The organism is Mesorhizobium monacense (assembly GCF_056781675.1).
The window spans coordinates 2,705,958-2,761,155 of sequence record NZ_CM165567.1; the positions used below are offsets into that span (position 1 = coordinate 2,705,958).

The 55,198-nt window shown below is 63.3% G+C and carries 56 protein-coding genes (1 of these 56 running past the window's edge); 26 read left to right on the plus strand and 30 right to left on the minus strand.

Features of this window, described 5'->3' with window-relative positions:
- The 6 genes from purC to AC1RUK_RS13030 all read left to right on the plus strand — a co-directional run.
- Positions 1-515 carry the 3' portion of a phosphoribosylaminoimidazolesuccinocarboxamide synthase gene (gene purC, locus AC1RUK_RS13005; RefSeq protein WP_008875498.1) on the plus strand. 280 nt of this gene lie to the left of the window's left edge, so only the last 515 of its 795 coding nucleotides appear in the window; the start codon falls outside the window, past its left edge; the stop codon is at positions 513-515.
- Between the two features lie 68 nt (positions 516-583).
- Positions 584-823: a phosphoribosylformylglycinamidine synthase subunit PurS gene (gene purS / locus AC1RUK_RS13010; RefSeq protein ID WP_481835300.1), complete on the plus strand. Its 240-nt coding sequence runs from the start codon at positions 584-586 to the stop codon at positions 821-823.
- 85 nt (positions 824-908) lie between these two features.
- Positions 909-1,097: a hypothetical protein gene (locus AC1RUK_RS13015; protein ID WP_481835299.1), complete on the plus strand. Its 189-nt coding sequence runs from the start codon at positions 909-911 to the stop codon at positions 1,095-1,097.
- On the plus strand, positions 1,094-1,762 hold the full coding sequence (purQ, locus tag AC1RUK_RS13020; protein ID WP_481835298.1) for a phosphoribosylformylglycinamidine synthase subunit PurQ: 669 nt from the start codon (positions 1,094-1,096) through the stop codon (positions 1,760-1,762). Before AC1RUK_RS13015 ends, purQ begins: the two co-directional genes overlap by 4 nt.
- A 51-nt stretch (positions 1,763-1,813) precedes the next feature.
- Positions 1,814-2,224: a hypothetical protein gene (locus tag AC1RUK_RS13025; protein ID WP_436174738.1), complete on the plus strand. Its 411-nt coding sequence runs from the start codon at positions 1,814-1,816 to the stop codon at positions 2,222-2,224.
- A gap of 4 nt (positions 2,225-2,228) precedes the next feature.
- Positions 2,229-2,870 (plus strand): Pr6Pr family membrane protein, encoded by a 642-nt coding sequence (locus AC1RUK_RS13030; protein WP_481835297.1) that lies wholly within the window; start codon positions 2,229-2,231, stop codon positions 2,868-2,870.
- Positions 2,871-2,901: 31 nt separating this feature from the next.
- Here AC1RUK_RS13030 and AC1RUK_RS13035 read toward each other — a convergent pair whose 3' ends face one another.
- Entirely contained in the window at positions 2,902-3,153 is a 252-nt protein-coding gene (locus tag AC1RUK_RS13035; RefSeq protein WP_481835296.1) for a DUF1127 domain-containing protein, read from the minus strand.
- A 92-nt stretch (positions 3,154-3,245) separates the two neighbouring features.
- Between AC1RUK_RS13035 and AC1RUK_RS13040 the strand changes: the two genes are divergently transcribed.
- The 4 genes from AC1RUK_RS13040 to AC1RUK_RS13055 all read left to right on the plus strand — a co-directional run bounded on the left by AC1RUK_RS13040 (position 3,246) and on the right by AC1RUK_RS13055 (position 7,885).
- Complete coding sequence (locus AC1RUK_RS13040; protein ID WP_481835295.1) at positions 3,246-4,655, plus strand: aminotransferase-like domain-containing protein; 1,410 nt, start codon at positions 3,246-3,248, stop codon at positions 4,653-4,655.
- 150 nt (positions 4,656-4,805) lie between these two features.
- Entirely contained in the window at positions 4,806-7,037 is a 2,232-nt protein-coding gene (gene purL, locus AC1RUK_RS13045; RefSeq protein ID WP_481840263.1) for a phosphoribosylformylglycinamidine synthase subunit PurL, read from the plus strand.
- A complete protein-coding gene (locus AC1RUK_RS13050; protein ID WP_481835293.1) occupies positions 7,034-7,558 on the plus strand; it encodes a hypothetical protein in 525 nt (174 codons plus the stop codon). Before purL ends, AC1RUK_RS13050 begins: the two co-directional genes overlap by 4 nt.
- 93 nt (positions 7,559-7,651) lie before the next feature.
- A complete protein-coding gene (locus tag AC1RUK_RS13055) occupies positions 7,652-7,885 on the plus strand; it encodes a BolA/IbaG family iron-sulfur metabolism protein (RefSeq protein WP_023674714.1) in 234 nt (77 codons plus the stop codon).
- A 19-nt stretch (positions 7,886-7,904) separates the two neighbouring features.
- On the opposite strand, the gene AC1RUK_RS13060 is transcribed toward AC1RUK_RS13055, so the two are convergent.
- From AC1RUK_RS13060 to AC1RUK_RS13070, 3 genes are all read right to left on the minus strand, one after another.
- On the minus strand, positions 7,905-9,104 hold the full coding sequence (locus AC1RUK_RS13060; protein ID WP_481835292.1) for a ZIP family metal transporter: 1,200 nt from the start codon (positions 9,102-9,104) through the stop codon (positions 7,905-7,907).
- Complete coding sequence (locus AC1RUK_RS13065) at positions 9,101-10,231, minus strand: multicopper oxidase domain-containing protein (protein ID WP_481835291.1); 1,131 nt, start codon at positions 10,229-10,231, stop codon at positions 9,101-9,103. Before AC1RUK_RS13065 ends, AC1RUK_RS13060 begins: the two co-directional genes overlap by 4 nt.
- Positions 10,232-10,350: 119 nt before the next feature.
- Positions 10,351-11,151, minus strand: a complete 801-nt coding sequence (locus AC1RUK_RS13070; RefSeq protein WP_481835290.1) for a phosphodiester glycosidase family protein — start codon at positions 11,149-11,151, stop codon at positions 10,351-10,353.
- A gap of 160 nt (positions 11,152-11,311) precedes the next feature.
- Here AC1RUK_RS13070 and grxD point away from each other — a divergent pair, with 160 nt between their 5' ends.
- Complete coding sequence (gene grxD, locus AC1RUK_RS13075) at positions 11,312-11,647, plus strand: Grx4 family monothiol glutaredoxin (protein ID WP_006206022.1); 336 nt, start codon at positions 11,312-11,314, stop codon at positions 11,645-11,647.
- Between the two features lie 259 nt (positions 11,648-11,906).
- Positions 11,907-13,067, plus strand: coding sequence for a multidrug effflux MFS transporter (locus AC1RUK_RS13080; RefSeq protein ID WP_481839517.1), 1,161 nt, complete (start codon positions 11,907-11,909; stop codon positions 13,065-13,067).
- Between the two features lie 81 nt (positions 13,068-13,148).
- Here AC1RUK_RS13080 and AC1RUK_RS34470 read toward each other — a convergent pair whose 3' ends face one another.
- From AC1RUK_RS34470 to AC1RUK_RS13120, 8 genes are all read right to left on the minus strand, one after another.
- Positions 13,149-13,556 carry a UCP034077 family protein gene (locus AC1RUK_RS34470; RefSeq protein WP_488656673.1) on the minus strand — a complete coding sequence of 136 codons (408 nt, stop codon included), beginning with the start codon at positions 13,554-13,556 and terminating at the stop codon, positions 13,149-13,151.
- Positions 13,557-13,559: 3 nt separating this feature from the next.
- Complete coding sequence (locus tag AC1RUK_RS13090; RefSeq protein ID WP_481835288.1) at positions 13,560-14,366, minus strand: inositol monophosphatase family protein; 807 nt, start codon at positions 14,364-14,366, stop codon at positions 13,560-13,562.
- Positions 14,356-15,249 (minus strand): tRNA 2-thiocytidine(32) synthetase TtcA, encoded by an 894-nt coding sequence (ttcA, locus tag AC1RUK_RS13095; RefSeq protein ID WP_481835287.1) that lies wholly within the window; start codon positions 15,247-15,249, stop codon positions 14,356-14,358. The genes AC1RUK_RS13090 and ttcA overlap by 11 nt, the downstream gene beginning before the upstream one ends.
- 152 nt (positions 15,250-15,401) lie before the next feature.
- A complete protein-coding gene (gene rpsD, locus AC1RUK_RS13100; protein ID WP_481840264.1) occupies positions 15,402-16,019 on the minus strand; it encodes a 30S ribosomal protein S4 in 618 nt (205 codons plus the stop codon).
- 391 nt (positions 16,020-16,410) lie between these two features.
- Positions 16,411-16,599, minus strand: a complete 189-nt coding sequence (locus AC1RUK_RS13105) for a DUF3008 family protein (protein ID WP_436174728.1) — start codon at positions 16,597-16,599, stop codon at positions 16,411-16,413.
- 68 nt (positions 16,600-16,667) lie between these two features.
- Positions 16,668-17,480 carry a glutamate racemase gene (murI, locus tag AC1RUK_RS13110; RefSeq protein ID WP_481840265.1) on the minus strand — a complete coding sequence of 271 codons (813 nt, stop codon included), beginning with the start codon at positions 17,478-17,480 and terminating at the stop codon, positions 16,668-16,670.
- Between the two features lie 156 nt (positions 17,481-17,636).
- On the minus strand, positions 17,637-18,227 hold the full coding sequence (locus AC1RUK_RS13115) for a DUF805 domain-containing protein (protein ID WP_481835285.1): 591 nt from the start codon (positions 18,225-18,227) through the stop codon (positions 17,637-17,639).
- Positions 18,228-18,305: 78 nt separating this feature from the next.
- Positions 18,306-19,157, minus strand: coding sequence for an RNA methyltransferase (locus AC1RUK_RS13120; protein WP_481835284.1), 852 nt, complete (start codon positions 19,155-19,157; stop codon positions 18,306-18,308).
- A 221-nt stretch (positions 19,158-19,378) separates the two neighbouring features.
- On the opposite strand from AC1RUK_RS13120, the gene AC1RUK_RS13125 reads away from it, so the two are divergent.
- The 3 genes from AC1RUK_RS13125 to AC1RUK_RS13135 are packed head-to-tail and all read left to right on the plus strand — an operon-like array spanning position 19,379 to position 21,819.
- Positions 19,379-20,590, plus strand: coding sequence for an NADP-dependent isocitrate dehydrogenase (locus AC1RUK_RS13125; RefSeq protein WP_481840266.1), 1,212 nt, complete (start codon positions 19,379-19,381; stop codon positions 20,588-20,590).
- A gap of 12 nt (positions 20,591-20,602) precedes the next feature.
- Entirely contained in the window at positions 20,603-21,223 is a 621-nt protein-coding gene (locus AC1RUK_RS13130) for a glutathione S-transferase family protein (protein ID WP_481835282.1), read from the plus strand.
- 14 nt (positions 21,224-21,237) lie between these two features.
- Positions 21,238-21,819 carry a demethoxyubiquinone hydroxylase family protein gene (locus AC1RUK_RS13135; RefSeq protein ID WP_481835281.1) on the plus strand — a complete coding sequence of 194 codons (582 nt, stop codon included), beginning with the start codon at positions 21,238-21,240 and terminating at the stop codon, positions 21,817-21,819.
- A 14-nt stretch (positions 21,820-21,833) separates the two neighbouring features.
- Here AC1RUK_RS13135 and AC1RUK_RS13140 read toward each other — a convergent pair whose 3' ends face one another.
- From AC1RUK_RS13140 to recA, 4 genes are all read right to left on the minus strand, one after another.
- Positions 21,834-22,313, minus strand: coding sequence for a DUF2269 family protein (locus tag AC1RUK_RS13140; RefSeq protein ID WP_481835280.1), 480 nt, complete (start codon positions 22,311-22,313; stop codon positions 21,834-21,836).
- Positions 22,310-23,605 (minus strand): SDR family oxidoreductase, encoded by a 1,296-nt coding sequence (locus AC1RUK_RS13145; protein ID WP_481835279.1) that lies wholly within the window; start codon positions 23,603-23,605, stop codon positions 22,310-22,312. Before AC1RUK_RS13145 ends, AC1RUK_RS13140 begins: the two co-directional genes overlap by 4 nt.
- A gap of 10 nt (positions 23,606-23,615) precedes the next feature.
- A complete protein-coding gene (alaS, locus tag AC1RUK_RS13150; protein ID WP_481835278.1) occupies positions 23,616-26,282 on the minus strand; it encodes an alanine--tRNA ligase in 2,667 nt (888 codons plus the stop codon).
- A 250-nt stretch (positions 26,283-26,532) separates the two neighbouring features.
- A complete protein-coding gene (gene recA / locus AC1RUK_RS13155) occupies positions 26,533-27,630 on the minus strand; it encodes a recombinase RecA (protein ID WP_027028105.1) in 1,098 nt (365 codons plus the stop codon).
- 281 nt (positions 27,631-27,911) lie between these two features.
- Here recA and AC1RUK_RS13160 point away from each other — a divergent pair, with 281 nt between their 5' ends.
- Positions 27,912-28,856 (plus strand): carbohydrate kinase family protein, encoded by a 945-nt coding sequence (locus AC1RUK_RS13160; protein ID WP_481835277.1) that lies wholly within the window; start codon positions 27,912-27,914, stop codon positions 28,854-28,856.
- Positions 28,857-28,892: 36 nt separating this feature from the next.
- Complete coding sequence (locus tag AC1RUK_RS13165; RefSeq protein WP_481835276.1) at positions 28,893-29,810, plus strand: pseudouridine-5'-phosphate glycosidase; 918 nt, start codon at positions 28,893-28,895, stop codon at positions 29,808-29,810.
- A gap of 2 nt (positions 29,811-29,812) precedes the next feature.
- On the opposite strand, the gene AC1RUK_RS13170 is transcribed toward AC1RUK_RS13165, so the two are convergent.
- Positions 29,813-30,136 carry a TfoX/Sxy family protein gene (locus AC1RUK_RS13170; RefSeq protein WP_481840267.1) on the minus strand — a complete coding sequence of 108 codons (324 nt, stop codon included), beginning with the start codon at positions 30,134-30,136 and terminating at the stop codon, positions 29,813-29,815.
- 92 nt (positions 30,137-30,228) lie between these two features.
- Between AC1RUK_RS13170 and AC1RUK_RS13175 the strand changes: the two genes are divergently transcribed.
- Positions 30,229-30,726 (plus strand): GFA family protein, encoded by a 498-nt coding sequence (locus AC1RUK_RS13175; protein ID WP_481835275.1) that lies wholly within the window; start codon positions 30,229-30,231, stop codon positions 30,724-30,726.
- 137 nt (positions 30,727-30,863) lie between these two features.
- Here the strand turns inward: AC1RUK_RS13175 and sufA are convergent, their stop codons facing one another.
- The 8 genes from sufA to AC1RUK_RS13215 form a co-directional block, all read right to left on the minus strand.
- Positions 30,864-31,244: a Fe-S cluster assembly scaffold SufA gene (gene sufA / locus AC1RUK_RS13180; protein WP_481835274.1), complete on the minus strand. Its 381-nt coding sequence runs from the start codon at positions 31,242-31,244 to the stop codon at positions 30,864-30,866.
- Positions 31,245-31,354: 110 nt separating this feature from the next.
- A complete protein-coding gene (locus AC1RUK_RS13185; RefSeq protein ID WP_436174715.1) occupies positions 31,355-31,747 on the minus strand; it encodes an SUF system Fe-S cluster assembly protein in 393 nt (130 codons plus the stop codon).
- Positions 31,748-31,752: 5 nt separating this feature from the next.
- Entirely contained in the window at positions 31,753-32,997 is a 1,245-nt protein-coding gene (locus AC1RUK_RS13190) for a cysteine desulfurase (protein WP_481835273.1), read from the minus strand.
- A gap of 4 nt (positions 32,998-33,001) precedes the next feature.
- A complete protein-coding gene (gene sufD / locus AC1RUK_RS13195; RefSeq protein ID WP_481835272.1) occupies positions 33,002-34,270 on the minus strand; it encodes a Fe-S cluster assembly protein SufD in 1,269 nt (422 codons plus the stop codon).
- A gap of 19 nt (positions 34,271-34,289) precedes the next feature.
- Positions 34,290-35,045 (minus strand): Fe-S cluster assembly ATPase SufC, encoded by a 756-nt coding sequence (gene sufC / locus AC1RUK_RS13200; RefSeq protein WP_481839516.1) that lies wholly within the window; start codon positions 35,043-35,045, stop codon positions 34,290-34,292.
- Entirely contained in the window at positions 35,038-35,328 is a 291-nt protein-coding gene (locus AC1RUK_RS13205; protein ID WP_481835271.1) for a hypothetical protein, read from the minus strand. The genes sufC and AC1RUK_RS13205 overlap by 8 nt, the downstream gene beginning before the upstream one ends.
- 4 nt (positions 35,329-35,332) lie before the next feature.
- Positions 35,333-36,850: a Fe-S cluster assembly protein SufB gene (gene sufB / locus AC1RUK_RS13210; protein WP_481835270.1), complete on the minus strand. Its 1,518-nt coding sequence runs from the start codon at positions 36,848-36,850 to the stop codon at positions 35,333-35,335.
- A 187-nt stretch (positions 36,851-37,037) separates the two neighbouring features.
- Positions 37,038-38,201, minus strand: coding sequence for a cysteine desulfurase family protein (locus AC1RUK_RS13215; protein WP_481835269.1), 1,164 nt, complete (start codon positions 38,199-38,201; stop codon positions 37,038-37,040).
- 240 nt (positions 38,202-38,441) lie between these two features.
- Here AC1RUK_RS13215 and AC1RUK_RS13220 point away from each other — a divergent pair, with 240 nt between their 5' ends.
- The gene (locus AC1RUK_RS13220) at positions 38,442-39,116 is read left to right on the plus strand and encodes an alpha/beta hydrolase (protein ID WP_006205994.1); all 675 of its coding nucleotides are present in this window, start codon (positions 38,442-38,444) and stop codon (positions 39,114-39,116) included.
- Positions 39,117-39,129: 13 nt separating this feature from the next.
- Positions 39,130-39,786 (plus strand): FMN-binding negative transcriptional regulator, encoded by a 657-nt coding sequence (locus tag AC1RUK_RS13225; RefSeq protein ID WP_481835268.1) that lies wholly within the window; start codon positions 39,130-39,132, stop codon positions 39,784-39,786.
- Positions 39,787-40,000: 214 nt separating this feature from the next.
- On the opposite strand, the gene AC1RUK_RS13230 is transcribed toward AC1RUK_RS13225, so the two are convergent.
- Entirely contained in the window at positions 40,001-41,671 is a 1,671-nt protein-coding gene (locus tag AC1RUK_RS13230) for a winged helix-turn-helix domain-containing tetratricopeptide repeat protein (RefSeq protein ID WP_481840268.1), read from the minus strand.
- Between the two features lie 147 nt (positions 41,672-41,818).
- On the opposite strand from AC1RUK_RS13230, the gene AC1RUK_RS13235 reads away from it, so the two are divergent.
- The gene (locus AC1RUK_RS13235) at positions 41,819-42,715 is read left to right on the plus strand and encodes an ankyrin repeat domain-containing protein (RefSeq protein WP_481840269.1); all 897 of its coding nucleotides are present in this window, start codon (positions 41,819-41,821) and stop codon (positions 42,713-42,715) included.
- A gap of 345 nt (positions 42,716-43,060) precedes the next feature.
- On the opposite strand, the gene AC1RUK_RS13240 is transcribed toward AC1RUK_RS13235, so the two are convergent.
- Positions 43,061-43,753, minus strand: coding sequence for a winged helix-turn-helix transcriptional regulator (locus AC1RUK_RS13240; protein WP_481835265.1), 693 nt, complete (start codon positions 43,751-43,753; stop codon positions 43,061-43,063).
- A 136-nt stretch (positions 43,754-43,889) separates the two neighbouring features.
- Between AC1RUK_RS13240 and AC1RUK_RS13245 the strand changes: the two genes are divergently transcribed.
- Together AC1RUK_RS13245 and AC1RUK_RS13250 are read left to right on the plus strand one after the other, a co-directional pair.
- Complete coding sequence (locus AC1RUK_RS13245; RefSeq protein WP_481835264.1) at positions 43,890-45,062, plus strand: acyl-CoA dehydrogenase family protein; 1,173 nt, start codon at positions 43,890-43,892, stop codon at positions 45,060-45,062.
- A 12-nt stretch (positions 45,063-45,074) separates the two neighbouring features.
- On the plus strand, positions 45,075-46,052 hold the full coding sequence (locus tag AC1RUK_RS13250) for a carbon-nitrogen hydrolase family protein (protein WP_481840304.1): 978 nt from the start codon (positions 45,075-45,077) through the stop codon (positions 46,050-46,052).
- A gap of 249 nt (positions 46,053-46,301) precedes the next feature.
- Here the strand turns inward: AC1RUK_RS13250 and AC1RUK_RS13255 are convergent, their stop codons facing one another.
- A complete protein-coding gene (locus tag AC1RUK_RS13255) occupies positions 46,302-47,153 on the minus strand; it encodes a phosphatase PAP2 family protein (RefSeq protein ID WP_481835262.1) in 852 nt (283 codons plus the stop codon).
- A gap of 8 nt (positions 47,154-47,161) precedes the next feature.
- A complete protein-coding gene (locus AC1RUK_RS13260; RefSeq protein ID WP_481835261.1) occupies positions 47,162-48,805 on the minus strand; it encodes an ArnT family glycosyltransferase in 1,644 nt (547 codons plus the stop codon).
- A 359-nt stretch (positions 48,806-49,164) separates the two neighbouring features.
- Between AC1RUK_RS13260 and tyrS the strand changes: the two genes are divergently transcribed.
- Positions 49,165-50,418 (plus strand): tyrosine--tRNA ligase, encoded by a 1,254-nt coding sequence (tyrS, locus tag AC1RUK_RS13265; protein WP_481840270.1) that lies wholly within the window; start codon positions 49,165-49,167, stop codon positions 50,416-50,418.
- 118 nt (positions 50,419-50,536) lie between these two features.
- Positions 50,537-51,064 (plus strand): GNAT family N-acetyltransferase, encoded by a 528-nt coding sequence (locus AC1RUK_RS13270; protein ID WP_481835259.1) that lies wholly within the window; start codon positions 50,537-50,539, stop codon positions 51,062-51,064.
- 46 nt (positions 51,065-51,110) lie between these two features.
- Here AC1RUK_RS13270 and AC1RUK_RS13275 read toward each other — a convergent pair whose 3' ends face one another.
- The gene (locus AC1RUK_RS13275) at positions 51,111-54,497 is read right to left on the minus strand and encodes a hypothetical protein (protein WP_481835258.1); all 3,387 of its coding nucleotides are present in this window, start codon (positions 54,495-54,497) and stop codon (positions 51,111-51,113) included.
- A gap of 96 nt (positions 54,498-54,593) precedes the next feature.
- On the opposite strand from AC1RUK_RS13275, the gene AC1RUK_RS13280 reads away from it, so the two are divergent.
- A complete protein-coding gene (locus AC1RUK_RS13280; protein WP_436174700.1) occupies positions 54,594-55,061 on the plus strand; it encodes a peroxiredoxin in 468 nt (155 codons plus the stop codon).
- The last annotated feature ends 137 nt before the right edge of the window (positions 55,062-55,198 follow it).

The window sequence follows — 55,198 nt, forward strand, 5'->3', positions numbered from 1 at the left end:
GCAACGTCGCCGCCGGGTCGCTGGCCAAGCGCCTCGGCATCGAGGAAGGCACCGTGCTGCCGCGCTCGATCATCGAATTCTATTACAAGGCCGATGCGCTCGACGACCCGATGGTGTCGGAAGAGCATATCACCGCCTTCGGCTGGGCAAGCCCGCAGGAGATCGACGACGTCATGGCGCTGGCCATCCGCGTCAACGACTTCCTTTCCGGCCTGTTCATGGGCGTCGGCATCCAGCTCGTCGACTTCAAGATCGAGTGCGGCCGCCTGTTCGAGGGCGACATGATGCGCATCGTCGTCGCCGACGAGATCTCGCCGGATTCCTGCCGGCTTTGGGACGTCGCAACCCAGGACAAGCTCGACAAGGACCGTTTCCGCCGCGACATGGGCGGTCTGGTCGAAGCCTATCAGGAAGTCGCCCGCCGCCTCGGCATCATGAACGAGAACGAGCCGCCGCGCCCGACCGGGCCGGTGCTGGTCGCGTCCAGCGAGCCGCCCAAGGGCATGAAGCACTAATTACCAAACCGGGCTTGCCGGTGACGGCGAGCCCGGCGCAGATTGTATTGATTTTCTCAGGAGCATCGATGAAAGCCCGTATCACCGTCACCCTCAAGAACGGCGTGCTCGACCCGCAAGGCAAGGCGATCGAACATGCGCTGTCCGGGCTGGGTTTTGACGGCGTCGGCCAGGTGCGCCAGGGCAAGGTCTTCGACGTCGAACTGGCCGAGACCGACACGGCCAAGGCCGAGGCCGATCTCAAGGCCATGTGCGACAAGCTTCTGGCGAACACGGTGATTGAGAATTATAGTGTGACGCTTACCTGAGGTTGTGCCGGAGGCATTATGCCAGAAATTGACGGAAGCCTGATATTTGAATGGCCTTAAGGCCATTCAAACACGGCTGGACAGAGTGGATTTGACACTCGGCGAGGTTAAGTCCGAGCTCGGCTCCATACGCGGCCACCTGATTGCCACCGAAAGCGACGTGAAAAACATCTACGGCGTACTGGCTCGCCAGGATGACCGCCTCGAACATATCGAACGCCGTTTAGACCTGCGCGAACTCGCCGAAGCCCAAAGGCCCTACGAACCGAAATGAAATCAGCCGTCGTCCTCCTGCCTGGCCTCAACCGCGACCGCGACATGATCGCGGCGCTGACCAAGATTTCCGGCAAAGCGCCGGCCACCGTCTGGCAGACCGACACCGAAATCCCCGATGTCGACCTGATTGCCATTCCGGGCGGCTTTTCCTTCGGCGACTATCTGCGCTGCGGCGCGATTGCCGCGCGCATGCCGGTCATGCGGGCGGTGGCCGAAAAAGCGGCCAAGGGCGTCATGGTCATCGGCGTTTGCAACGGCTTCCAGATCCTGGTCGAGGCCGGAATGCTGCCGGGCGCGCTGATGCGCAATTCGTCGCTGAAATTCGTCTGCCGGCAGGTGAAACTCAAGATCGACAACGCCAACACCATGTTCACCCGCCGCTACCAGCCGGGCCAGATCATCCGTTCGCCGGTGGCGCATCATGACGGCAATTACTTCGCCGATGCCGAAACGCTGGCCCGCGTCGAAGGCGAAGGACAGGTGGTGTTCCGCTACGCCGAAGGCACCAATCCCAACGGCTCGATCAACGACATTGCCGGCATCATCAACGACAAGGGCAATGTGCTCGGCCTGATGCCGCATCCCGAAAACCTGATCGAGGCGGCGCATGGCGGCAGCGACGGCCGTGCGCTGTTCGAAGGCGCCCTCGGCATCGCCGCCTGATTTTTTCCACCTGAAGAATCCCTTCTGAACGCGAGACAGGGCGGCCTGACCATGAGACTGACGATTGCTCGCCTCGCTCTCTTGGCCGCCACTGGTCTTGCGCTAGCCTCCTGCCAGTCGAGCCCGAAGAGCGCGCCAGTCCCGTCAGGCAAGAGCGCGTCGCTGCTTGCCATGGAACAGGTGGCGATCGCCGCCCACAAATGCTGGATCGCCAGCAAGGATCCGGCCTTCAAACCCTATCAGATGGCCAACGAGCTGAACTCGTTCAGCGGCACGCCGCGTTTCCTGCTGGTCCCGGCCAAGCACTATGGCGGCAAGCCGCTGCTGGTGGTGCAGGCGCAAGGCAATTCCAGCCGCATCGACGTGTTCGGTCCGCTGATGGCAGACCCGCTCGGCGCCCGCATCGGCTCCGACATCGCCCGTTGGCAGACGGGTAATTCCTCCTGTGCGGCGGCCGCATAGGGCAATGGGCCGCTTCCTGCAGATCGCGGGGCTGGTCATAGGTCTGATCGGGCTTGTCCTGCAGTTCTGCATCACCATCCCGGCGTCGATGGAAGCCGGCCGCAGCCTGCTCGGCTCCATCGTCTTCCTGTTCAGCTTCTTCACCATCCTGACCAATATCGGCGCCGTGCTCGTCCACACCTCGCTGCTGTCGTCGACCGGCTACGCCTGGCTGCCGGCCTTTGCTGGGCCGCGGGTACGGGCAGGCGTGGCGGTCGCCATCGCACTGGTCTTCATCATCTACGCAACGGTTCTGGCGCAGCTCTGGCAGCCGCAGGGGCTGTTCCTGCTCTGCGACGTGCTGCTGCATTATGTGACGCCGGTGCTGTTCGTGCTGTGGTGGCTGATCGCCGGCGCCGACGGCACGACGCGCTGGAGCGACATTTCCTGGTGGATGGTCTACCCGATCGCCTACCTGATTTATGCGCTGGCGCGGGCGCCGATTGCAGGCGAAGTGCCCTACCCGTTCCTCGACGTCGCCAAGAATAGCGCGGCCAGCGTCACTGTTTCGGCGCTGGCCGTTACCGGACTTTTTCTGGTGCTGTGCATCATCGCCGTCCTTGCCGACCACGCCGTCGCGCGCGCCAGGGGTTCAAAGACCCGTTAGACCTGCGCGGACGGTGCGAGCCCTGCTGGGCTCAATCCCAGAACGGCCTCAGACCTTCGCGATGGGCATCGCAGCGCGAGACGCCAATGTCCTTGAGCTGCTCGTTGGTCATTTCCAGCAAGGCCAGCCGGCTCCGCCTGCGCTCCAGCAGCCTGGCGATCCACGTGGTGAGCGAGCGGACCATATGCATGAGACGACGGACATGGGTCGGCCGTGCCGACGGGCGTTTCGCCTGTCCGATCCATTCAGTTTCCGCGTAGCGAATTGTCTCGATTGTATCCATTGTCATTCTGCCAAGAGTTGCAATTGTACCCATTTCTATGCACCTCGATATGGATTGACTCTTTATTTGGTGCAATATAGGAAATTGTCACCATGACAAATTGGCTTCCCGATCTCACTGCCGGCTCCGGCCCTCTGTACCAGCGTCTTGCTGACAGCATTGAGTCAGATATCGACCGCGGCGTCATCGACGCCGGCGCAAAACTGCCGCCGCAGCGCGATCTCGCCTATGACATCGGCACCACCGTCGGCACGGTCGGCAGGGCCTATCAGCTGCTGCGCGAGCGCGGGCTGGTCAGCGGCGAGGTCGGCCGCGGCACCTATGTGCTTGCCCAACAGTCTGAAGCGAAGCCCGATTTCCCGCCACCCGATGCGCAAGGCACGCGCTTTATCGACGCGCCGAGCGGCAAGCTGCGCTTCGACAGCACGGCCGCGCCCGACATCGGCCAGGGCGCCATCATCGCCGAGGTGCTGGCGCGCACAGCGCAGGAACATCCGCACGACATTTCGAGCTACACGCGGGATTTCCCGGCGCGCTGGTACGAGGCCGGCGCCCGCTGGCTGTCGCGGAATTCGTTCCGGCCGACCGCCGACGCCATCGTGCCGACACTCGGCACGCATGCGGCGGTGATGGCCGCGATTGCAGCACTCACCACGCCCGGCGACTATGTCGCCTTCGAGCACCTCACCTATTCGCAGATCTCGCGCAGCGCCGGCCTGATCGGCCGCAGGACCGCGCTAGTGTCATCCGACGAGGGCGGCATCGATCCCGACGATTTTGAGCGCGTCTGCGCGCAAAAGCACCCGAAGATGATGTTCTTGATGCCGACGGCCAAGAACCCGACGCTGGTGACGTTGTCGGCAGATCGCCGGCAGGCGATCGCGCGCATCGCCCGCCAGTACAATGTCGTGCTGATCGAGGACGATCTCTATGGCGACCTCACCGACGACCCGACGCCGCTGCTGGCGGAATATGCGCCCGAAAGAACCATCGTGGCCGGTGGCCTTTCTAAATCGGTCGCGGCTGGCGTTCGCGGCGGCTGGCTCGCCTGTCCGCCGGCCTACCGCCATCGCATCCGCGTCGCCCACAAGATGATGACCGGCGGCCTCCCCTTCCTGCTGGCCGAGGTCGGCTCGCGGCTGGTGCTGTCAGGCCAGGCCGGCGAGATCCGCAAGCGCTGCATCGCCGAAATCGGCGCGCGCATCTCCATCGTGCGCGAGACGCTCTCCGGTTTCGAATTCAAGGCCAAGGACAGCGTGCCTTTCGTCTGGCTTACCTTGCCCGATCCCTGGCTCTCCGGCACCTTCAAGAATGCCTGCCTCGAACATGGCGTGCTCATCGACGACGAGGACGAATTCAAGGCCGGCCGCTCCGAACAGGTCTTTCACGGCGTCCGTTTCGGCGTTTCGCAGCCGCGGCAAAGCAAGGATGTCGCCGGCGGCGTCGCGGTCATCCGGCGGCTGCTGGATGAAGGCCGCGCCGGCTACGACAGTTTTTCCTGATTTCGCCTGCCCTTCGCCGAGCCTGCCAGCGAGCAAGCGCCAGCCTGTGGTTTTCCGGCGTTTTTCCTCAAACGATGGGGTGTATCGCGCGGAAGCTTGCGATAAGAGGGGACTCAAAATCCCCGCTCCCATGGACACAAATCGCCGCCCATGACCATTTCCAATTCCGTGCCGATCACCCCGGAACTCATTGCCTCGCACGGGCTGAAGCCCGACGAATACCAGCGCATCCTCGACCTGGTCGGGCGCGAGCCGAGCTTCACCGAACTCGGCATCTTCTCGGCGATGTGGAATGAACATTGTTCCTACAAATCCTCGAAGAAGTGGCTGCGCACGCTGCCCACCACCGGGCCGCAGGTCATCCAGGGACCGGGCGAGAATGCTGGCGTGGTCGACATCGGCGACGGCGACTGCGTCGTCTTCAAGATGGAGAGCCACAACCATCCGTCCTATATCGAGCCCTATCAAGGTGCTGCGACCGGCGTCGGCGGCATTTTGCGCGACGTCTTCACCATGGGTGCGCGGCCGGTAGCTGCCATGAACGCGCTGCGCTTCGGCGCGCCGGATCATCCCAAGACCAGGCATCTGGTCGCCGGCGTGGTTTCCGGCGTCGGCGGCTACGGCAATTCCTTCGGCGTGCCGACGGTCGGCGGCGAGGTCAATTTCGACGCCCGCTACAATGGCAACATCCTGGTCAATGCCTTCGCTGCTGGCCTCGCCAAGACCGACGCCATTTTCCTGTCCGAGGCCAAGGGCGTCGGCCTGCCGGTCGTCTACCTCGGCGCCAAGACCGGGCGCGACGGCGTCGGCGGCGCCACCATGGCGTCGGCCGAATTCGACGACAAGATCGAGGAGAAGCGGCCGACCGTGCAGGTCGGCGATCCCTTCACCGAAAAGTGCCTGCTTGAGGCCTGCCTCGAGCTGATGGCCTCGGGTGCGGTCATCGCCATCCAGGACATGGGGGCGGCCGGCCTCACCTGCTCGGCGGTCGAGATGGGCGCCAAGGGCGACCTCGGCATCGAGCTCGACCTCGACAGAGTGCCGGTGCGCGAAGAGCGCATGAGCGCCTATGAGATGATGCTGTCGGAGAGCCAGGAGCGCATGCTGATGGTGCTGCGCCCGGAGAAAGAGAAGGAAGCCGAGGCGATCTTCCACAAATGGGGCCTCGACTTCGCCATCGTCGGCAAAACCACCGACGATCTGCGCTTCCGCGTGCTGCATCAGGGCGACGAGGTTGCCAATCTGCCGATCAAGGACCTGGGCGACCAGGCGCCGGAATATGACCGGCCCTGGGTCGAGCCGAAGAAGCCGGCGCCGCTGGCTGCCAGCGACGCGCCAAAGGCCGATGTCGCAGATGCTCTGCTCAAGATGCTCGGCGGGCCGGACCTCTCCTCGCGCCGCTGGGTGTGGGAGCAGTACGACACGCTGATCCAGGGCAATTCGCTGCAGCTTCCGGGCGGTGACGCCGGCGTGGTGCGTGTCGAGGGCCATCCGACCAAGGCGCTGGCCTTCTCCTCCGACGTGACGCCGCGCTATTGCGAGGCCGACCCCTATGAAGGCGGCAAGCAGGCGGTGGCCGAATGCTGGCGCAACCTCACCGCCACCGGCGCGCTGCCGCTGGCGGCCACCGACAACCTCAATTTCGGCAATCCGGAACGGCCCGAGATCATGGGCCAGCTGGTCGGCGCGGTGAAAGGCATTGGTGACGCCTGCCGGGCGCTGGGCTTCCCGATCGTTTCGGGCAATGTCTCGCTCTACAACGAAACCAACGGCCGCGGCATCCTGCCGACACCGACCATCGGCGGCGTCGGGCTGATCGCCGACTGGTCGAAGATGGCGCGGATCGGTTTTGCCGCCGAGGGCCAGATGATCGTGCTGGTCGGCGCGCCCGCGACATGGGGAACGCATCTTGGCCAATCCGCCTATATGCGCGACATCCACGGCCGCGCGGACGGCCCGCCGCCGCCGGTCGACCTCGAGCATGAAAAGCGCGTCGGCGACCATGTGCGGGCGCTGATCGCCTCCGGCGTGGTGACCTCGGCGCATGACGTCTCCGATGGCGGCATCGCGGTGGCGCTGGCCGAAATGGCGATGGCGTCGGGTATCGGCGCCACCATCCCCGGGTTGACCGCCACCGACCCTATCCCGGTCTGGTTCGGCGAAGACCAGGGCCGCTATCTGCTGACGCTGTCGATCAACTCGCAGAGCGGCGAATGGGACAAGATTCGCGATGAACAGGGCAAGCTCGGCATCTTCGCGCCGTGGATCGGCTCGACCGGCGGCAGCGAATTGAAACTCGGCGAAGCACGCGCGATCGCGATCAGCGAGCTGACCGCTGCCCATGAAGGCTGGTTCCCGCGCTTCATGGATCAGGCCATTTGACAAAGCTGGCTGCCCGGGCGCTGCTTGCAGTCGTTTTCTGGCCGTCGCTGTTCTTCTTCTGGTTTCTCGGGCCGTTCGTCTTTTTCCTGCTGTCGACGACCGGAAGCGAAGTTTGCCCCCGCCTGGAAACGCGGGCGGAGTTTCTTGCCGCCGCCAACGGCACCCTATTGATGCTGGCCGTCCAGAGCCTCGTCTATGCGGTTCCGATCCTGTGCCTGGTCCTCTGGGACCGGCTTGCACCGGAGCCGGCGCGGGCACGGCACATCGTCACCTGCATCAAGCTCTTTGCCGCTGCCGTCGTCATCGGCGTGCTGTGGGCGTATGGTTCCTCGCTCGTCTGCGACAGCTACGGCCAGGCGTTTTTCTCGCCGCTCTGGCAGTGGACGAGCTACCTTCCCATCGTCAGCGCGGTAATCAACGTTCCGCTTTACGTGCTGACCTTCAGCCTTGGCCGCGCTTTCTCGACACGCGAGGATGCGCCCGCGGATGAAGCAGTTCCTCCGGACCAGGACATTACGTGAGCCTTCATTTGTCTTTGGCGCTGGCAGACGGAACTGCTTCAATCCGAACGAGAAAGGCTTTAGGCTCACCCCGACTCTCACTAGGATTTTGCCATGGCAATGGACGCGCACGACATCGAACGGTTGATCAAGGAAGGCATTCCGGACGCCAAGGTGACGATTCGCGACCTCGCCGGCGATGGCGACCACTATGCAGCCGAAGTGGTGGCCGAGAGCTTTCGCGGCAAGAGCCGCGTCCAGCAGCACCAGATGGTCTATGACGCGCTGAAGGGCAATATGGGCGGCGTGCTGCATGCGCTGGCCTTGCAGACCAGCGTGCCCGACTGAACCTCGACACTGGCGCTGCCTAGATCTTCACCAGCATCGCCGTGAGGTACATGAAGCCAACTCCGGCTGCCAAACCAGCCATCGCGCTCGGTGCGAGCAATGCACGCGTGCCGTCACCCCGCTGACGAAGCTGCATCGAGACCAGCTCGACGATCACCTGCAGGATTGCGCCGGCGCCGACCGCCAGCGCCAGCGCCGACCATTGCGGGGCATAGGCGAGGCTGCCGATCCACAGGCCGATGACCGCGGGGCCGCCCGCAAGCAGCGTCAGCGCGGCGAAGGTCCGCAATGGCGGGCGCTGCTTCAGGATCGGGGCGGCGATGCCGATACCCTCGGTGATGTTGTGCAATGTGAAGCCGAGCACGAGGAAGGTGCCGAGCCCCGCAGCACCCGAGGCGAAGGCGGCGCCGATCGCCAGCCCTTCGCCGAGATTGTGCAGGCCGATGCCGAGCGCGATGAAGGTGGCCAAAGCCACACCGGTCGGCGTCCCGCTCCGCCGGCCCGCCGCCATCAGCAGCAGGAAACTGGCGGCGGCGGCAAGCACGATCATCGTCGGACCCTGGAACAGGGCGGCGGCTTCGCCCGCCAGTTCGAACGCATCCTCCAGGGCATCGACGAACAGGAAGGCGAGCAGCCCGACGGTCAGCGACAGAAGAAAGTCCATGCCGTTCCGTCCGACGCCGCGGAGCGCGGGATAGAACATCAGGCCGATCGCCACAGGCAGGATGCCGACGAAGGCGCCAAGCACCGCCTGTGCGGCGAAGCTCAGCGAATCGCGCGTCGGCGTCGGCACGGCGACGGCGATCTCGTGCCCGAACGTCGTCCCGGTGCTGGTCACGACGTTGATCGCATGCGCCTCCCCCAGCACCCAGGGGTATGGCAGGCTGATCCAGGCGGTGGCGCCGCGCGCGATCGGTCCCGGCGGATCCTGCGTGAACTGCCAGTAGGCATCGTCAACCTGGACCTGCGCAATGGTCATCGGTTCCGATCCGCCGGCCCGGACGAGGACGCGGATGCCATCCGCCCCCAGGATCGTCCGCTCGAAAGTGAGGTTCTCGACCGGTGGCGCGCCATTGCGGAAGCTCGACAGCGGGTCCGAGGAGATCAGCCAGGCGATGGCCAGCCCGAGCACGACGAGCGGCAGCGCGACCCAAAGCAGATAGGCCGACCTTGGACGGTCTGCGCGTGTGTCGGCGGAAGCCCGGCTCAGATCGGTCACGACACGGCCTCCACGACGTCGAACATGCCGGACCAGCCAAGTTCGGTGAATTCCGACTGGTGAGGATGGAACATGTAGAGGCCCGGTTCGTGCTCCCGGAAATGGAACTCGAGGATGCCGCGCTCGGCCTGGCACTGGGTAATCAGGTCGACGGTCTTGAGCGTCGGGGTGAGCGTCGTGCCCTGATTGTAGTAGTCGAAGAAATTGGCGTGCAGGTGGAAGGAGTTGATCGGATCGAACTCGACGACATTGACGAGATAGATGCGGACCGGCTTGTTCTTCAGCACCCGGATCGGCTTCTTCGCATAGGCATGGGCGACCGTGTTGACGGCGTAGACCTCGTTCTCGTTGTCGAAGTTGGTGTCGAAGGCATTCATGACCATCACGAATTCCTGCCAGCCGGCATTCTCGGGCGTGCCGAGCAGGCGCGAGCGGGCGACCGCTTCGTGCTCCGGATGCCTGGCCGGATCGGGATCGATCACGAAGGCGCCGTACATGCCCTTCTGGATGTGCCGCTTCAGCGGCAGGGCGTGGCAGTGGTAGAGATGACAGCCGAACGGTCTGGCGTCGAACTCGTAGACGAACTCCTCGCCTGGCCCGATCAGGCCAGCGCCCGGAACCCCGTCCATGCGCGCGGCATGGATGCCGTGAAAATGCATCGAATGCGGATGCGAGCCCTGGTTGCGGAAGACGATCCTCAGGCGCTCGCCTTCGGTCGCACGTAAAGTCGGTCCCGGCACACGGCCATTGTAGGTCCATGCCGGGAACATGATGCCGGGCGCGATCTCGATCTCCTTGTCCTCGGCCGTGACCTCGAAGGTGCGCAGCGTCCGCCCGTCCGGCAACATCGACACCGTCCCGGTGTACCAGTCGCTCAGCAGCTTCGATGGATCGAAGCCGTTGCGGGCATCGTCGACCTCGCCGACCGTGATCATCGCGCCATGGGCCGAGAGATGCGCCTGCTGCCCTTCAGCGGCGGCGGCAGCCGGCATCTCGTGACCGGCATGGCTTGTCTGCCCGCGGGCGGCACTCGCCGCGACTGCCGTGCCGCCGGCAGCCAAAAGGCCACCGGCCAGAAGCAGCCTTCGATCGAGCTTTCGCTCCAGCAAGGATTTCGTCTCGCTCATGCCTGCATTCCTCCAGATCGCGGCGAGGATAGCGTATGCTTCAAGATTTAGCTATAGCTATATTTCAGGCGACAGCCGTTTGATGCCGAACAAGGCGGACGAAGGCATTCTTCCGGGGGCTACTCGGGCTTTTTTGCCGACACGGCGATGATCGGCCCCGCCGGATATTTCCCGCCGACGATCATCCTCTCGCCGTCCGACAGCGCCGAGACCGCGCCGTCGAGAAACAGCGCGTTGGAGCAGCCGAGCTTGTCACGGAACAGCCGCGCGAAGCTGCCGAGGCTGACCGCCGAGCGCGCGATCGCCAGCACGACCGTATTCGCGTCACGCACGCCGACACCGTTGCGGATGTAGCGCGACGTGCCGTTCGGCTCGAAGCGCGGGTGATTCTGGCCGTCGATGACCAGCATCGGCCCGGATTGCGTGGCAAACGCCACGTCCGGCCTGGCGGCGGCATAGGCGTTCGTCTCCATGACCGCCGCCTTGCCGTCCTTGCCGACCAGGAACACGCCGTTGGGCTTCAGGAAGAAATTGCCCTCGCTGTCGGCGAGATTCAGTGGCGATTTCTGAATACCATCCTCGACCAGAAGGCCGACCGGCGTCAGGTCTTCGTGATACATGCCGGCATTCATGGCGAGCAGCACCGGCCTGCCCTCACTCGCCATCGCCTTGTCGAAAGCCTCCAGCGAGCCGAAGGGCTTTGCGTCCGCGCCGGCATGCAAGATCTCAATGCTCTGGGCACGAAGGTCGATCTCGCAGACGACATAGGACACGGCCTCGAACCCGACATCCCGGCAGGGTGCCGGCAACTCGCCGACGACCAGGGACGGCGGCGCGGGGCGTCTCGGCCACCAGACCAGAGCGATACTGGCCAGCAGGATGGCGATCAGGATCGCGGCGCCATATCGTCTTTTCATCATGTCCCGGAGAAGGCAGTTGGCTCAGATGCTTGGCCCAACATCGGCGATCCTTTGCGCCATTTCCGCGGCGGCGGCGCAAACATCTTGTTTCGGTCAACCTATGGGTTTATTTGATGGCTATGTTTCGAGCCTGACTCCCACAGGCGTGAAAGGATCCTCCATGAGCGGTATCAACGACTACATCGACAGCGAAGTGAAGAGCAACGACGTGGTGCTCTTCATGAAGGGCACGCCCGGTTTTCCGCAGTGCGGTTTCTCCGGCCAGGTGGTCCAGATCCTCGACTATATCGGGGCCGACTATAAAGGCGTCAACGTGCTCGACTCGGCGGAATTGCGCCAGGGCATCAAGGAATATTCCAACTGGCCGACCATTCCGCAGCTCTATGTCAAGGGCGAGTTCGTCGGTGGTTGCGACATCGTGCGCGAGATGTTCCAGGCGGGTGAACTGCAGACGTTCCTCGTCGAAAAGGGCGTCAGCGTCAAAGGCGCCGCCTGATTCTTTTGCGCATGTCGTAGCCCCGAAACCGCGCACGCCTTTGGGCGACATGCATTAGGGTTTGAGGCGCCGGGGCAGCCCCCACCTCGGCAAACTTTCATCTCCCCGCCAAGGGGCAAAGACAAATCCACGCGCCGGTTCGCCGGCGCATCTTCGTTTCAAGATCGGACTTGCCGTGGAACAGCACGTACAGGCGCCGCAGCAGACAAGCAGCCTGCCTATTCCGCGCTGGGAATTCATCGCGCTGTGCGCGGCGCTGATGGCGCTCAACTCCTTGGCCATCGACATCATGCTGCCGGCGCTGCAGCAGATCGGCGCCTCGCTCGGCGTCGTCAACGAAAACCACCGCCAGTATGTCATCACCGCCTACATTCTGGGCTTTGGCGGCGGACAGCTTTTCTTCGGGCCGGTCTCCGACCGTTTCGGGCGCCGCCCTCCGCTTGTCGCCGGGCTGATCATCTATGTGCTGGCGGCCGGCGCGGCGGCAATCGCCCCGTCTTTCGCGACGCTGCTCCTGCTCAGGATGGTGCAAGGCATCGGTGCGGCCGCCACGCGCGTCATCGCCGTCTCGATCGTGCGCGATACGTTCGACGGCAGGCGCATGGCCGAGGTGATGTCGCTGATCTTCATGGTGTTCATGGCCATTCCCGTGGTGGCGCCGGGCATCGGCCAGTTCATCATGCTGTTTGCCTCCTGGCACTGGATCTTCATCACCATGGCCATCGGCGCGCTGATCGTGTCCGCATGGTCGCTGCTGCGCCTGCCCGAAACGCTGCATCCCGAATATCGCCGGCCGCTGACGGCCGCATCGATCGTCGGCGGTTTTCGCATCGTGCTGACCAACCGGATTGCGCTCTGCTATGCCTTCGCCAGCACCTTCATCTTTGGCGCCATGTTCGGCTTCATCGCCTCGGCCCAGCAGATTTATGTCGACGTGTTCAATGTCGGCGAGATGTTTCCGGTCATCTTCGCCGGCGTCGCGGCAGTGCTTGCCTTCTCCAACTATCTGAACTCGCGTCTTGTCGGCCGCATCGGCATGCGCCGCCTGTCGCAGAGCGCGCTGCTCTTGTTCCTGGTGATCAGCCTTGCATGGCTAGTCGTGTCGCTGGAAATGAAGATGCCGCTTTGGCTGTTCATCGCCTTCTTTGCTTGCGCGATGGTGCCGTTCGGAGCGCTCGGCGCCAATTTCAACGCTTTGGCCATGGAGCCGCTCGGGCAGTTGGCCGGCACGGCGTCGTCCATTCTGGGTTTCATGCAAACCTTCCTCGGCGGCATCCTCGGCACGCTGATCGGCCAGGCTTTCAACGGTACGGTGACGCCTTTAGCCGCCGGCTTCTGCAGCGTCTCGGTCGCGGCATTGCTGATGATCTTCATCGCCGAGCGCGGCAAGATGTTCCAGCCGCACAACCCGCCCGTTTGATGCGCGCGCGGGCGCGCTCTAATTTTTTGTTTTGCGCGTGTCGTTGTCCCAAAACCGCTGCCCATTTTTGGGCGACACGCTTCAAGAGGCCCTTTCAAAGGTTGCCGTGAAGCGAGGGGCAAGCATACGCCCTGCGATTGCTCCACCCATGCTGTCCGAAAAGGGCAATGGCAGAGCCTCGTCGAGTGCCTTGAGGATGGAGGCCACGAAGGCCCGGTTCAACGCGCTGTCGGTTCCCAGATCAGAAAAGGTCGCGCGCGGCCTGCCGATGAGTGTGCCATCCCGGCGAAGCGAGAACCGCAATGTCAGGGACATGCCCGCGCTTCCGCGCGGCGGCTTCCAGCAAGCATAGATAGCGGCCGACATCTCCTTCAAGGTGTCGACGGGATCAGGACCGCGACAGGTGCGCTGTTGCGCGCCTGCTTCGCTGGAACCGGCAACCAGGGCGATGGCAAGGGCCGCTGCGACAAGTGCGGACCGAGATTTCATCGCCTATTCGGCCCAGAGTTCGCGGCGCAACTCTTGCCAGCTTTCCCTGTCGGGTGCGACGAGCAAGCCACCGTCGAGATGCGAAGGCCGGTAGGGGCTGCCGCCGGCCTCGGTGTGGATCAGCGCGCCGGCAAGATGGTCCCACGGCATCAGCTTGTTGTAGACGACGAAATGGGCGTGGCCGCTGGCCAGCAGGCGGTATTCGTGCGCCGCGCAGCGATAGCCGAATTGCGAGAGCGACTTGGTCTGGTTGCGCGCCAGTCGCGAGCGTTCCGGCTCCGGCATGTACTGCCATGACACCGCACCGGTCATTCCCGAGATCGGCACCGGTTCCGCGACATGCACCTTTTCCAGGCTGCCATGGGCGTGACGAATATGGCTGCCGGCGCCTCGGGCGCCGATCAGCCAGTCCTTGCCGACCGGGTCGTGTATGATGCCGGCGACGGTCTCGCCCTTGACCACGACAGCCAGCATGACGCCGAACAGCGGCACGCCGGAGGCGAAGTTGAAAGTGCCGTCGACCGGATCGATGACGAAGGCGAGATCGGCATCGCCGAGGCCGCCAAGCAGCGCCGGATTGTCGGAGCAGGCTTCCTCGCCGACGATCATGGCCTCAGGATAGCGCTCATGCAGCCTGGCGGTGATCAGCCGCTCGGCATTGACGTCGGCTTCGGTGACCAGGTCGGCGGCCGAGGTCTTCTGGCGGATGTCGCCCTCACCCAGCCGGCGAAAGCGCGGCATGATCTCGGCTTTGGCGACGTCGGACAGCAGGTCGGCGAGCCGGTCGATCGCATTGTCGTCAAATGTCATCGGGATTGTCTTGCCGGAGATCTGGAGTTTCGTTGAGAGCGGCGAAATCGAACAGTTTTCGGTCGAGCAGATGCGAGGGCCGCACATTGGCCATGGCGCGGATCATCGTGTCCTTGCGGCCAGGCATGCGCTTTTCCAGGTCGTCCAGCATCGCCTTCATGGCGTTGCGCTGCAGGCCTTCCTGGCTGCCGCAGAGGTCGCAAGGGATGATCGGGAACTTCATGGCGGCTGCGAATTTCTCGAGATCGGCCTCGGCGTTATAGGCTAGCGGCCGCAGCACCATGACGTCGCCGTCGTCGTTGAGCAATTTTGGCGGCATGGCGGCAAGGCGGCCGCCATGGAAGAGGTTCATGAAGAAGGTTTCGAGGATATCCTCGCGGTGGTGGCCGAGCACAAGTGCCGCGCAGCCCTCCTCGCGCGCGATGCGATAGAGATGGCCGCGCCGCAGCCGCGAGCACAGCGAGCAGTAGGTGCTGCCCTCGGGCAGCTTGTCGGTGACCACCGAATAGGTGTCTTGGTACTCGATGCGGTGCGGGATGCCGTTTCTGTCGAGATAGTCCGGCAATATGTGCTTCGGGAAATTCGGCTGGCCCTGGTCCAGATTGCAGGCCAGAAGCTCGACCGGCAGCAGCCCGCGCCATTTGAGATCGAGCAGCACGGCGAGTAGGCCGTAGGAATCCTTGCCGCCGGATAGCGCTACCAGCCAGCGGTCGCCGGGCCTGACCATGGCGTAATCCTCGATCGCCTGGCGGGTGAGCCGCAGCAGCCGCTTGCGCAGCTTGTTGAACTCGACGGAAGACGGCACGTCGGCAAACAGCGGATGAAAGCCGCCCTCGGCGTCGGCAACCGGTTCAAATGAATCGGCGTCTGGCAACATGTTCATGACGCATCGGTCCAAATCTCTGCTGCGCCCGGATTAGCGCATCGGCCCGGAAATCGAAATCGGTTTTTGGCCCTCGGTTCGCAAAGCGCGATGCACAAAAGAAAAGGCCGCCTCGACGGGCGGCCTTCGATGGTTTCGCTGAATGCGTTCGATCAGCGCGAATAGAATTCGACGACCAGGTTCGGTTCCATCTGCACGGCGAACGGAACGTCCGACAGGCCGGGGATGCGCGCGAAGGTTGCGACCATCTTGTTGTGATCGGCTTCGATGTAATCGGGCACGTCGCGCTCGGCGAGGCCAACCAATTCCAGCACGATCACCAGTTGCTTCGACTTCTCGCGCACTTCCACGACGTCGCCCGGCTTGCAGCGGTACGAGCCGATGTTGACGCGCTTGCCGTTGACGTTGACGTGGCCGTGGTTGACGAACTGGCGGGCTGCGAAAATGGTCGGCACGAACTTGGCGCGGTAGACGACCGCGTCGAGACGCAACTCGAGCAGGCCGATCAGGTTCTCCGAGGTGTCGCCCTTGCGGCGGTCGGCCTCTTCATAGACCTTGCGGAACTGCTTTTCCGAAACGTCGCCATAGTGACCCTTCAGCTTCTGCTTGGCGCGCAGCTGCAGGCCGAAATCGGAAAGTTTGCCCTTGCGGCGCTGGCCGTGCTGGCCGGGGCCGTATTCACGCTTGTTGACCGGGGACTTCGGGCGGCCCCAGATGTTTTCGCCGAGACGGCGGTCGATCTTGTACTTCGCGGATTCGCGCTTGCTCATCGCATTCCCTTTCAAAACAAACCACCCGGAACCTCATGGTCCGGGTGAAGGAAACGCGCCCTCCTCTGGCCTCCGTTTTCGAGACCTGACAGGGTTTTCCACGCAACGCGACGGAAAACCCACGGGACACGTCAGTTCAAACAAGACCAAGGAAACGAAAAACCTGATTTCCCTGAGGTCTTACCATGCAAAATAAACGACCGGGCATTGCGGCCCGGTGTTGGAGCGCTGGTTAAACGGAGATTTAACCGGTGTCAAGCTCGCGACTGGCGCCGGCGGTGGCGACGATATAGCGTCTCAGGGTTGAGTGCGGTGCCGAATGTAGCGGGAGGTTGCGCCGGCGGCATTTGAGCGACGTGCGTCCATTCGGACGCACAACGTCTGAATTCCTTCAATGCTTCGATTTCTTCGCGGGCAGCCCCTTGCGCCGGGTCTCGGCGAATTCCTCGAGCTGCTTTTCGCTCATCGATTCGAACATTTCCTTCGATGCGCCTTTGAGCTCGCTCTTCTTCGTCTCGCCGCGCTTGGCGGACAGTGCCGCGCCGGCAGCCATTTGCTGGGCTTTCGAGGTGGCTGGCATAATCGGTTCTCCCGTTTGCTATAGGAGGAAAACGCAGCTGTCCCCGATGATGTTCCCGGTGCCGGCGATCAAGACATCGCCAGCCCAAAGCCCTGCAGCAACCGGCGGGTCGGGAAATCGGTTCTGTTCGAGGTGAAGACGGCAAGGTCGGCGCCTTCCGGCAATATCTCGCCGCGCCCGTTGGGATCAATGTCGGCGAGAAGCGAAACCGCGCGGCGCGCGATCGCTTCGGCGGGATCGAGCCAATCGACCGGCCAAGGTGCCGTCTTGCGCATGCGGTTCGCCAGAAAGGGATAGTGGGTGCAGGCAAGCACGACGATGTCGGTGCGCAGCTCGTCGCGCTCGACGAAACACGGCGCGATCTCGGCGCGCACGGCCTCTTCGTCGACGAAGCCGTCGCGCATGTAGATTTCAGCCAATGGTGCCAGGCGGTCGGAGCCGACCAGCCGCACATGGCATTTCGAGGCCCATTTGCTGATCAGGTCGCGCGTATATTGGCGCTTGACGGTGCCGGGCGTGGCCAGCACCGAGACCAGGCCCGAGCGCGTGCGCTCCGCCGCCGGCTTGATCGCCGGCACCATGCCGACGAAAGGATGGCCGGGGAATCGCTCGCGCAAGGCTTCGATGACCAGCGTCGACGCCGTGTTGCAGGCGATCACCGAAATGGCCGGCGCAAACCGGTCGAGCAGCCTTGCGAACAGTTCCAGTACATGGGCCCTGAGCGCCGGCTCCTCCCAGGCGCCATAGGGGAAAGCCGCATCGTCGGCGACATAGACGAAGCGGCGATCGGGCATCAGCACGCGCGCCTCGCGCAGCACGGTGAGGCCGCCAACGCCGGAATCGAACATCAGGATCGGGCGGTGGCTTGATCGATCGTTCATTGTCATCGGATCACAAGAAGGCTGGGGACCACAAGAAGAGGCTGGCCCGTGATGCGGCCAATGGTGCTTCTATCGCGAACGATCATGATCTTGAAGTGGCGAATGCCAGCAAGTTTTGCGCAGTTCCGGGCGAAGAACCAATCTTCCTGGAGCTGCCTAGAGTCCACGCTTGCCGAAGCCGGCGGGCCGTGGCCGACCGATCGGCTGGGCGACCGGCGCGGCGGTGCGCGGGGCAGACGGTGCCGCGCTCGCGGCCATCCTGCCGCCGCCCGCAGGCGCGGGAACGGCGCCATCGAAATCGAAAACGGATGTCAGTTCGTCAATATCGACGCCGCCTGCCGGTTTCGCCACCAGGATCGTTACCCAGAGGCCAAATATGGAGAGGCCGAGCAGGTTCAAGCCGCCGGGAACACTCTCCGGATTGCCGAAATCGATGACTAGCAGAGTGCCTGCCTGCAGGACCGCGTAGATGGTGGAGAACACGATGTAGGCCCACAGGATCCAACCGCGTCCGTTGGCGTCGCGGCTGCGGCGCCAGGCGATGTTGCCGCGCAGCAGCACAAACACCAGAGACATGACCAGGATGACGCCAGCCATACCCTGCCGCGACGGGCCAGGTGTCGAATTGATCAGCCCCTCGAAGCCAATTGTTCCCGCGATGCAGACGACGATCGCCACAATCTCCGCCACCGTCGCGGCGAGAGAGTAAAGAAAGAAGCGCAAACGACCGATACTGGACGTAACCATCCAACACCCCCAGTTTTGAGAACGTTGGACGAAACCGAATAAGATTCGGTTACTGGCGAGCCTCAAGTTTAACCGGTTCTATTCTTCCTTGTCCGGCGACTGGATTCGCGCCGCTGCTGCAGGAAGCCGCCTTGGATCGTCTCCCGGCGAACCGTCTCCACGCGGCATCGCCGGTGAAAACCTGTCGAGCGATGAGATGATGCCGCGCAGCACCTTGAGTTCCGGCTCGGCGAAACCGGCGCGCGTCAGCACCGCGCGCAGATTGTCGACCATCTTCGGCTTCTTCTGCGCCGGGCGGAAATAGCCGCGCGCTTCGAGCGCGCCTTCCAGATAGGTGAACAGGCCGTGCAATTGCTCCTTGGTCGCCGGCAGCATTTCGGGGCCGGAGAAATTGGTCTTCGTCTCGTCCTCGAGGCCAGACTTCATCCATTCATAGGACATCAGAAGTGCCGCCTGGGCGATGTTGAGCGAGGAGAAGGCGGGATCGACCGGAAAGGTGACGATCTCGTCGGCCAGTCCCACCTCGTCATTGTAGAGCCCAAAACGCTCGCGGCCGAACAGGATGCCGGTGCGCTGGCCGGCCGTGTGACGTGCCCGCAGCGCCCTGCCCGCTTCGACCGGCCCGCGCACGGCCTTGAATCCGTCGCGCTCGCGCGCCGTGGTGGCGAAGACGAAGTTGAGATCGGCGACCGCCGAGGTGAGATCGTCGAACACTTTGACGGCATCGATGACATGGTCGGCGCGGCTCGCGGCAGCACGCGCCTTCTCGCTCGGCCAGCCGTCGCGCGGATTGACCAGACGCAGCTCGGCAAGACCGAAATTCGCCATGGCGCGCGCAACCATGCCGATATTCTCGCCAAGCTGCGGCTCGACGAGGATGATCGCCGGGCCGGCGGCGGCGGTGTTGCTGGGATTTTCGTCGGCTGACATCGTCGTCAATGAACTGCTGTTTGCGGCATTTCAGCGTCCCCTGCCATATTCAGCCGCGAAAATGAAGCTCTCGCAAGGAACGGCCGATGCCCCGATCGAGCCGGCCGGTGCGGATCGCCGTTTGCGCGGCCAAAAATGCTTTGATATACGGGCCGCATCCCCGGCCGAAAGCCATGCGGGCAGGCCGTTCCGATATCCCCCAGCAACGAGGCATTCTTTCCATGGCGAAGATCAAGGTGGCGAACCCGGTCGTCGAACTCGACGGCGACGAGATGACCCGCATCATCTGGCAGTTCATCAAGGACAAGCTGATCCACCCCTATCTCGACCTCACGCTCGACTATTACGACCTCGGCGTCGAGCACCGCGACGCCACCAATGACCAGGTGACCATCAACTCGGCCAACGCCATCAAGAAATACGGCGTCGGCGTAAAATGCGCGACGATCACCCCCGACGAGCAGCGCGTCGAGGAATTCAAACTGAAGAAGATGTGGAAGTCGCCGAACGGCACCATCCGCAACATCCTCGGCGGCACCATCTTCCGCGAGCCGATCATCATGAAGAACGTGCCGCGCCTGGTGCCCGGCTGGACCAAGCCTATCATCGTCGGCCGTCACGCTTTCGGCGACCAATACCGCGCCACCGATTTCCGCTTCCCCGGCAAGGGCAAGCTGACGATCAAGTTCGTCGGCGAGGACGGCACGGTGATCGAGCACGACGTGTTCGACGCGCCGGCGGCCGGCGTCGCCATGGCCATGTACAATCTCGACGAGTCGATCCGCGAGTTCGCCCGCGCCTCGCTGAATTACGGCCTGCTGCGCAACTATCCGGTCTACCTGTCGACCAAGAACACCATCCTCAAGGCCTATGACGGCCGCTTCAAGGACATTTTTCAGGAGGTCTACGAGGCCGAGTTCGAAGCCGAGTTCAAGGCGAAGAGGCTATGGTACGAGCACCGGCTGATCGACGACATGGTGGCTTCCAGCCTGAAATGGTCGGGCGGCTATGTCTGGGCCTGCAAGAACTATGACGGCGACGTGCAGTCCGACACGGTGGCGCAGGGTTTCGGGTCGCTCGGCCTGATGACCTCGGTGCTGATGACGCCGGACGGCAAGACGGTGGAGGCGGAAGCCGCGCACGGCACCGTCACCCGCCACTACCGCCAGCACCAGAAGGGCGAGGAGACCTCGACCAACTCGATCGCCTCGATCTTCGCCTGGACGCGCGGGCTGGCCCACCGCGCCAAGCTCGACGACAATGCCGAGCTGAAGCGCTTTGCCGAGACGCTGGAAAAAGTCTGCATCCAGACGGTCGAGAGCGGCTTCATGACCAAGGACCTGTCGCTGCTGATCGGCCCCGACCAGCCCTGGCTGTCGACCACCGGCTTTCTCGACAAGATCGACGAGAATTTGCAGAAGGCGATGGCCTGACGGGCAATCGCGATGGGCAAGCCCATCGTCTACGGGGCGGACTATAGCGTCTATGTGCGCATCGTCCGCCTCGCACTCGAGGAAAAGGGCATCGACTACGAGCTTGTGCCCGTCGATGTCTTCGCCGCGAGCGGCATTCCGGCCTGGTATATCGAGCACCATCCATTCGGCCGCATCCCGGCCTTCGAGCATGACGGGTTTCGCCTGTTCGAGGCGAGCGCGATCGCGCGTTTTGTGGACGAGTCCTTCGAGGGTCCGACGCTGCAGCCGAAAGACGCGCGCGGCCGGGCGCGGATGAACCAGATCATCGGCATGCCCGATGCCTATGGCTATCGGTCGATGGTCTGGGATGTCGCCGTCGAACGGCTGGAGAATACGCCGCCGGACGAGGCCCTGATCGCCACCGGGCTGAGGCAGGCGGAGACGGTGCTACGGGTGCTCACTTCACTCAAGGCTCCAGGCCCATGGCTGCTGGGCAGCGATTTGACGCTGGCCGACCTGCACGCGGCGCCAATCGTCGCCTATTTCGTCAAGGTCGCGGAAGGGCAAAAGCTGCTGGCCGAGTTCCCCGATATCCAGGCGTGGTGGACACACATCGCGGCACGTCCAGGCTTTGCCAACAGGTTGACATAGGTCCGGGCGCGTCCATGGCTGGCCTTTCTCACCAGGACGCACTCACCGTGGCCAGAATAGTCAGGGTCAACCACGCCGGCGAGTTCGGGGCGATCAGAATCTATTCGGCGCAGATTCTTGTCGCGAAACGTTTCTGGCCGGATTGCGTGCCGTCCCTGTCGGAGATGCTAGGGCACGAGCGCAATCACTGTGCTGCCTTCCGTGCCGCCATGCCGCCGCGGCATTCGCGACCGTGCCGGGTGATGCAATTCTGGAGCTTGGGCGGCTGGCTGCTGGGTTTTGTGACGGCTCTGCTCGGACCGCAAGGCATCTGGGCCTGCACGGCCGCTGTGGAAGCGGCGGTGCATCGCCATCTGGACGACCAGTTGTTCTTTCTGATGGACCGCGATCGTGAGTTGCACGGCATCATCCTGGCGATCCGCGAGGAAGAGCTCGCCCATCTCCATCACGCCGAAGAGCAGCTGAAATCGCCCGGCCCGTTGTTGAACCTTCTGCGAGCGATGATTTCAATCGCCACGGATTGCCTGATCTGGCTGTCCACCTGGGGTGACTCCAGCAGAATGACGCACGCGCTGAAGGCGGCAAAGCAAAGCTAGGCGGCGTGGTTTAGCTAAAGACCGATTTCTGGCCTTGTCACCATCAACCAGAGAATAGCGAGCACGGCGGCGAAAGCCGGGAAGCCGCAAGCAAACCAGATGCGGAACAGGCGCCTTTCTTCGGCGGGCAGCGGTGCATTCTCGATTGCCGCCTGTCGCGCCAGATTTCGAATCCGGATCTGAATCCAGACAACAGGCAGCCAGAACAGACCGGTCACGACATAGAGCAGCAGGGACAGCACAATCCAGCCCTCGGACAGCGGCCAGCCCAATGCCTGCGCCAGCAGCGCGCCGGTGATGGGCTGCACAATGATGGCGGTCGCCGTGAAGATCGTGTCGGCGATGACGACGGTGCCCGCGACATGGGCGACGAGGTCGGCCCGACCGGTGTGCTGCGCCATCAGCATGAAGAAGGCGATGCCCCCGCCGGTGCCGAAGAGAACCGTGGCACCGATGACGTGCACCCAGCGCAGTAGGTCGATCCAGAGGCTCATCGCTCGTCGAGAACCGCAAGCGCGACCAGCACCAGGCAAAGCGCGGGGATTGTCTTGACCAGCGGTCCCAGCGGAGCGAGCCACAAATCGGGGGCAAGAAGCGTCGACGCCGCCACATAGAACAGCGTGATCGCGATCATCGCCAGCAGCGCCCACCTGGCCAAGGGCCGGACCAGAACCGCCGCGCCGACCAGAACATCCGCGGCGCTGCCGACCAGAACCGACATTTGCGCGAAACTCGCCGGCACGCCGCGCGAGACGAGAATGTCCGCGGCCTCGTCTTGCCGGATCAGGCCGATAATGCCCGAAACAAGCCAGAACAGGGACAGGCAAGCAAAGATGACCGGCTTTGCCAACCAGAGGCGGGCGAACCATCGCTCCTGAACATGCGCAGGCATGTCGGCCAGCGTTGCTTCTAGCGGCTGCAGCGGATGATCGGAAACAGCGTTCCAGGACTGGGCATTGCCCGTAACACCGTCTGCCAGCGCGGCAATTGCCGAGCTGCGCAAAGGAGATCGCCAACCAAGGGTGCCAAGGACGTCGGCACCGGCGCCGGCAAGCCGGCCGAGAATGGCCGGCATCGGTACGACCCGCGCCTGCGGCAGACCAAGCCATGCGCGAAAGGCAGACAGGACATCAGCGAGAGACCGGTCCTTGCTTTCGACGAGATCGATAGAAAGGCGCGACGGCAGGGAGCCGGCGACCGCGCGTGAGACCGCTTCGGCGACGTCTGCGACCGATACGGTCTGGATCGGCTGGCGCGACAGGACGGCGGGAATAAAGCCGGGGAAGGCTGCGAGGGCGCGCAAAAGCGCGGTCCCGCCATAGGCGGCCGGCGCAATCACCAAACCCGGCCGCAGGATCGTCCACTCCAGTGAAGAGCTTGCGACGGCCTTGTCGCCTGCCGCTTTGGTGCTGAAGAAAGGATTTGCCGAGGCGAGATCGGCGCCGATCGCGGAGATCTGCACAAAACGGCGCACGCCGGCATGTTCGCACGCCGCGACCAGTGCCACCACCGAGCGCCGGTGGACGGCATCGAGGCGGTCGCGCGGGCCGTCCTGCAAGGCGCCTGCCGCATTCACGACCGCATCCATGCCCGCAACCAGCGGCAGCCAGTCTTCAGCGGCAAGCAGTCGCGACATGTCGGCTGCAATCCAACGGACCGCTGGCCTGCGCCGTTCAGCGTCCAGAACATCACGGCCAAGGCCGGTCACTTGATGGCCGTCGCGGAGCAACCGGCCGACGAGGGCTTCCCCGATCAGACCATAGCCGCCGAGAACGAGAACCTTCATGTGGTGGCTTTCAGGCTGCCTCGAGCGCGGCCCTTACCGCTGCAATCGCGTCGCCGGCCTTCGAGGCGTCGGGGCCGCCGGCCTGGGCCATGTCCGGGCGACCGCCACCGCCCTGCCCGCCGAGTGCCGCGGACGCCACGCGCACCAGGTCGACGGCGCTGAAGCGGCTGAGCAAATCGTCCGTCACCGCGACCACGACGCTGGCCTTGTTGTCCTCGCCGGCGCCGACAAAGACGACGACGCCGGAACCCAGCGACGACTTGCCGGCGTCAGCCAGCGGCTTCAGATCCTTCGGCGCCACGCCGGAGACGGCCTTGCCGAGGAAGCCGACGCCGGCAACGGTCTCGTTCTCGGCCGGCGCACCGGCAGCGGCACCACCGCCCAGCGCCAGTTTCTTGCGCGCTTCGGTCAGCTCCTTCTCGAGCTTCTTGCGCTCGTCGAGCAGCGCCTCGACGCGCGCCGGCACGTCGGCCGGCGCAATCTTCAGCGTCGCGGCGACCGTCTTCAGCCGCCTGTCCTGCTCGTCGAGATGTCTTCTGGCGGCCTCGCCGGTCAGCGCCTCGATGCGGCGCACGCCGGCAGCGACCGCGCTGTCCGAAACAACGCGCACCAGACCGATGTCGCCGGTCGCCCTGACATGCGTGCCGCCGCAGAGCTCGACCGAATAGGGCCGGTTGGCCTTGGCGCCATGCAGGCCCGTGCCCATCGACACGACGCGCACCTCATCGCCGTATTTCTCGCCGAACAGCGCCATGGCGCCCTCGGCGATGGCGTCGTCGACCGACATCAGGCGCGTCGTCACCGGGCTGTTCTGGACGACGATCTCGTTCGCCATGCGCTCGACCTCTTCGAGGTCTTCAGGCGAAATCGGCTTGTTGTGCGAGATGTCGAAGCGCAAACGCTCGGGCGCGACCAGCGAGCCCTTCTGCGCCACATGGGTGCCCAGCACCTCGCGCAGCGCCTCGTGGATCAGATGCGTCGCCGAATGGTTGGCGCGCAGCCTGGAGCGGCGCGCATGGTCGACCTTCAGCTCGACGGCAGCGCCGGTCTTGACCGTGCCGCTGGCCACCTTGCCAAGATGCACGAACAGGCCGTCGGCCTTCTTCTGCGTGTCGGAGATCTCGATCGAGAACCCTTCGCCTGAGATGACGCCGGTGTCGCCCATCTGGCCGCCGGACTCGCCATAGAACGGCGTCTGGTTGACGACCACGGCAACCGCGTCGCCCTTGTTCGCGCTGTCGACGGTCTTGCCGTCGCTCACCAGCGCCAGGATGAGGCCTTCCGCCTGCTCTGTCTCGTAGCCGAGGAACTCGGTGGCGCCGGACTTTTCACGCACGGCGAACCAGACGGTCTCGGTCGCAGCGTCGCCGGAACCAGCCCAGCTCTTGCGTGCCTCGGCCTTCTGCCGCTCCATCGCATCGGTGAAGCCGGCTAGATCGACCGATATGCTGCGCTGGCGCAACGCGTCCTGCGTCAGGTCAAGCGGGAAGCCGTAGGTGTCGTAGAGCCTGAAGGCCGTCTCACCATCCAGCATGTCGCCGGCGCCGAGCGTTTCCGTCGCGTCCGAAAGCAGGCCGAGACCACGCGCCAGCGTCTTGCGGAAGCGGGTCTCTTCCAGCTTCAGCGTTTCGGTGATGAGCGCTTCGCCGCGCCCCAGCTCCGGATAGGCCTGGGCCATCTCGCGGACCAGCGCCGGCACCAGCTTCCACATCAGCGGCTCATTCGCGCCGAGAAGCTGCGCATGGCGCATGGCGCGGCGCATGATGCGACGCAGCACATAGCCGCGGCCTTCATTGGACGGCAGCACGCCGTCGGCCACCAGGAAGCAGGAGGACCGCAGATGGTCGGCGATGACGCGGAACGAGCCGACAGTGTCGGCATCCGGACCGCGGCCGAGCGCGGACGACGCAGCATCGATCAGGTGACGGAACAGATCGGTTTCAAAAACGCTTTCCACACCCTGCAGGATGGAGGCCATGCGCTCCAGACCCATGCCGGTGTCGATCGACGGTCGCGGCAGGTCGATGCGCTCTTCCTTGGTCACCTGTTCATACTGCATGAACACCAGGTTCCAGAATTCGAGGAAGCGGTCGCCGTCCTCCTCGGGGGTGCCCGGAGGACCGCCCCAGATATGCTCGCCACGATCAATGAAGATCTCCGAGCACGGACCGCACGGACCGGTGTCGCCCATCGCCCAGAAATTGTCGGAGGTCGGGATGCGGATGATGCGATCGTCGGAGAAGCCGGCGATCTTCTTCCAGAAGCCGGCAGCTTCGTCGTCCGTGTGATAGACGGTTACCAGCAGCTTGTCCTTGTTCAGCCCGAACTCTTTGGTGATCAGGTTCCAGGCAAGCTCGATGGCGCGCTCCTTGAAATAGTCGCCAAAGGAGAAATTGCCGAGCATCTCGAAGAAGGTCAGGTGCCGCGCCGTGTAGCCGACATTGTCGAGGTCGTTGTGCTTGCCGCCGGCGCGCACACTCTTCTGCGCGGTCGTGGCACGCGAATAGGGCCGCTTCTCCAGACCGGTGAAGACGTTCTTGAACTGCACCATGCCGGCATTGGTGAACATCAGCGTCGGGTCGTTGCGCGGCACCAGCGGGCTCGACGCGACGACCTCGTGGCCCTCCTTGCGGAAATAGTCGAGAAATGTCGACCGGATCTCGTTCACGCCACTCATGAGTGCTGCCTTTTCGCGAAAACCGCCGGCAACCCGGCGGAAACTGGTCTCTGCTTTTCAGAAGATAGACTTGGCCTTTTAGCGGGCACGCTCCACCCTGTCCAGAAACAGGGAATTGGGCCAATCCATGCTGCCCAAAAACAAAAAACCGCCGGCTCGAGGCCGGCGGTTCGGAACGCGATACTGTAGAACTCGGTTACTTAAGCATCAGGTTATAGGCCGGGTTTATGGCCGAACTCTGGCCAGTGCCCTACATCGCGCCGGCTTCGTCCTCGAAACCGTCGTCTCCACCTTCGGAGCCACCATTTTCGAGGAATTTCTCGGCGATCAGCCCGGCATTCTGCCTGAGCGCCAATTCGATCTCGCGCGCCGTGTCGGGATTGTCGCGCAGGAACAGCTTGGCGTTCTCGCGGCCCTGGCCGAGGCGCTGCGAATTGTACGAGAACCAGGCGCCCGACTTCTCGACCACGCCGGCCTTGACGCCGAGGTCGACAAGCTCGCCGGTCTTGGAGACGCCCTCGCCATACATGATGTCGAACTCGACCACCTTGAAGGGCGGCGCCAGCTTGTTCTTGACCACCTTGACGCGGGTCTGGTTGCCGACGACCTCGTCGCGGTCCTTGACCGAGCCGATGCGGCGAATGTCGAGACGGACCGAGGCGTAGAATTTCAGCGCGTTGCCGCCGGTCGTGGTTTCGGGCGAGCCGAACATGACGCCGATCTTCATGCGGATCTGGTTGATGAAGATGACCATGGTGTTGGAGCGCGAGATCGAAGCAGTCAGCTTGCGCAGCGCCTGGCTCATCAGGCGGGCCTGCAGGCCGGGCAGCGAATCGCCCATCTCGCCCTCGATTTCGGCGCGCGGCGTCAGCGCGGCGACCGAATCGACCACCAGCACGTCGATGGCGCCGGAACGCACCAGCGTGTCGCAGATCTCAAGCGCCTGCTCGCCGGTGTCGGGCTGCGAGATCAGCAGGTTTTCAAGGTCGACGCCGAGCTTGCGGGCATAGACCGGATCGAGCGCGTGCTCGGCATCGACGAAGGCGCAGATGCCGCCCTTCTTCTGGGCCTCCGCCACCGTGTGCAGCGCCAGCGTCGTCTTGCCCGAGCTTTCCGGCCCGTAGATCTCGATGATACGGCCGCGCGGCAGGCCACCGACGCCAAGCGCGATGTCGAGGCCAAGCGATCCGGTCGGCACGGTTTCGATCTCGACGACCTGTTCGTTGGCGCCGAGCCGCATGATCGAGCCCTTGCCGAAAGCGCGCTCGATCTGCGACAGCGCCGCATCCAGGGCCTTTGATTTGTCCACTGCCTTATCCTCTACAAGCCGCAAAGTATTCTGAGCCATGATACATCACCCCTTGGTCGTCAATGAAGGCCGGACAATCCGTAATCCTCATTCATTTGTACCTTTTTTGTTCTCGTTTGGCAAGAGGCATCAACTTTCTGAAAAATAATCTTTTTCCGGATTTGTTCTTTTTTTGTCTCGCGATTTCGTTCCGGGATGTATCCCGCATTCGGTCAGCCGGTCCGATTGTATCGATCCACCGAATCGCTGCCTTGCCTGCGAAGCTCAACCACACAACCTAGCGCTTGTGCGGCTGGAATAACAAAGGTCATATCGCCCGCATGATGACATCCCCAAAAATCCTGGCCGTGGGCGGCGCCCATATCGACCGGCGCGGCCAGGTGTCGGGTCCGTACGTGCCGGCCGCGTCCAACCCCGGCACGATGCGCGAGGATGTCGGCGGTGGCGTCTTCAACGCCCTGCGCAGCCTGGTGCGGCGCGGGGCTTCGGCCTCCCTGCTTTCGCTGCGCGGTGGCGATGCCTCGGGCGAGACGGTGTCGCGCGCCATCGCTGCGTCGGGCATTGCCGACCTGTCGGCAGTGTTCCTCGACCGCACCACGCCGAGCTACACCGCGCTGATCGACCGTGACGGCGAGTTGATTGTCGGCTTTGCCGACATGGCGCTCTACGACCTCGCCTTCCCCAAGCAGATCCGCCGCGCCAAGGTGCGCGAGGTGATTGCTGACGCAGACGCAATCCTGTGCGACGCCAATCTGCCGACCACGGCGCTGGAACGGCTGGTGGCGCTCGCCGGAGCCAAGCCGGTGTTCGCCATCGCGATCTCGCCGGCCAAGGTGGTGCGGCTGATGCCGGTGCTGGGCAGACTGACCTTGCTGTTCATGAACCGGCGCGAGGCTGTCGCGCTGGCCGGTGCGACTGCCGATGCGACCGAGCAAGGCCTGGTCGAGGGGCTGCGGCGCGCCGGCCTCAAAAGTGCCGTGGTGACGGCGGGCGGCGCGCCGGTGCTGGGCTTCGATGGAAATGGGCTTTTCGCCGTCGCTCCCCCCGCCCCCAGAAGGATCGCCGACGTCACCGGCGCCGGCGATGCGCTGGCGGGCGCAACCGTCGCTGCCCTGCTGCGCGGAGTGTCGCTGCGCGCCGCCCTTCGAGAAGGTGTCGCGGCGGCAACGCTTGCCATCGAAAGCAGCGATGCCGTGCCAGGCTTCACGGCGGCAAGTTTCGCTCAGATGCTGGCCCTTGTGCCGGAGGCGCGGGAAGTGGCATGAGGTCGGCCAGATCAGCTTGCCGGATCGGAGACAGACATGACGCCGGAAACCGCCCGCCCCTTCATCGACATCCACCCGCCGGTGGCTGAAGCGCTGGCCGCGGGCAGGCCGGTGGTGGCGCTGGAAAGCACCATCATCACCCATGGCATGCCCTATCCCGACAATGGCGCCATGGCGGCCAATGTCGAGAAGATCATCCTGGACAATGGCGCGGTGCCGGCGACGATCGCCGTGGTTTCCGGCCGCATCAAGATCGGGCTGTCAGACGGCGAGCGCGAATCGCTGGCCATGACGGGTGACGCCATGAAGCTGTCGCGCGCCGATCTCGGCTTTGCGGTCGCTCAAGGCCGCACCGGCGGCACCACGGTTGCCGCCACCATGATCGCGGCGCATATGGCCGGGATAAACGTGTTCGCCACCGGCGGCATCGGCGGCGTGCACAAGGGGGCTGAAAAGAGTTTTGATATCTCCGCCGATCTCGACGAACTGGCGCGCACGCCGGTGATCGTGGTGTCGGCCGGCGCCAAGGCGATCCTCGACATCGAAAAGACGCTGGAGGTGCTGGAGACGCGCGGCGTGCCGGTCGTCGGCCATGGCTGCGAGACGATGCCGGCCTTCTGGTCCCGGCATTCGCCGTTCCGCGCGCCGCTCACCTTACACGGACCGGAGGATATCGCGCATTTCTACCGGACTCGGCAGGCGCTGGGCTTGAGCGGCGGCATCTTGATCGCCAACCCGGTGCCGGAAGATCACGAGATTCCGGCCAGCGAGATGGACGGCTACATCCAGGCCGCGCAAAAGGCCGCCGAGGCGCTGAACGTCACCGGCAAGGCGGTGACGCCGTTCCTGCTGTCGAAAATCCTCGAGCTGACCGGCGGCCGGAGCCTGAAGACCAACATCGCGCTGGTCGAGAACAATGCAAGGCTGGCGGCGAGGATTGCGAGGGCGCTTTAGGCCTACTTGCCTGCCCGCCTTCCCGCCTCATAGGCCCGGCGCGCCCAGACCGCCATCTCGTCTGGATCGTCGAAGGCGCTATCGGGGACGCTCCAGTAGGGCATCGAAACCTGCTTGCCGTGCCGCGAGCCGGTATAGGTCCACTGCCGGCAGCCGGCGGCCTCGAAGTCGGGCGCACTTTGCTCGTCGGCCTTCAGCATCAATTCGCCACGCACCACGATGGCGACGATGACGCCGTCGCAATAGACACCCTTGCCGCCGAACAGTTTTCGGATGCCGACCGGACCAAGGCTTTCAAAAAGTTCTTCTATGCGTTCGTTCTCCATGCGGCGATCATGTCAGCCGCATCCGGCCTTGTCATCGCCGCAACCAAAACCATGCTGACAAGGTTGAGGGAAAAACACATCGGAGTTCCAATATGCCGCTGCTGCTCAAAGGGTCGTGTCGCTGCAATGCCATCCGTTTCGAGGTGGAAAGCCACACGCCGGTACCGTTCATGCTCTGCTACTGCTCGATCTGCCGCAAACAACAGGGCGGTGGCGGCTTCGCCATCAATCTCGGCGCCGACTACGACACGCTGAAGATCACCGGCAAGCGCAATCTCGGCGTCTACCGGGCCGAGATCGAGGATGACGAACATCCGCAGTGCGAGACCTCAACGGCTGAGCGCAATTTCTGCCGAAAATGCGGCACAGCGCTCTGGGTGTATGACCCTACCTGGCCGGACCTGGTCCATCCCTTCGCCTCGGCGGTCGACACCGAACTGCCCAAGCCGCCGGAGAAGGTGCATCTGATGCTGAAATACAAGGCGAGCTGGGTCGAGCCGGAAATCGGCAGGAAGGACAAGGTGTTCGAGGTCTATCCCGCGGAATCGATCGCCGACTGGCACAAGCGCACGGGGATGTGGGTGGAGTGATTGTCTTCTCCCCGTTTACGGGGAGAAGATGCCGGCAGGCAGATGAGGGGCGGCGCATACTTTAGAGAGGCTGGCTCTGCCCCTCATCCGGCCCTTCGGGCCACCTTCTCCCCGTGAACGGGGCGAAGGGAGAGGTCTCAGACCGAAGCGCGCGCCTCGGCGAGTGCCTTCAGATCGGCCGGCTTCAGTTCGACCGATTCACCGCAGCCGCAGGCCGAGCTCTGGTTCGGATTGCGGAAGGTGAAGCCGGTGCGCAGGGTCGTCTGCTCGAAATCCATCTCGGTGCCGAATAGGAAAAGCGCCGCCTCAGGCGCGACATAGACATGGGCGCCGTCGCGCTCGATATGGTCGTCCTTGGTGTTGGGCTCGGTCACCAGGTCGACCGTGTATTCCATGCCGGCGCAGCCGCCCTTCTTGATGCCGAGGCGAATGCCATGCGCGTTTTCACGGGTGGCGACGATCTCGCGCACCCGGTCGGCGGCCTTTTCGGTCATCGTGATGACGGCGAAGCGTCCCATCTTTTCTCTCTCCATTCCATGCAGGTTCAAGGCCTGCCGAATGATTCTTCACCTAAAATGGTGAAGTTTTATACCAGGCGCAAGTGCGCCAACCCATTGTCCGACCGATGCTAATACCAGCCCACCGCCACCTGCGCCTCTTCCGACATGCGGTCGGGCGACCAGGGCGGGTCGAAGGTCATGCTGACCTCGACGCCGGAAACGCCTTCGACGGCGCCGACGGCATTTTCCACCCAGCCGGGCATTTCGCCGGCCACCGGGCAGCCGGGCGCGGTCAGCGTCATGTCGATCTTGACCGAGCGGTCGTCCTCGATATCGATCTTGTAGATCAGGCCGAGTTCGTAGATGTCGGCCGGGATTTCCGGGTCGTAGACCGTCTTCAGCGCCGAGACGATGTCGTCGGTCAGGCGTGCCAGTTCGTCGGCGGGAATGGCCGAGGCGGAAACCAGCGGGTTAATGGCTGCTTCCGGTGCGGTCTCGGTGGTGTGGCTAGCGTCATCCATGGTCGTCACCCGAAGAACTTGCGCGCTTTTTCCAGCGCATCGGCCAAAGCGTCGACTTCGGCCCTGGTATTATACATGCCGAACGATGCCCTGCATGTGGAGGTTACGCCAAAACGTTTCAACAGCGGCTGGGCGCAATGCGTGCCCGCCCGCACTGCCACGCCTTGCCGGTCGATCACCATCGACACGTCATGGGCATGGATGCCCTGCAACTCGAACGAGATGATGGCGCCCTTGCCCGGCGCGTCGCCGAAGATGCGCAGCGAATTGATGGCGCGCAACCGCTCATGCGCATAGTCCTTCAGATCGGCCTCGTGGGCGGCGATGCGCTCGCGGCCGATTTTGTCCATATAGTCGAGTGCCGCGCCCAGGCCGATCGCCTGCACGATCGGCGGCGTGCCGGCCTCGAATCGATGCGGCGGCTCGTTGTAGGTGACGATGTCCTCCGTCACCTCCTCGATCATCTCGCCGCCACCCATGAAGGGGCGCATGCGCTCGAGAATATCCTTCTTGCCGTAGAGCACGCCGATGCCCGAGGGCCCGTAGACCTTGTGGCCGGTGAAGACGAAGAAATCGCAGTCGAGGTCCTGCACGTCGATCGGCATGTGCACGGCGCTCTGGCTGCCGTCGACCAGCACCGGAATGTTTCTCGCATGCGCGATGCGCACGATCTCCTTGATCGGCGTCACCGTGCCCAGCGCATTCGACATCTGGGTGATGGCGACGAGCTTCGTCCTGTTCGTCAGGCGCTTCTCGAATTCCTCGATGTGGAAGACACCGAGATCGTCGACCGGCACCCAGACCAGCTTGGCGCCCTGCCGCTCGCGGATGAAATGCCACGGCACGATGTTGGAATGGTGCTCCATGATCGACAGCACGATCTCGTCGCCGTCGCCGATACTGGGCATGCCATAGCCATAGGCGACGGTGTTGATCGCCGAGGTGGTGTTGGAGGTGAAGACGATGTTGTCGGTGCTCGGCGCGTTGAGAAAACGGCGCACCGTCTCGCGCGCCTTCTCATAGGCGTCGGTCGCGGCATTGGACAGGAAATGCAGGCCGCGATGGACGTTGGCATATTCCTGGCTGTAGGCGTGCTGGATGGCATCGAGCACGGCCTGCGGCTTCTGTGCCGAGGCGCCGTTGTCGAGATAGACCAGCGGCTTGCCGTAGACTTCCCGCGACAGGATCGGGAAATCGCGGCGGATCGCCTCGACGTCGTAGAAATCTCCGATCTTGCCTGGTGCGTTCATAAGTTCACCCGTGCGCGACGAACCAGTCGTCGAGCCTTGCTTCCAGCGCGTCGACGATCGCCTCGTCATCCAGTTCCTCGATCACCTCGGCGACGAAGGCTTTCACCAGCAGACCCCGAGCCGACTTCTCGTCGATGCCGCGCGCCATCAGGTAGAACAGATGGTCGTGATCGATCTCGGTGACGGTGGCGCCGTGGCCGCAGACGACGTCGTCGGCGAAGATTTCCAGCTCGGGCTTGGTCGAGAACTCGCCATCGTCGGACAGAAGCAGCGTATTGCAGGTCATCTTGGCGTTGGTCTTCTGCGCATACTGGTGGACGTTGATGCGGCCCTGGAAGACGCCGCGCGCCTTGCCGGTCACCACGTTGCGGATCACTTCCGTCGAGGTGGTGTGCGGCACGGCATGGTCGAGCACCATGGTCACGTCGGTATGGGTGTCACCGGCCAGCAGATTGATGCCGCGCAGTTTGAAGTCGGCGCCTTCGCCCGTCGTCCTGACCACGATCTCCTGGCGCACCAGTTTGCCGCCGGCATTCATGACGAACAGCGTGAGCTTCGCGTTCTTGCCGAGATGCGCCTTGAACTGCGCCAGATGGGTCGCCGTATCCGGCTGCTCCTGCACGATCAGCCATGTCACCTCTGCGCCTTCGCCGAGCACGAGCTGGCTGACCGAGCTGACCAAAGCAGCGCCCTCGCCGGTCTGGCGTTCGACGATGGTCGCCTTGGCTCCGTCGCCCACGCGCGTCAGCAGACGCACATGCGTCTGGCCAGCGGACTGCAGGTTCTGCAGTTCGAGCGGCCTGTCCAGTTCGGCACCGTCGGCGATGTCGATGAAATAGCCATCGGCGACGAAAGCGGTGTTCAGCGCACCGATAGCATCATCGGAACCGTAAGGGTCGAGCCCGGGAGCGACGCTGCCGTCGGTCAGCTTTTCCGACAGGCGCTGCACGGTCACGCCCTCGACCTCGGGCAATTTCGCGGTCGAGACACCATCCAGCACCGGCAGGACGGCAGCGCCTTCAATCACCGGCGCGATGGCTTTGGTTGCGGCTGCCGGATCGAAGGCCGGCACCGAGGTCAGCAAGCGGCGCAAATCCGTATAGTGCCAGGACTCGACCCGCCGCGTCGGCAGGCCATGCTTGATCGCTTCGATCGCGTCGTCGCGCTTCACCATCACCGCGCCGTCGCCGGGCAGCAGCGACAGCCGCTCGCCGAAGGCGTCGATCAACGCCGTTTCGGCCGGGGTCCGCTGCGGTTGTGCGTGCATGTTCATCAGTTCCGCCCCTGGCATCTCACGCGGCTTCGCCGATCACGCCGGCATAGCCATTGGCTTCGAGGTCGAGCGCCAACGACTTGTCGCCCGACTTGATGACCTGGCCCCTGTAGAGCACGTGCACCGAGTCCGGCACGATGTGTTCGAGCAGGCGCTGGTAGTGGGTGATGACGACGATGGCGCGCTCCGGCGAGCGCAGCGCGTTGACGCCGTCCGAGACGATCTTCAGCGCGTCGATGTCCAGGCCGGAATCGGTCTCGTCTAGCACGCAAAGTTTTGGTTCGAGCAGCTTCATCTGCAGGATCTCGGCGCGCTTCTTCTCGCCGCCGGAGAAACCGACATTGAGCGGCCGCTTCAGCATCGCCATTTCCATGTTGAGCGAGCCGGCGGCGTCCTTCACGCGCTTCAAAAATTCGGGAATTTTCAGCGGCTCCTCGCCACGCGCCTTGCGCTGCTCGTTCATCGCCACTTTGAGGAATTCCATGGTCGCGACGCCCGGTATCTCCATCGGGTATTGGAAGGCCAGGAAGATGCCCGCGGTGGCGCGCTCGGCCGGATCCATTTCCAGGATCGACTGGCCGTTGTAGAGGATGTCGCCTTCGGTGACCTCATAGTCCTCGCGCCCGGCGAGGATATAGGACAGCGTCGACTTGCCCGAGCCGTTAGGGCCCATGATGGCGGCGACCTCGCCAGCTTGCACCGTCAGGTTCAGGCCGCGGATGATCTCGGTACCGTCATCGACGATGCGGGCGTGCAGGTTCTTGATTTCAAGCATCATTTTCTACTTTCGTGTTCTTGTTGTTCTCGACGCTCGGTCCTTGACGGGGTCTCCCTAAGAGCGCGCCCGCAAGATCGCCAGTAACGAGCATCCAGCTAAAAAAACCAACCGCGCCTAGGCCCGCGATCGAACCACCAATATTCTTTACCGAACTCAAGCCAAACATTGCGCCTATCAGAGCCACCACGGCACCTCCAATAGCCAGCGTCAGCAAGAGCATCAGAACGATGACCATCAAGCTCTGGATTCGCTCGAAGAATTTCCAGGAGCGCCGTTCCATCTAATCAACCCACGCTGCCTTCCAGCGAGATCCCGATCAGCTTCTGCGCCTCGACGGCGAATTCCATCGGCAGTTGCTGGATGACGTCCTTGACGAAGCCGTTGACGATCAGCGCGATCGCCTCCTCCTCGGGGATGCCACGCTGCATGACATAGAACTTCTGGTCCTCGGAGATCTTCGAGGTGGTCGCTTCATGCTCGAACTGCGCCGTCGAGTTCTTGGCTTCCATGTAGGGTACGGTGTGGGCGCCGCACTGGTCGCCGATCAGCAAGCTGTCGCAATTGGTGAAGTTGCGGGCGTTGGTCGCCTTGCGGTGCGCCGAGACCTGACCGCGATAGGTGTTCTGCGAGAAGCCGGCGGCGATGCCCTTGGAGATGATGCGGCTCGACGTGTTCTTGCCGAGATGGATCATCTTGGTGCCGCTGTCGACCTGCTGGTAGCCGTTCGACACGGCGATCGAATAGAACTCGCCGCTGGAATCGTCGCCGCGCAGGATGCAGCTCGGGTACTTCCAGGTAATGGCCGAGCCGGTCTCAACCTGCGTCCACGAGATCTTCGAGCGGTGGCCACGGCAGTCGCCGCGCTTGGTGACGAAATTGTAGATGCCGCCCTTGCCCTCGGCGTCGCCGGGGTACCAGTTCTGCACCGTCGAATATTTGATCTCGGCGTCGTCGAGCGCGATCAACTCGACCACCGCGGCATGCAGCTGGTTCTCATCGCGCTGCGGCGCCGTACAGCCTTCGAGATAGGAGACGTAAGCCCCCTCCTCGGCGATGATCAGCGTGCGCTCGAACTGGCCGGTGTTCTTCTCGTTCATGCGGAAATAGGTCGACAGCTCCATCGGGCAGCGCACGCCCTTGGGCACGAAGACGAAGGAGCCGTCGGTGAACACGGCGGTGTTCAGCGTGGCGTAGAAATTGTCGGAGGTCGGCACGACCGAGCCGAGGTATTTCTTCACCAGCTCCGGATGCTCGCGGATCGCTTCCGAGATCGAGCAGAAGATGACACCGGCCTGCGCCAGTTCCTTCTTGAAAGTGGTGACGACGGACACGGAATCGAACACCGCGTCGACGGCGACGCGGCCCGACTTGTAGACATTGTCGCTGGCTTCCTCGAATTCCGACACGTCGGTCTTCTGCACGCCGGCGAGGATTTCCTGCTCCCTGAGCGGAATGCCGAGTTTTTCGTAGACCTTCAAGAGTTCGGGATCGACGTCGCTGAGCGAGGTCGGGCCGGGCGTGCTCTTCGGCGCCGCGTAATAGTAGATGTCCTGGAAATCGATCTTCGGATACTCGACGCGCGCCCAGGTCGGCTCGTCCAGCGTCAGCCAGCGGCGATAGGCTTCCAGACGCCATTCCAGCATCCAGGACGGTTCGTCCTTCTTGGCCGAGATGAAGCGAATAATGTCTTCGCTCAGGCCCTTGGGGGCCTTGTCCATCGCGATCTCTGTCTGGAATCCGTATTTATACTGGTCGACGTCGATCTTTCGGACCCGATCGATCGTGTCCTGCACAGCAGGCATAAGCGTTCTCCATCCACGCCGGGGTCAAGGCCCGACAGTTTTCAAACTATGGCATCGCCAACAAGCACCCGCAGGGCACCCGAGGCGGCGTAAGTTCCATATAGTGCGTCCCGACCGGGAATTCACCCGGCCACTTTGAAACGCACGGCTCTACCAGGCCTCAAGGCCCGAATTCCCTTTGCCGCCCTCAGGCGGCTCTTTCCCTGCCGGCCCGGCGCGCGGCAATGCCTGCCAGCGCGGTCCGGAACAGTTCGATGTCCTCGGCGCTCGTTGCGTGGCCGATGGACACGCGCAAGGCACCAAGACCGTCGCCATACCCCATTGCCTTCAGCACATGGCTCGGGCCGACCTTGCCCGACGAACAGGCCGATCCGGCCGACAGCGCGACACCGGCCAGATCGAAAGCGATCTGCGCCGTCTCGGCCTTGATGCCGGGAATAGCGAAGAATGTCGTGTTGGCAAGCCTTGGCGCGCCGGTTCCGAAGATTTCCACGTCCGGAACCAGTGTTTTGACGATCGTTTCGACCTCATCACGGCGGCTGGCGAGCGTATCGACGTCGTTCAGTGCGGCCAGCGCCTGCCGCGCCGCGGCGCCAAAGCCTGATATGGCCGCGAGGTTTTCGGTGCCGCCGCGATGGCCTTTTTCCTGGCCGCCGCCATTGACCAGAGGCTTCGGCATCATCAGGTCGGACGCCGCAATCATGGCGCCAACGCCCTTGGGGCCGCCGATCTTGTGCGAGGACAGGATCAGATAGTCGGCGTAAGGCGCCGACATGTCGATGGGGATACGGCCGGCCGCCTGCACCGCGTCGACGACGAGTATTCCGCCCGCCGCCTTGACGATTTCGGCAATGCGGTCGATGGGCTGGATGACGCCGGTCTCGTTGTTGGCGGCATGGATTGCCACCAGCGGCAGGCCATCGGCCTTGTCATGGGCGGCAAGGGCCGCCGCCAATGCGCCGAGATCGGCGATGCCGTTGGCGTCGACGCCGATCCGGGTCAGTCGCGCCGCCGGGAAGCGGCCGCCATTGAGCAAGCACGGATGATCGGCCGCGGACACGTAGAGCCAGCTCATGCGGACAGTGCCGCGTCCCATCTGCCAGTCGAGCGAAAGAAGCGTCGAGGCGGCTTCCGTCGCGCCCGAGGTGAACACGACATGCTCCGGCTTGGCGTTGACCAGGCGGGCGACTTCGCGCCTCGCATCCTCGATCAACCTCCGCGCGGCGCGGCCCTCGGCATGGACCGACGACGGATTGGCGGCGACATCGAGCGCGCCAACCATGGCCGCGCGCGCCTCTGCAGTGAGTGGCGCGCTGGCATTGTAGTCGAGATAGGCGCGAGTTGCGGCCATTTTCCTTCAATTGGTCCCGTCAAAAGCCATTCGGCGAGGATAGCGCGTTATTTCCTTGAAATCGCAAGGCAAGCCGTCCTATTTACCCGGCTTGCGGCGCGGGCGGCCTAGCCGGCAGGTTTTGGCCACCCAGTTTTGAACAATTCTAAACTAGCTTCTAAGAAGACGCTCGCCCTGCGTCAAGGCCAGAGGAAAGAGTGTTCCGGGCGCCGCGCATTCTTATGCCATGTGGAGTATTTTATGCCTGAGGTCATTTTTACCGGTCCGGCCGGCCGCCTTGAGGGTCGCTACCAGCCTTCCAAGGAAAAGAGCGCGCCGATCGCCATTGTGCTGCACCCGCACCCGCAGTTCGGCGGCACGATGAACAACAAGATCGTCTACGACCTCTTCTACATGTTCCAGAAGCGCGATTTCACCACGCTTCGCTTCAATTTCCGCGGCATCGGCCGCAGCCAGGGCGAATTCGACCATGGCACCGGCGAGTTGTCGGATGCGGCCGCAGCACTCGACTGGGTGCAGTCGCTGCATCCGGATTCCAAGAGCTGCTGGGTCGCCGGCTATTCGTTTGGCTCGTGGATCGGCATGCAGCTTCTGATGCGTCGTCCCGAGATCGAGGGTTTCATCTCGATCGCGCCGCAGCCCAACACCTATGATTTCTCGTTCCTGGCGCCCTGCCCGTCGTCGGGCCTGATCATCCATGGCGACGCCGACAAGGTGGCGCCGCCCAAGGACGTGCAGGCGCTGGTCGACAAGCTGCACACGCAAAAGGGCATCACCATCACCCAGAAGACGCTGCCCGGCGCCAACCATTTCTTCGCCAATGACGCGGACCTGCTGCTGCAGGAATGCGCGGATTACCTCGACCGGCGGCTGGCCGGCGAGTTGTCGGACCCACGGCCGAAGCGGCTGAGGTAGGGACAGGATCGCCATGTATCAGCCTCCTCATTTCCAGGAAACGCGGCAGGACATCCTGCACGGGCTGATACGGGCGCATCCGCTGGGCCTGCTGGTCTCGAACGGCGACGAGGGCCCGATCGCGAACGCAATCCCGTTCCTGCTCGACGCCGATATTGGCCCGAAGGGCAGGCTGCGCGCCCATCTGGCGAAGGCCAACCCGCAATGGCGGCTTCTGGCCGAGAGCCCCGCTTCGCCGGTGCTGGTCGTCTTCCAGGGCGCCGACGCCTATGTGACGCCGTCCTGGTACGAGACCAAGCGCGAGACCGGCAAGGTCGTGCCGACCTGGAACTACGCCATCGTCCAGGTGCGCGGCAAGGTCAAGGTGATCGAGGACCAGGCCTGGCTGGCGCAGCAGATCGTCGAACTGACGGCGTCGCAGGAAGGCAGCCGCGAGGCGCCCTGGGCTGTGACCGACGCACCGGCCAGCTTCATCCAGTCGCAGATCAAGGGTATTGTCGGGCTCGAAATCGAGATCACCGACATCAGCGGCAAGTGGAAGGTCAGCCAAAACCGGCCGGTCGCCGACCGCGTCGGCGTCGCCGAGGGGCTGGAGAGCGAGGCGCCGAGCGCAAGCGCGCCGGACATGGCCGAGCTGGTCAGATCCTATGGCGGTATCGAGCGCGAATAACTGAGGCCGAGGCTCTTGGGTCAAACCCAATCACTCTGAACGACCGAGTTCGACCCGAAGTCGGCGTACGTCTCCCACGACGCGAACGGCAGCTTTGCGCCTCATGTCAGCCATCGCGGCCGACGACAGGCGATCCAAAAAGCTGCCGTTCGCGTGGTGGGCTTGGCGATCGAACATCATCAATGATTGCGGCCGGGCCGCATGCGGTCCGCCGTCACTCCGGCAAGCCCGCGAACCGCATGTGTCCGATCCACCGCTCGAGGGCTGCGGGGGTGGCGTAGTTCTTCTCCCACTGCTTGCGTTGCCTGCTGATGGAGTCGCCGGGCAAATCTTTGAGGAAAACCGCAAGCGCTTCCTTTGCCTCCCGCTGGTTTCCCAGACAAGCGTAGATCCCCGCAAGCATTCGGTGCGCGGCGCTGGTGATTCTGGACATTTTCCGCATCGCCGCCAGCGCAGCCCCGCAATCGTTCTTTTCATAGAGCGCCCAGCCCATGTCCCAGTTGAACCAGTCAGGGTAAAAAGGATCGATGCCCATAGCCTGCTTGATCCGATCGATCGCTTCGTCGGTGCGGCCGGCAAAGAGCAGCGGGGTCGCACTGCCCTCGAGGATATTCGACGCGCTGGGGTTCAGGGCGATCGCCTGATCGTACTGCGCAATGGCCTTCTCCATCTCTCCGGCTTCGGAGTGGATTTGGGCGCGGATATGATGCGCCTCGGCATCGTCCCGAGCGAGCAGGATGGCCTTGTCGGCGTACTCGGCGGCGCGCTTCAACGCCTCGTCGGGGTTATTTTCCTGCTTGTGCCAGAATAACGCGTCATTGCGATAGGACCAGGCCAGCCCGATATAGCCGAACTGGGCGTTCGGATCCGCTTCGATGGCCTTGAGGCTGAACTGCCGCAGCAGCTCGTTCCCCGCGGCAGAGAAATGCTCGTTCTCGGCAAACCCCATCTGGACATAGCGCAGCGCGCTGACCTGCGCGGCGTCGCTCTGTGGCAAGGGTCGCTCGATCCTGCGCCCGACCCTGTCCGCAAGCGTGCGGATGATCTCCTCCTGGACGACGAAAAGATCGCCAACCTCCCGGTTGTAGGTGTTGGCCCAGACGTGCGATCCGTCACGCGCATTCAGCAACTGGGCGGTCACTTTCAGCCGGTCTCCGAGCTTCTGCTGGCTGCCTTCGAGCAGGTAGTCGACGCCGAGTTCTTCGCCAATCTGCCTGGCGTCGACCGGCTGGCCGCGGTACCTGAAGCTCGAGTTCCGGGCGATGACGGCATAAGTCTTGCTCCGCGCAAGCGCGGTGATGATCCCCTCGGCGACGGCATCACTGAGATATCCCTTGTCCGCCCCGGCACTGAAGTCCTCAAAGGGAAGGACCGCAATCCTCGGCATGTCGGACGAACGGACCGGAGCGGCTCGCCATGTTTCGGCACCGAAATATGCACTGATCGCTATGGCGACCAGGACGATCGCAGCAAGGATGAAGCTGCGCCGCGAAGATCGCATCGTGGCTCGTTGCGTGTCGGCGACGGCGTTCGGGTCCGCCGCCTCCGCCAAATCGGCATTCAGCCGGTAGCCTCGCTTTGGGAGGGTTTGCACGATCATGTGCTCGTCGTCGCCCAATGCGCGGCGAATATCGGCAATGCATTGGGTAAGGCTGTCGTCGGTCACGAACGTATCGGGCCAAACCGCCCGCATCAGCGCATCCTTGGACACGATCTCGCCCGGCCGCGCCGCGAGCACGGAGAGCACCTCGGCCGACTGGCTGCGAAGCTCGACCGCTTTACCTTCGACGGTCCGCACTTCTCTGCTTTTCGTCAGGAAAACAAAACCGCGAAACATGATCGTTTCAGCAGATTTCGGGTAAATTTCAGAAGCCTTTCGGGACATTTCGCCCTCCTGGCGCGGTACCTAGCGTAGCCAATTCGGTCGTCGCTTCCAAGCGTTCCGTCTTCAACCGCTGAATGCACGCACATGGGGGCGAAGCGGCGACACTCGAATGGGATGGGCGGGAGTTTCGGTAGGGGATGGCAACTGATGCGCGCTGGAATGCTGTTGCTGATATGTTTTTGTTTGATCCCGGTGACATCCCGGGCGGCGGCCATTCACGACGCCGCCAAGAAAGGTGACATTGCGGCCATCGCTGCGGCGCTGGATGCGGGTGCAAACGTCAACGAATCTGATGGTCTCGCAACGCCGCTCTTTCATGCGGTCAACAGGCAGCATCTTGAGGCGGCCAAACTGCTTCTCGAGCGCGGCGCAGATGTTAATGTCGTATCGAAGATTGGGGGTACACCCCTGATGGCGGCGGTCGCAAGAAACCGGCTTGAATTCATCACGCTGCTGTTGGCGCATGGCGCCAATCCGAACCCGACCGCGGGGAAGCAGCCCCCCCTCCAAGTGGCGGTCAAGCAGGGCTGCCTCGATTGCGTCACGGCGCTGGTCGAAGCGGGCGCCGATGTCAACGCCCGAACAACGGACTCCTTCGCCCGGACACCGATCCATCTTGCCAGATTTTACGGATATTCCGAGATATCCGACTATCTCATGGCGCATGGCGTCGTGCGGCCGAAGCCCGCACCGATTGCCGGGAAATTGGCTGCGGCCGATGTCGAGAAAGGCCGGATTTTTTTCGGTAGAAATTGTGACGGTTGCCACACCAACGAACGAGGCAAAGGCAACAAGACTGGTCCGAATTTGTGGGAGGTCGTCGGCCGTGACAAGGCATCGGTGCCGGAATTCAAATATTCCAAGACTCTGCAGGGTTGGGAAGGCGTGTGGACCTACGAGGATCTGAACACCTATCTCTATGATCCCATCCTCACCATGCCCGGTGTCCTCATGGAAATTCCCGGCGTTCTCGACGAGACGGAGCGTGTCGATCTGATTGCCTATTTGCGAACGCTGAGCGACAAGCCGATCCCTCTGCCCTAAGGTCCCCGCTGATGCGGGAGCGCAGCATGCACTTGATGAGCTGGCTATCTTCGTGGTGGACGCCGATCAGCCGTTCTCGTCGCCGGCCAGCCTCGACTGAGGCGACGTTTCGCGGGGTGGCGCGAATGTTTGGTACCAGCTGAGGCGGCACCCCCGCGAAGAACCGCAAGATTCCAGAAATTCGGATCTTCGCGTACGCGCATCATGGAATGTCAGTTTTTCCGCAAGGTCGGCTTTCTAGACCAGTCATCCTCAAAGCTGACAGTCCGCTGCCGGCCAGAGGCGGACAATCGCCACGGCTCGGGAACTTCTGGAATTGGCTGAAAGCGCCCCTTTGGCCAATCTCTACTGCACCCGCCGAGGCTCGTGGACGAATGCGCTCAGTCCAAGCCATTGCTGCATTGATTGCGCGAGCGCCGGGTCGCCTTCGATCTGCAGCTGGCCGTTGGCGGCTTCCTGCTTGATCGTCGTCAGCCCCATCCAGATTGCCGTCATGGAGCGCAGCGAACTCGTTACGAGAAGGTCAAGTTCGTGGCCTGGATCGAAATTGCAGAGGTCGACCGTGCCTCCTTCGGTCACGAGCCACCAGCTTTTTTGGGAGGGTGGAAGCTCGGAATACAGAAACTGTATCATACACCTCCGCTCGGGCAGCAGCTTCACATTGAGGCTACGACGCATATCCCACATGAGTAGGGACGGGTCGAGGTTCTTCAGCGAAAGCCGGGACTCCATCCAGCGCTGCGCCCATTTGCCGAGCCCCATGATCAAGGGCCGTAGTTCCTCCCCGGCCTCGGACAGCCGATATTCGACGGAGCCGTTGGTCCTCGGCAAGGTGACTACGACGCCGGCGGCCCGCAGTTCCTTGAGGCGCTTGGAGAGCAGGGCGGGGGACATCTTGGGCAGCCCGCGCCGCAAGTCGCTGAAGCGGGTGCTGCCGCAAAGAAGCTCGCGCACCACCAGCGTGGTCCAGCGACTGCACAGGATTTCTGATGCCATCGATACGGGACAGAACTGGCCGTAACTTCCGCGCTCTTCCATTGGCCACCTCGCAACTCGGCCGTTCGAGAAGTTACCGCACATCGAGGCTTTCGGAAATAGCGGGCAGTACAGATGCTGAACTAGAACGTCCGGCCATTACCGACGATCCTTCAGCCTCCTATAGATGGAGGATCTCATGTCACTGAGCGCAACACTAAGCACCTCGGCAGGTTCACCTACGGTCGACACGATCAACGAGGCCAGCGACGTCGTTGCCATAGCGCAAGGCCTTGCGCCCAAGCTCGCCGCCCGCACTGCCGAATTTGACGAGAACGATCGTTTCGTGGCCGAGAATTACGTTCTCCTGAAGCAGTCCGGTCTGGTTGAGGCTGGCGTCCCCCGGGAGTTGGGCGGCAAGGGCGCCGGAATACCGGAACTTGCCAACATGTTGCGCATGCTCGCCCAAGCGTGCGGATCCACCGCTCTTGCCTTTTCGATGCATACCCATCAGGTCGCCATTCCGGTTTGGCGCTGGCGCCACCAGAAGATCGCAGCGGTAGAACCCCTTCTGAGACGGGTCGCCACTGAGCGACTGATCTTGCTCTCAAGCGGCGGCTCCGACTGGATCGGCGGTTCCGGCAGGGCGACCAAGGTCGATGGCGGCTATCGAATATCCGCGCGCAAGGGCTTCACCTCCGGCGCCGAGGCCGGAGATCTGCTGATGACCGGTGCCGTGGTGGAAGGAACTAACACGGTGATCCACTTCGCCGCTCCGATGAAGGCCCCGGAAGTGCGCGTTGAGCAAACGTGGAAGGTGCTGGGAATGCGGGGTACCGGTTCGAATGACGTGGTCGTCGACAACCTGTTCATACCCGAAGCGGGTGTTGCATTTTCGCGCAGTGCCGGAGAGTGGCACCCGGTGTTTCAGATAATCGCCACGATCGCATTCCCCCTGATCTACGCCGTCTATCTCGGTGTTGCAGAGCGTGCGCGCGACCTTGCGGTAGACCTGGCGATACGCAAGGCACCGACACCCCACAGTCTCGACCTCGCAGGTCGAATGGAGACCTCGCTCCGCGCCGCGCGCCTCGCTCACCGCTGGATGCTGGAAACGGTCGACCTGAATGCCCCTTCGGCAGACACCGTCAATGAAGTGATGATCGGCCGTTCTCTCGTCGCTGATCATGCGATACGGACCGTCGAACTCGCGCTGGAACTGGGTGGCGGCTTGGGGTTCTACAGACGGAATGGGCTGGAGCGTTGCTTTCGAGACATCCAGGGCGCCCGCTTCCATCCGCTCCAGACTGGGCCGCAGGCTCAGTATGCGGGCGCGATGGCGCTGGGGCACCCCGTCGCCACGATCTTCTAGGGGGTCTATGTGATGGACACCAGGATAGCGATCTCGCAGAAGCCGCCGGTGCTGCTCGACCTCGAAGCGACTTACGAGCGCGCAATCGCATCAATCGCCGAGGCCGCGGCAGAGGGGGCGAAGCTCATCGTTTTTCCCGAAGCCTATCTGCCCGGTTACCCGACCTGGATATGGCGGCTGCGCCCGGGCGGTGACATGACACTTGCCAATTCCCTTCATGCAAAGCTCCGCCGCAACGCTGTGGACATCTCCGCCGGAGGCCTCGACCGGCTACGGGAAGCGGCGGCGCAGCACGGGATGATCGTCGTCATGGGACTGAACGAGATCAACTCCCAGTGCAGCGGATCGACCCTCTATAATACGGTCGTGACGATTGGGTCTGACGGCTCGATCCTCAACCGCCATCGCAAGCTGATGCCGACCAATCCCGAGCGGATGGTATGGGGCTTCGGCGACGCCAGCGGCCTTCGCGTCGTCGAAACACCGATCGGCCGCGTCGGCTCGTTGATCTGTTGGGAGAGCTACATGCCGCTCGCCCGCTTCGCGCTTTATGCCCAGAACATCGACATCTATGTTGCGCCTACCTGGGACAGCGGCGAGACTTGGCTTGCAACCATGAAGCATATCGCTCGCGAAGGTGGCTGCTGGGTATTGAGCACCGCGACAGCCCTGGAGGCCATCGATATCCCGGAAGATTTTCCTGATCGCAGCAAGCTCTTTGCCGAGGACGAATGGATCAATCCGGGCGACGCCGTAGTGGTGAAACCATTCGGCGGCGTTGCTGCTGGCCCGCTGCATCGGGTGAAAGGAATTCTCTATGCCGACCTAGACGTAGACGCGGCCCGCGCCGCACGAAGATCGCTCGACGTGGCCGGACACTATAGCCGCCCAGACATCTTCAGGCTTGAGGTCGATCGAAAAGCGAGGCTTGCTGTGCATTTCGACGATGGCACGCACGATCTTGAGCTTGGACGCCCTCATATGCCCTGATAGCTGATCTTCCTCTAACGCTGTGGAAGGTCAGCATCGGGGCCAGTCCACGACTTTCAGCAGGTTGAATGTCTGCAATCTTCGCTGCGAAGCCAGAAGCTGCCATTCCGCTGTCGGCCCTCTGCGGTCATTCGAGAAATGGCGGTGGATGACCGTTTTCTGGCGCAACCTGCGCATTCTGGCTATTGAGCCGAACGGCAACTTCCCACCCATCCGGCCATTGGCGACCCTGACGATTGAGTTTTGACCCTAAGGCCGGTCCGCAGCGACGCGATCTTCGCCCTGTCTGGACGCCACTCGACTGTTGCCTGCCCCGGCATAGCCTGCGAGCCGAAAGGTCGTCTTGCGTATGGGCAGCTTGGCCGACGTCCGGCGGAAGATGAAGCCGAGCCGGGCAAAGACCAGTCCGCACAGGATCGCGCTGGCGCAGCCGAGGCCGAAGCCGGCGACGGTGTCGCTGGGATAGTGCGCGCCGACGAACACCCGCGTCGAGGAGATACACGCGGTAATTGCCAGCGCGATGTACCAGCGTCTCGGAAATAACAGCAGCGCGACGCCGAACACGGCGCCCATGGTGGTGGCGTGGCCGGACGGGAAGCCGGCAAAGCGCGCATCCATGGCGAAGGGATGCAACGACAGCACCCCGATATCGTCGAAATAGCGCGGACGTGCCCGCCCGATGCCGTATTTCAGCAGATTGACGGCGATGCCCGAAAGACCGACCGCGCCGAGCACCAGGAAGGCAAAGCAGGTCCAGTTGTAGGCGAGGATCCGCGCGCGCCGGGAAAGGCTTCGCCAGTCGGTGAGGTTGGCGGCGACAAGGCAGAGTGCGGCCGGAATGAGGTACCAGCCGCCCAGGCCGAAGTCGGTAAAAAACTCGGTGAAGCGGACAAGCCCGTGCGGCCATTCCCCCCAAAGCGTCCCTGCCGCGTGGTCAAGGCGGAAGAAGACTGCCGCCGTGAGCATGATCCAGGCGAGCAGCAAGACCGGCCACGCTATGCGCGGATAATCGGCCTTGCGCACGGCGAAGCGCCTTCGCACGATCCGCATCGTGTCGAGAAAGTTGCCGAGCGACCGGCGGAACACCGCAGGCGGGGTCATCGACGTCTTCACTGGTCCACCCGGTAGAGGCCGAGCGCCAGCTTGTCTCCCGACGAGTAGTTGAGGCCGTCGATCTCGGCCAGCCGGCGCGCAGATTTGCCTTGTCCAGCCAGAGCGTCCTTCAGTTTCTTCTCGTCACCGACAGGCGCCAGTCCGAGCGCGCAAGCCGGGTCGTCGAGCAAGTGCCTTGCGACGCCGTCGACATCGGTCAGGATCGTCTTCGTGCCGACCAGGAAGACCAGGCTCGGCTCATGATACGGCGCGGAGGCGAGCACGCTCGTCTCGCACGGGCGGTTTGCCTCGACGGCAGCCTTGATCGCCGGGCTCAGCCAGATCGGCTTCAAGGATGGGGCGATGACGCCGAAGAGCAGGGAGAAGGTGATGCCGGCGCAAACGGCGATGGCGCCGATACGGGCGAGCGGCACCTGCAATTGGCGCGGGAAGGCGAGATAGCCGGCGGCGAGTGCGGCAAGGGCCGCCGGGATGCTCCACCAGGAGAATGCCTTGGCCAGATAGAGCGGCGCGCCGATGCAAACGACTGCCAGGCCTATGGAGACCACGACAAGCCCAAAGGCGGTCGACCACCACAGCCAGGACTGCCAGCGCCGGAGCGGTGCATTCGCCTCCTCGGCCGGCAAGGTGAGCAGCCAGCCGATCAGCAGCGCCATGCCCGGATAGGCCGGCATGACATAATGCGGCAGCTTGGTCGGGATCAGCTCGAACACCAGCCAGAACGGGATGTACCAGGCGAGGCAGAAGCGCAGGCGCGGGTCGTCCCAGAAGCGGTTGATTGCCTGCAACCCGGCGCCAACCGCAATCAGGCCGAACGGCCACATGAACAGCGAATAGGTCAGCATGTAGAAGCCGGGCGGAAGCCCGTGCGACTCCTCGCCCTGCGCGACCTTGGCTATCATGTCCTTGCCGACGGCCTCCTGCAGAAAGGCGCCGCCGCTCTTCCAGGTGATGAGCGCGACCCAAGGCAGCACAATCAGCAGAACAAGCGCGACACCGCGCACGAGCTTCAGCTTCAACAGCCAGCGCCAGTCACGCTCGAAGGCGAACAGCGCGGCGACCGTCAGAACTGACAAGAGCGGGCTCACGGGGCCTTTGATGAGGATTCCCGCGCCCTGGGCGATCCAGAAGATCCACGGCAGATGGCCGGCAACCGGTTCGTTCCGGCGCGAGGCCAGGTAGATCTGCGCCAGCGCACCCTGCGCCGCCACGCAGCAGGCCAGAAGCATGGCGTCCGTCTTGGCGTCGCGGCCCTCGAAGGCAGTGGCGAAGATCGCTGCCATCATCAGGCCGGCGGCGAGACCGGCCTTGGCGCCGAAGAGTTTTGTGCCCGTCCAGGCCATGCCGACGACGGCCAGGGCGATGCCCAGGGCCGACACCAGGCGATAGACCCAGATCGGGGCTTCAGCCCCCTGCCCGCTCAGCGCGACCGCCGCAGATTGCAGCCAGTAGATGCCGATCGGCTTCTTGTAGCGGGAGACATCCTGAAACCGGATATCGACATAGTCGCCGGTCTCGACCATCTGCTTGGTGGCCTGGACGAAGCGTGACTCGTCACGATCGACAGGCGGAAGGCTCATCAACCCACTGAGCGTCATCAGCAGGCTGAACAGAAAGAGGATGAGGTAGTTCCTGTTCATGTGCGGGAGGCCGGATTCCTGACTTGATCTGCGGGGCGGTCGATTGGCCTCGTCGCGGCGCTTCCGGCGAAGCCGTTGCGCGGCGCCTCATTACGCCAGCCAAAACGATGAGGCAAGGATTCGCAAAATGGCATCCGCGCGGGCCGCAAACCGGATTCCACTTTTGCTGATCGCGCTAGCCAGATGAAGCGCGATCGGACGCAAAACCGGAAACCACTTTTGCTGATCGCCGGTCTTTGGTTGGCGGGCGATCGGACGCAAAATCGGAAACCACTTTTGCTGATCGCCCGCGGATGCTAAACGCCCGCGTTCATATCATGCCCGAGCCGCTCAGGCCGGGTGCTTTCGGGAAAGAAACAATGTTCGCCTTCAAATCCGATTTCCTGCGCACGATGAGCGAGCGCGGCTTCATCCACCAGACTTCGGATGATGCTGGCCTCGACCAGCTTTTCGCCACGGAAACGGTGAGCGCCTATATCGGCTTCGACGCGACCGCCAAGAGCCTGCATGCCGGCTCGTTGATCCAGATCATGATGCTGCACTGGCTGCAGCAGACCGGCCACCGGCCGATTGCGCTGATGGGCGGCGGCACCTCGATGATCGGCGACCCGTCCTTCAAGGACGAGGCGCGCAAGCTTTTGACGCCGCAGGATATCGAGGACAATCTCGTCGGCATCCGCCGCAATTTCGCGCCCTACCTCAAATTCGGCAGCGGCGCGCACGACGCGGTCATGGTCAACAACGCCGACTGGCTGATGGAGATCAACTACGTCAACTTCCTGCGCGATGTCGGCCGGCATTTTTCCGTCAATCGCATGCTGGCCTTCAATTCCGTCAAGCTCAGGCTCGACCGCGAGCAGTCGCTGTCGTTCCTCGAATTCAACTACATGATCCTGCAGGCCTACGACTTCGTCGAACTCTACAAGCGCGTCGGCTGCCGGCTGCAGATGGGCGGCTCCGACCAGTGGGGCAACATCGTCAACGGCATCGATCTCGGCCATCGCATGGAAGGCGCGCAGCTTTATGCGCTGACCACGCCCCTGCTCACCACCTCGTCGGGCGCCAAGATGGGCAAGTCGGCTTCTGGCGCGGTCTGGCTCGATGCGGAGATGCTGTCGCCATACGAGTTCTGGCAGTACTGGCGCAACACCGAGGACGCCGATGTCGGCCGCTTCCTGAAACTCTACACGACACTGCCGCTCGCCGAGGTGGCGCGGCTCCAACAACTCGGCGGCTCGGAGATCAACGAGGCGAAGAAGATCCTCGCCACCGAGATCACCGCCATGCTGCATGGCCGGGAAGCCGCGGAGACAGCGAGCGAGACCGCGCGCAAGACCTTCGAGGAAGGCGCGCTCGCCGACACATTGCCGAGCGTGGACGTGGACAAGGCGGCGCTGGAAGCCGGCGTCGGCATATTGTCACTGCTGGTCACCGCCGGGCTGGCGGCCTCCAACGGCGAGGCGCGGCGGCACATACAGGGTGGCGCCGTGCGCCTGAACGACCAGCCGGTCTCGGACGACCGCCGCATGGTGACACTTCAGGATTTGAGTCCGGAAAACGTCATAAAGCTTTCACTCGGCAAGAAAAAACACGTCCTGGCGCGACCGGCCTGAGGCGATCAACTGCCTGCGGAAACATAAGCTCGGTCGTAACGACATTTGGTAGAAACACACGTCTTGCTACTTCCTGCCGCCGAAATGCGATCAGATCGCGGTGCAGGAGGCGTATTAAATGGATCAGTTGGCTATTGTCGTTCGTCGCGCGACGGAGCGGGATCAGCAAGCCATTCGCGCGTTGGTGCATTCTGAGCGTCTGAACCCAACCGGCCTCAATTGGCCGAACTTCCTGGTTGCGTTAACAGGAGGCCGCATCATCGGTGCGGTGCAGATGCGCAAACATACGGACGGCTCGAGCGAACTCGGATCGCTTGTCGTGGCGAAGGAGGCGCGAGGCCGTGGGATCGCTTCGCGGTTGATCGATACGCTGCTTGCCGAAGATCGGGAGCCCGTTTGGCTGATCACAGCCGAGCCCAATGTCGGCGCCTATTCACGATGGGGTTTTGAACAAATCGAGACGCGGGCGGCGCCTGCGAAGGTGCGACGCAACCATCTGATGGGAAGCCTGGTGCGCATCATCTCCTTCGTCATGCGGCGACCGATGCGGCGGCTGGTGATTCTTGAGCGTCGTCCGGCAGGGAATGGACAAGGCGAACGTCAGCATCGTGCCATGGGCGTGAACACGCTCAAGGCAAACGCGTAGCCGCCTAGGATCGAATTCAGTCGCTCAAACTGATTGGGGTTTGACCTCAGCGATATTCGAAGATCGACCTGAATATGCCGGGCGCGATCACCGACAGCGGGTTGATGTCCAGCACCGGCTTGTTGGCGTTGCCCTTCAGCCGGTAGGTGACGCCGATCAGGCCGCGGTCGCGGCCATTGCCGAGCAGCGGACCGAACAGAGGCAGTTCGCCGAAGATGCGGTTGAGGCCGTAGACCGGCATGAAGGTGCCGGTCATGTCCATGTTGTTGCTCTGGTCGTAGAGCGTGCCCTGGAAGGTGGTGCCGATGCGCGGGCCGCGCAGCACACCGTTCGCCAGTTTCAGATAGCCGGCGCCCTTGTCGATCTCGGCGAAGCCGCGCTCGAACTTGACCCGTGACGTATCGATGTCGGCCTTGACTGCCTGGCTCAAATTGCGGCTGTCGCCGACCGGCGTGGTCGATACGATCGAGGCAAGCTTCGGCTCATTGACGATGAAGAAGTTGCTGGAATCGACCTGGCCCTTCATCGGCCCATCGCTTGTGCCAGCCATCGACAGCGCGATCGAGCCGCCTTCCATGTGCTCGTAGATGTTGAGGAAGCGCAGGATGGCGCCGGCGTCGGCCGACTTCATGTTGAGCATGCGCTGGCCGTCGCCGGCCGTATTGCTGATGGTTATCGCGGCGCCCGAACTTGCCGTTGCGCTCACTTTCAGCCCGTTCACCCTGGAACCGGCGGCGCTGTAGTCCAGCTTCAAATTGGACAGCACCTCGTCATGGAAGCCGGTCAGGGAGTTGACATCGGCGCTGACCGAAATCGCATCGGAGCCGGTGGTCTTGGTGGCGGTGTCGACGTCGGAGGTGAACTGCTTGATCAGCGACCGGGCGTCGAGCGCCTCGCCGCTGACGTCGACGGCGTAGCCCCTGCCTGACCGCTTGACCGAGACGGCGACATCGTCGCCCCTGTTCAGGGCGACCTTGCTGAAGCGGGCCGACGACAGGGCGCCGTTGACCAGCGTCACGTTGCCATCGACGGAGAAACTCTTTCCGTCGAGATCGAAATCCGACAGCGTCGTGGTGCTGCCGGACTTCGCCATGACGAAGGTGACCTTGGCGGGAACGCCAGCACCCTTGCTCCAACCTGCCCAGGGGATATCCAGCCTGGCATTGGTAAGGTCGGCCGAGACGTTCTGCTCGCCGGCGCCGCTCTTGTCGATCGCCACCTTTATGGTTCCCGAAAGCAGCGGTGACAGGCCGGGCATGGCGGCTGCGCGTATCTTGTCGTCGAGCACCAGCGCGACCTTGCGGCTGCGCGGAGGGCCATCGTCCTTGAGCGGCTCGACGAGGTCGAGTTCGGCCGGGATGCCGTTGAGCAGCGCCTTGGCGGAGATCACCGCCTGATCGGGCCCGACCGTGATCGACCCGTCGGCCTCGGTCACCGTCTGGTCCTCGAATGGCTTGGCGAGCGACAGGTCCGTGTAGTCGAGCGATACCAGCCAATCCAGTCTCGACGTGTCGACACCCGACTGAAGCGGAATGTTCGCCTTGACGTGGCCGGTTATCTCACCGGACAGATCCTCCGGCGCGAGGCCGACATGGCGCATGGCGTTGATCGGCTCGTAGGATGCGAGTTCCGCGATCGCCGGCGCCTCGCCGGCGACGTCGATGTCGAGCGCGCCGATCACTGGCGGGCGGTTGGCCTGCTTGACCGTTAGCGTACCGTTGCTGGCCGCCACGGTGCGGCCGCTCGGCATGAAGACGCTGCCGGAGGTGAGTGCGACGTCGACGTCGTTGCCATGGAACGAAACCTCGCCCACGGCATCGCGGATCGGCGGAATGCGGCCGGCGGTGTCGAAGCGCGACCCTTCGATCTGGAAGCGGCCGAACACCTCATTGGCGGAAAGCGGAACGCCGTTGCCGAGACGATCCGGCACGACCTGGAATCCCATGCTGGCGTTGACGACACGGCCGCCGAACAAATTTTTCAGCACCCACAGACGGGCGTTGCGGGCGGAGAACCAGGGCCACAATTGCTTGACATGCGAGACCGGCATGTCGTGGATGTTGAGGGAGACGGATATGCCCGGCGCCTTGCCGTCGACAAAGGTAACCGAGGCCGTGCCCATGACCTCGCTCGTGGATCCCGACCGGACCCCGATCTGCTCGGCGACGAGCTTGTGGCTTCTGGTCTGGTAGACGCCGGCAACGCGCGCGACGAAGTTGAGCGCCGGCTCCGGCGACTCGGAAGGCGACAAGATCGAACGGTCGCTGGTCAGGTCGTAGCGGTAGGATGGCTCCTCGCCCGCCGTGCCGGTGGCCGGCTTCGGTCCGATCGAACCGGCGAAGTCGAAGGTCGAGCGACCGGTCTTGAGCAGCAGCCTGTCGACCTGGACCTTGTTCGAGCCGGAGATGAGCGTGGCATTGGCATCGACGTCGGCCGGAAGCAGGCCGCGCGTGCCGAGATCGAGCACGGAACCGGCAAGTGACAGGGAAGCCACAAGCCGTGAGGCGGTCTCGCCCGCTCCTTCCGATCCCGTCAATTTCAGCACCACCGTGCCCAGCTTTCCGCCGGCGGCCGTGGCGGCACCTTCAGCCTGGGCCAGTTCCACGCTGGCGTCCAGCGCGCTGACGCGCCGTGTCGTGGTGTCGCGAGTGGCCGTGGCGGCGACGGTGAGCGCCCTGCCGTCGATATCGGCCTTGGCTGAAAACTGCATGCTGCCCGGCCCTGTCTGCAGAACCGAGGCGTCGGCGACGGTGACCCGCGTGACGGAGCCGGTGTCCGGCAGCACGAACTCGACATTCCTGAGGTCGATCTGACGCATCGAATCCTCGCGCACGGCGTCGAGCGCGTGGTTGACGTTGGCGAACACCGCGTCGGCGAGCTTCTCCGGATCGACGAGCCCGTCTTCGTTGCGCAGTGCTGCCGTCCAGTCGCCGCCACCCGACGGCATCGTCGCAGCCATGATGTGCGCGTCGGAAATCCTGGCGCTGGTCAGCCGCACCTCGCCCGAAAGCAGCGGGATCAGCCTTATGCCGAAACGTACACGTCCGGCATCGGCCATCGGCTTGCCGTCGGCGGTCTTCAAGACGACGTCGCTCACCTGCAAGGCGATGAAGCTCGAACCATCGAGAGTCAGTCGTGCCGGCCCGACCGCGACATCGACATCGACGCCGGCCAGTTTCTCGATTGCCGCCTCGGCCTCGGCCCGAAGCCGTTCGGTGCCGAAGCCCGACGAACCGAGCACATAGACGCCGGCCGCGGCCAGCAGCACCAGCGCGCAAAGGCCGGCAACCAGCCGCCCGAGAATTCGAAAGCCGCGGCCGATCTTGGCGCGGCCGAGCGGCGGCACTTTGCATGCAGACGGAAAAGCCCCCAGGTCGGTGATCTCGTCACGCCTGAACCTGATCTTCTCGTGCTGCGGTTCTTCCTGATCCACGCAATATTCCGTTGTAGCGAATTCGATCGTGGACGAATCCCCGCTCGACACTATATCGATGCGGCTTGGCGCGTAACCGCAAACAAGGGCATCGATATGGCTGATCTCGACGTGGGCGACCATGCGCCGCAATTCGACCTTCCGCGCGACGGTGGCGGGTCGCTCAGCCTCGCCGCGTATTCCGGAAAGCCTGTTGTACTCTACTTCTACCCGCAGGACGACACCTCAAGCTGCACCACCGAGGCGATCAGCTTCTCGCAGCTGAAGCCGCAATTCGAGAAGGCCGGCGCGGTGGTGATCGGGCTGTCGCCGGACAGCATCAGGAAGCACGACAAGTTCAAGCAAAAATACGATCTGACCGTCGACCTCGTAGCCGACGAGGAGCGCAAGGTGATCGAGGCCTACAATTTGTGGGTCGAAAAGACGATGTACGGCCGCAACTATATGGGCGTCGAGCGCGCGACGTTCCTGATCGGCAAGGACGGACGGATCGCCAGGATCTGGCGAAAGGTCCGGGTCAAGGGCCATGCCGAAGAGGTGCTGGAGGCGGTGCGCGCCCTTTGAGGCGCGCGGAGGCGCAGGCTGTTCCCTTCCCCGCAACCCGATGCGCGTCCTGCGGGCATTCGTTACCGGCACCCTCTGTCCGGAAAAGCTTTGTTAACCCTAATAATGTGTAATCAGGCTCGTCGTTGATGTCGTAA

Bases quoted from the DNA above. Each gene is read 5' to 3' on its own strand.
- purS (WP_481835300.1), top strand. From the start codon at position 584: ATGAAAGCCCGTATCACCGTCACCCTCAAGAACGGCGTGCTCGACCCG.
- purQ (WP_481835298.1), top strand. From the start codon at position 1,094: ATGAAATCAGCCGTCGTCCTCCTGCCTGGCCTCAACCGCGACCGCGAC.
- AC1RUK_RS13025 (WP_436174738.1), top strand. From the start codon at position 1,814: ATGAGACTGACGATTGCTCGCCTCGCTCTCTTGGCCGCCACTGGTCTT.
- AC1RUK_RS13030 (WP_481835297.1), top strand. From the start codon at position 2,229: ATGGGCCGCTTCCTGCAGATCGCGGGGCTGGTCATAGGTCTGATCGGG.
- AC1RUK_RS13035 (WP_481835296.1), bottom strand. From the start codon at position 3,153: ATGGATACAATCGAGACAATTCGCTACGCGGAAACTGAATGGATCGGA.
- AC1RUK_RS13040 (WP_481835295.1), top strand. From the start codon at position 3,246: ATGACAAATTGGCTTCCCGATCTCACTGCCGGCTCCGGCCCTCTGTAC.
- purL (WP_481840263.1), top strand. From the start codon at position 4,806: ATGACCATTTCCAATTCCGTGCCGATCACCCCGGAACTCATTGCCTCG.
- AC1RUK_RS13055 (WP_023674714.1), top strand. From the start codon at position 7,652: ATGGCAATGGACGCGCACGACATCGAACGGTTGATCAAGGAAGGCATT.
- AC1RUK_RS13065 (WP_481835291.1), bottom strand. From the start codon at position 10,231: ATGAGCGAGACGAAATCCTTGCTGGAGCGAAAGCTCGATCGAAGGCTG.
- AC1RUK_RS13070 (WP_481835290.1), bottom strand. From the start codon at position 11,151: ATGATGAAAAGACGATATGGCGCCGCGATCCTGATCGCCATCCTGCTG.
- grxD (WP_006206022.1), top strand. From the start codon at position 11,312: ATGAGCGGTATCAACGACTACATCGACAGCGAAGTGAAGAGCAACGAC.
- AC1RUK_RS13080 (WP_481839517.1), top strand. From the start codon at position 11,907: ATGGCGCTCAACTCCTTGGCCATCGACATCATGCTGCCGGCGCTGCAG.
- AC1RUK_RS34470 (WP_488656673.1), bottom strand. From the start codon at position 13,556: ATGAAATCTCGGTCCGCACTTGTCGCAGCGGCCCTTGCCATCGCCCTG.
- AC1RUK_RS13090 (WP_481835288.1), bottom strand. From the start codon at position 14,366: ATGACATTTGACGACAATGCGATCGACCGGCTCGCCGACCTGCTGTCC.
- ttcA (WP_481835287.1), bottom strand. From the start codon at position 15,249: ATGAACATGTTGCCAGACGCCGATTCATTTGAACCGGTTGCCGACGCC.
- rpsD (WP_481840264.1), bottom strand. From the start codon at position 16,019: ATGAGCAAGCGCGAATCCGCGAAGTACAAGATCGACCGCCGTCTCGGC.
- AC1RUK_RS13105 (WP_436174728.1), bottom strand. From the start codon at position 16,599: ATGCCAGCCACCTCGAAAGCCCAGCAAATGGCTGCCGGCGCGGCACTG.
- murI (WP_481840265.1), bottom strand. From the start codon at position 17,480: ATGAACGATCGATCAAGCCACCGCCCGATCCTGATGTTCGATTCCGGC.
- AC1RUK_RS13115 (WP_481835285.1), bottom strand. From the start codon at position 18,227: ATGGTTACGTCCAGTATCGGTCGTTTGCGCTTCTTTCTTTACTCTCTC.
- AC1RUK_RS13120 (WP_481835284.1), bottom strand. From the start codon at position 19,157: ATGTCAGCCGACGAAAATCCCAGCAACACCGCCGCCGCCGGCCCGGCG.
- AC1RUK_RS13125 (WP_481840266.1), top strand. From the start codon at position 19,379: ATGGCGAAGATCAAGGTGGCGAACCCGGTCGTCGAACTCGACGGCGAC.
- AC1RUK_RS13130 (WP_481835282.1), top strand. From the start codon at position 20,603: ATGGGCAAGCCCATCGTCTACGGGGCGGACTATAGCGTCTATGTGCGC.
- AC1RUK_RS13135 (WP_481835281.1), top strand. From the start codon at position 21,238: ATGGCTGGCCTTTCTCACCAGGACGCACTCACCGTGGCCAGAATAGTC.
- AC1RUK_RS13140 (WP_481835280.1), bottom strand. From the start codon at position 22,313: ATGAGCCTCTGGATCGACCTACTGCGCTGGGTGCACGTCATCGGTGCC.
- AC1RUK_RS13145 (WP_481835279.1), bottom strand. From the start codon at position 23,605: ATGAAGGTTCTCGTTCTCGGCGGCTATGGTCTGATCGGGGAAGCCCTC.
- alaS (WP_481835278.1), bottom strand. From the start codon at position 26,282: ATGAGTGGCGTGAACGAGATCCGGTCGACATTTCTCGACTATTTCCGC.
- recA (WP_027028105.1), bottom strand. From the start codon at position 27,630: ATGGCTCAGAATACTTTGCGGCTTGTAGAGGATAAGGCAGTGGACAAA.
- AC1RUK_RS13160 (WP_481835277.1), top strand. From the start codon at position 27,912: ATGATGACATCCCCAAAAATCCTGGCCGTGGGCGGCGCCCATATCGAC.
- AC1RUK_RS13165 (WP_481835276.1), top strand. From the start codon at position 28,893: ATGACGCCGGAAACCGCCCGCCCCTTCATCGACATCCACCCGCCGGTG.
- AC1RUK_RS13170 (WP_481840267.1), bottom strand. From the start codon at position 30,136: ATGGAGAACGAACGCATAGAAGAACTTTTTGAAAGCCTTGGTCCGGTC.
- AC1RUK_RS13175 (WP_481835275.1), top strand. From the start codon at position 30,229: ATGCCGCTGCTGCTCAAAGGGTCGTGTCGCTGCAATGCCATCCGTTTC.
- sufA (WP_481835274.1), bottom strand. From the start codon at position 31,244: ATGGGACGCTTCGCCGTCATCACGATGACCGAAAAGGCCGCCGACCGG.
- AC1RUK_RS13185 (WP_436174715.1), bottom strand. From the start codon at position 31,747: ATGGATGACGCTAGCCACACCACCGAGACCGCACCGGAAGCAGCCATT.
- AC1RUK_RS13190 (WP_481835273.1), bottom strand. From the start codon at position 32,997: ATGAACGCACCAGGCAAGATCGGAGATTTCTACGACGTCGAGGCGATC.
- sufD (WP_481835272.1), bottom strand. From the start codon at position 34,270: ATGAACATGCACGCACAACCGCAGCGGACCCCGGCCGAAACGGCGTTG.
- sufC (WP_481839516.1), bottom strand. From the start codon at position 35,045: ATGCTTGAAATCAAGAACCTGCACGCCCGCATCGTCGATGACGGTACC.
- AC1RUK_RS13205 (WP_481835271.1), bottom strand. From the start codon at position 35,328: ATGGAACGGCGCTCCTGGAAATTCTTCGAGCGAATCCAGAGCTTGATG.
- sufB (WP_481835270.1), bottom strand. From the start codon at position 36,850: ATGCCTGCTGTGCAGGACACGATCGATCGGGTCCGAAAGATCGACGTC.
- AC1RUK_RS13215 (WP_481835269.1), bottom strand. From the start codon at position 38,201: ATGGCCGCAACTCGCGCCTATCTCGACTACAATGCCAGCGCGCCACTC.
- AC1RUK_RS13220 (WP_006205994.1), top strand. From the start codon at position 38,442: ATGCCTGAGGTCATTTTTACCGGTCCGGCCGGCCGCCTTGAGGGTCGC.
- AC1RUK_RS13225 (WP_481835268.1), top strand. From the start codon at position 39,130: ATGTATCAGCCTCCTCATTTCCAGGAAACGCGGCAGGACATCCTGCAC.
- AC1RUK_RS13230 (WP_481840268.1), bottom strand. From the start codon at position 41,671: ATGTCCCGAAAGGCTTCTGAAATTTACCCGAAATCTGCTGAAACGATC.
- AC1RUK_RS13235 (WP_481840269.1), top strand. From the start codon at position 41,819: ATGCGCGCTGGAATGCTGTTGCTGATATGTTTTTGTTTGATCCCGGTG.
- AC1RUK_RS13240 (WP_481835265.1), bottom strand. From the start codon at position 43,753: ATGGAAGAGCGCGGAAGTTACGGCCAGTTCTGTCCCGTATCGATGGCA.
- AC1RUK_RS13245 (WP_481835264.1), top strand. From the start codon at position 43,890: ATGTCACTGAGCGCAACACTAAGCACCTCGGCAGGTTCACCTACGGTC.
- AC1RUK_RS13250 (WP_481840304.1), top strand. From the start codon at position 45,075: ATGGACACCAGGATAGCGATCTCGCAGAAGCCGCCGGTGCTGCTCGAC.
- AC1RUK_RS13255 (WP_481835262.1), bottom strand. From the start codon at position 47,153: ATGACCCCGCCTGCGGTGTTCCGCCGGTCGCTCGGCAACTTTCTCGAC.
- AC1RUK_RS13260 (WP_481835261.1), bottom strand. From the start codon at position 48,805: ATGAACAGGAACTACCTCATCCTCTTTCTGTTCAGCCTGCTGATGACG.
- tyrS (WP_481840270.1), top strand. From the start codon at position 49,165: ATGTTCGCCTTCAAATCCGATTTCCTGCGCACGATGAGCGAGCGCGGC.
- AC1RUK_RS13270 (WP_481835259.1), top strand. From the start codon at position 50,537: ATGGATCAGTTGGCTATTGTCGTTCGTCGCGCGACGGAGCGGGATCAG.
- AC1RUK_RS13280 (WP_436174700.1), top strand. From the start codon at position 54,594: ATGGCTGATCTCGACGTGGGCGACCATGCGCCGCAATTCGACCTTCCG.